Here is a 56,995-nt window from a genome sequence, read left to right as displayed (position 1 = left end):
CTGGCTGGCCAGTGCCTGCTGCAAGCGCTCGCGCAGCGCCAGCATGTAGCGCTCACGCTCGGCGCGCTTTTCATCCAGCAGCCGGGCTATGTCCTTGTAAGTCGTGGGCTCCAGAAAACGAAAGGACAGGTCTTCCATTTCCCATTTGATCTGCCAGATGCCCAAGCGGTTGGCCAGCGGCGCAAACACCTGCAGGGATTCGCTGGCCAAAGCCGGTGGCACCGGCAATTTGGTGGCCGCGTAATGACGCAGGGTTTGCAAACGCGAGGCCAGGCGCAACATGACCACCCGCAGGTCGCGGCTGAACGCCAGCAGCATCTTGCGCACGTTCTCTGTCTGCAAACGGGGGCTGAGCGGCGTGTTGTTCGGCCCCTGGGTGTTGACCTCGGCCGCACGCGAGAGGCGCTGCACATGCACCAGCTGGTTGGTCTGCATGGCCAGCTGTGCCAAATGGGGGCCAAAGGCCTTGGCCATCACCTCTTCCGGTTTGTTCAAGTGCGGGCAGGCGTAGACCAGGTAACTGGCCGCCTGCATCGCGACCGAGCCGCCAATGTCGGCCAGGATCGCGGCCACCGCATCCGCATGGGCCAGGATGTTTTCTCCGGTGTCCAACGCTTCACCTGCAATCAACGGCTCGGCAAAAGCGCGTGCCTTGGCCAGGGTTTCGGCCTGTTCAGCCGCATCTGCCGTGGCCAGCATCACGGGCGGCAGGTTGGCGAGTGGGGCCGTCGGCGCGTGCAGGCGCGCCGACGCCGACATCGAGCTCGCAGAATGGCTGGAGGTGGGACTGACCATGGTGTCAAACCGCCAACAAGAACTTGGCCACCACCGCGATCTGATCGTCCCCCGTCAAGGTGGGCGCATGCCCAAAACCGGGCCAAGTGTCCAGCTGTGCATGGGGGCCACGCTGCGTCATCTCGGTGGCGGTTTCAGGCGTCAGCAAGTCCGAGTCCTGTCCACGGATGAGCAGGGTCTGCGCCTGGATCTGGTCGAACAAAGCCCACAAAGTGGCCTCGCCTGCAGCGGCGGCTTCAACCGTCATGGCACGAATGGACGCGCCAATGGCCGGGTCGTAATGCAAGGTGAATTGACCGTTTGTTCCGGGGCGCAGCATGTGTGTGGACATTTCGCGCCATACGCCGTCAGAGACCGGACCAAAGCCTTGCGACAAAGTCCAAAGGGCGGCGGCGGCCTCATCAAGATCGCGATATTGCCCATATTGGCCCACGTAGCCCTGCATGCGCTGTACCGAACTCCAGGTGATGGCCGGCCCCACATCGTTGAGGACCAGGCGGTGAATCGGCGCGGGCAAAGGCAAGCCAGGCTGCCCGGCCAGCACCATGCCGATCAACCCCCCCATGCTGGTGCCCACCCAGTCCAGGGTTTGGATCGGCCGATCGGCCCCGAGCTGCGCTTGAACCTGGCCCAGCATGACCAGCATGTCCGCCGCGTATTGGGGAATTTGGTAGAGCGCAGGCTCGCTGAGCCACTCGCTGCGTCCGCGCCCTGCCACATCGGGGCAAATGACCTGCAAGGGTTTGGGGCTTTGTGCCACCAAGGCCTGGGCCAGCCGGTCAAAGTCACGCCCCTGTCGGGTCAAACCATGCACACACACCACGACATGGTCAGCCTGCGCGTCACCCCAGCGCCAATAGGCCATGCGGTGCTGTCCTTGAGGATGAGGGCAAGACACAAACTCAAGCGCAGGCTGCTCGGTCAAGGTGGCAGAGGTCGCGTGAGAGGTGGATGTGTGGAGGGTGGTCATGACAATCGGAAACAATCTGAAGGCGACGCTGCGGAAACCGGGCTTTGACAGCGCCATAATGGACTTTTGAACATCCTAAATCATCTTTCGGAGTGGAAATCATGTTGCAAGGTAAAACAGCGCTGGTCACCGGTTCAACCAGCGGCATCGGTCTGGGCATTGCCAAGGCATTGGCCAAACAAGGCGCCAACATTGTGCTGAACGGTTTTGGCGATGCCGAAGGCCCCAAGGCCGAGATCGCTGCGCTGGGCGTCCAAGTCGCTTACCACGGTGCCGACATGAGCAAGGCTGGCGAGATCGAAGCCATGATGAAGTTTGCCGCCGACACGTTTGGCCGCGTGGACATCCTGGTCAACAACGCTGGCATCCAGCATGTGGCCAAAATCGAAGATTTCCCGGTCGAGCGCTGGGACGCGATCATCGCCATCAACCTCTCCAGCGCCTTCCACGCCACGCGTCTGGCACTGCCTGCCATGAAGGCGGCCAATTGGGGCCGCATCATCAACATCGCCTCCATCCACGGCCTGGTCGGTTCGGCCGAAAAATCGGCCTATGTGGCCGCCAAGCACGGTGTGGTGGGCCTGACCAAGGTCACCGCACTGGAAAACGCCACCACGGGCGTGACATGCAACGCCATTTGCCCCGGCTGGGTGCTCACGCCGCTGGTACAAAAGCAAGTGGACGCCAAAGCGGCCGCCATGGGCTTGTCCAACGAAGAGGCCAAAAAAGTTCTGTTGCAGGAAAAAGAGCCCTCCATGCAGTTCACCACCCCTGAGGAGTTGGGCGAGCTGGCGGTGTTCTTCTGCTCGGCGGCAGGCAACAACGTGCGCGGTGTGGCCTGGAACATGGACGGCGGCTGGACCGCCCAGTAAGAACATGAGCACCTCTGCACGTCTGGACAAAATCGTCATCGTCGACGACGACGCCCGCATTCGCGACCTGCTGCGCCGGTTTTTGTCGCAGGAGGGTTTTGACGTTTTGTTGGCCGAGGATGGCCGCGCACTGGACCGCATCTTGCTGCGCGAAACCATTGACCTGATCGTTCTGGACCTGATGCTGCCCGGTGAAGACGGCTTGAGCATCTGCAAGCGTCTGCGCACCACGGGCACCAAGACGCCCGTGATCATGCTGACCGCCAAAGGCGAGGATGTGGACCGCATCAACGGACTGGAAATCGGCGCCGACGATTATCTGGGCAAGCCTTTCAACCCTCGTGAGTTGCTGGCCCGCATCCATGCCGTGTTGCGGCGCAGGCCTGCCACGGAATTGCCGGGCTCGCCCTCGTCCGACGACGAAGTCATCAGCTTCAGTGCCTTCAAGCTGGACCTGGGCGCACGCTCGCTGAGCAAGAACGGCCAGAGCATCCCGCTGACCACGGGGGAATTCGCCATGCTCAAAGCACTGGTTCGTCACCCCCGGCAATCGCTGACCCGGGACAAACTGGCCCAGCTCGCCCGTGGCCGCGAATTCGAGCCCTTTGACCGCAGCCTCGACGTGCAGATTTCACGCTTGCGCAAGATGATCGAAGTGGATCCGGCATCGCCCAAAATCATCCAGACCGTCTGGGGCGTGGGCTATGTGTTTGTGCCCGATGGTCAAGCGTGACGGATGCGGACATCCACGCGGGCGACCATGCACTTCATCCCGCGCCCGGCCCACGTCTGAAGGTCAGTCTTTTTTGGCGCACCTTCATTTTGTTGGCCATGCTGATTTTTTTCAGCAGTGTGGCCTGGTTGCAGATGTTCAAAACGCAGGAATACGAACCCCGCATCTTGCGCAATGCACACCAAATCGCCACGGTGGTCAACCTGACCAAAACCGCGCTGATGCACAGCGATGCCATCGCACGGGTTTATTTGCTCAAAATGCTGGCCGACGAAGAGGACGTCCGACTCAAAACACGTGAACCGGGCGACCAGATCGAGGTCTTCTCGGCCTCCGGCTTGGACAGCCGACTGGCCGAAGAAATGATCAAGCGACTGGGCACCGGCACCGTGGTGGCGTCCCGGGTCAACGATGAAGAAGGCCTGTGGATCGGCTTTCAAATCGAACGCGACAGTTACTGGTTGCAAATGGACTCGGCCCGCCTCAAACCATTGGGCGGCAGTGCCTGGGTGATCTGGCTGAGCGTGACCACTGCGCTGTCATTGCTGGGTGCCGCCATCATGGCGGGTTTGATCAATCGGCCGCTCAAGCGTTTGTCTTATGCCGCCAGCCAAGTGCGCGAAGGTCACTTTGACGGCCCTACCCTGGACGAAAGTGCCGCCACCAGCGAAATCCGTGAAGTCAACATCGGCTTCAACCGCATGGCCGAAAGGCTGGCCAAGATCGAAGCCGAACGCGCCTTGATGCTGGCGGGTATTTCACACGATTTGCGCACACCTTTGGCACGCCTGCGGCTGGAAACCGAGATGAGCGTGGCCGACGCCGAAGCGCGCGAACTGATGGCCGCCGACATCGAACAACTTGACGAGATCATCGACAAATTCCTCGATTACGCCCGCCCTGACGCCACCGAATTGGGCCCCGTCCTGCTGACCGGGGTCATCAGCCGCTGCATCGCGCCCTGGCGTCACAACCAGCGCTTTGAAATTTCAGTCGATGTCGGCGAGGACCTGCAAGTCATGGCCGAACCCGTCGAGTTGGGCCGCGTGATGTCCAACCTGCTGGAAAACGCCCGCCGTTATGGCCAAAGCCCCAGCGACGGCATCACCCGCGTCGAGATCGTGGCGCGGGTGCACGACGGCTGGGTGCTGCTGCGGGTGCGCGACCAGGGTCCCGGGGTGTCAGAAGACACGTTGAAAAACCTCACCCAACCCTTTTTCAGGGGCGATGCCGCCAGAACCTCTGCCACCGGCTCTGGCCTGGGCCTGGCCATTGTGGAGCGATCTGTGCAGCGCATGGGCGGCACGTTTTCGGTGTTCAACAACAGCGCAGGTGGGCTGATGGCCTTGATGAAATTCAGGCAGGCACCGGCGACCTGAACTTGTGGGCAGGAGGGTGACCGGTGCCTCGGTGTCTCGATCACCGTGCTCAGCGCTTAGCCAACAAGGCCACCGCCCTCGCCTCCATGCTTTGGCCCATGCCGATCGGCCCCAGCTTTTCGGCCGTCTTGGCCTTCACATTGACCTGATCGGCTGGCACGCCCAGCGCCTTGGCCACGCCAGCGTTGATGGCCGCCATGTGCGGGGCGAGCTTGGGGGCCTGGGCCACGATGGTGCTGTCCACGTTCACCAACTCCCAGCCCTTTTCGCGCACGCGGCGCATGGCCTCTTGCAAAAGCACCGACGAGTCTGCGCCCTTGAACTGCGCATCCGTGTCCGGAAAATGCCGCCCAATGTCGCCCAAACCCGCTGCGCCCAGCACCGCATCGGTGATGGCGTGCAGCAGCACATCGGCGTCTGAATGGCCGAGCAGGCCCGTAGTGTGGGGAATCTCCACCCCGCCCAAAATCAGTTGGCGACCCGGCACCAGGGCATGCACGTCCCAGCCTTCTCCAATGCGGATGTTCATCACGCTCTGCTCCTCAAAATGGCTTCGGCCAACGCGAAATCGGCCGGGTAAGTGACTTTGAAATTCTGCGCCGAACCTTCGATCAGTCGGGGCATCAAACCCCACCGCTCGATGGCGCTGGCCTCGTCGGTGATGCCCGCAAAGCCACTGCCCGCCACATCGGCCAGGGCATCGTGCAGCATCTGCAAGCGGAACATCTGCGGCGTTTGCGCCAGCCACTTGTGCTCACGCGGCACCGTGGCCGCCACGCGACCGCCCTCCTCGCTTTTGAGCGTGTCGGGCAAAGGCAGGGCCAGCAGGCCGCCTACCGCGTCGTGCTGGCACGTGTCGATCAGGCGGCTCACCGATTCGGGCGAGACCAGGCAACGCGCCGCGTCGTGTACCAGCACCCAATCTTGCGGGTCAAGGCCTGCTGCCAGCATGGCCTTCAGGCCATTGAAAACGCTCTCGGCGCGGCTCGCGCCACCGCAAGCCACCCGCCTGAAACGCTCGGGCCAGCCTTGCTCGGCCCAGCCATGGTCATCGTCGGCCGACAAAATCACCCAGCCACTGGCCAGTTGAGGCACCTGCGCCAAGGCCTGCACCGTGTGCATGACCATGGGTTGTCCGGCCACCTGTTGGTATTGCTTCGGCTGGGCGGTGCCTGCACGGCTGCCCGTACCGGCACAAGGGATGAGGGCGTGGAAACGTGCCAAGGCAATGCGTTCGGTCATAAGCTGACATTGTAGTTTTGTAGGTCGATGGCTTCAGCCCCGACAAATGCCTGCGTTACAGCAGACCCTGTCGGGGCTGAAGCCGCCGACCGAACACAGTGCTTATCGCGCACCGCCGACCTGCCGAACGACGCAAAGCCTCTAAAATCAAAGCCAATCGACATTCGCACACCCCCCTCCTTTTCGGCGGGGGGTGTTCTGCTTTTTTCATCGCCATTGCCCATCGCCACCATGCAACTGCCCAGCTTGATTACCGGCAAACGTTTCACCCTGCCCCGCCCCGCCGGCTCGGCCGATGCCGTCTTGCTGGCCCAACTGGCCCAGCGCGAAAAGAAAGCAGGCAAGCTAGTCGCCATCGTCACCAGTGACGCGGCCGATGCCCAGCGCCTGATGGACGAGCTGGTGTTTTTTGCGCCCGACCTGCGCTGCGTGATGTTCCCCGACTGGGAAACACTGCCGTACGACACGTTTTCGCCGCACCAGGACCTGATCAGCGAGCGCTTGGCCACGCTGTGGCGCATTAAGCAGCGCAACCACGCCGAGAGCGCCGACGTGGTGCTGGTGCCCGCCACCACAGCGCTGTACCGGCTGGCCCCGCCGTCCTTTTTGGCGGGCTACACCTTTGAATTCAAGGTCAAGCAAAAGCTCGACGAAGCCCAACTCAAGGCCCAGCTGACTTTGGCGGGCTACTCACACGTCAGCCAGGTGGTCAGCCCCGGCGAATACGCGGTGCGCGGCGGCCTGATTGATTTGTTCCCCATGGGCTCGCTGGTGCCTTACCGGGTGGACCTGTTCGACGACGAAATCGACAGCATCCGGACCTTTGACCCCGACAGCCAGCGCAGCCTCTACCCCGTACCCGAGGTGCGCTTGCTGCCCGGGCGTGAGTTCCCCATGGACGAGGCCGCCCGTGCGCGTTTCCGAAGCCGCTGGCGCGAACTGCTCGAAGGAGACCCGACGAAAAGCCGCATCTACAAAGACATGGGCAACGGCGTGGCCACGGCGGGCATCGAGTATTACCTGCCGCTGTTTTTTGAAGAAACCGCCACGGTGTTTGATTACCTGGGCGCTGGCCAAGCCGATGCGGCCACCGTGGTGCTGCACGGCGATCTGGAGCCCGCCTTTCAGCGCTTTTGGCAAGACACCCGCGACCGCTTTCGGCTGGTGCAGGGCGACCCCGAGCGGCCCGTGCTGCCGCCCGATGCGCTGTTTTTGAGCGCCGAGCAGTTCTACACCCTGACCAACGGCCATGCACAACTGGCCCTGCGACCCGGCACCAGCGATGTGGCCGACAACGCCTTGGCCCAGCCCCTGCCCGAGCTGACGGTGGTGCGCGGTGCCGAAGATCCGCTGTCGCGCTTGCAAGCCCACATCCGCAGCAGCGCCAGCCGGGTGCTGATCCTGGCCGAAAGTGATGGCCGCCGCGAAAGCCTGCTGGACTTCGTGCGCTCCAGCGGCCTCACGCCCCCGGTGTTCGACAACCTGCAAGAGTTTTTGACCAGCGACGAAAAAGTCGGCATCGCCACAGCGGCGCTGGTCAGCGGTTTTCACTGGTTCGAGCACAACATCGACCTGGTCACAGAAACCGAACTCTTCGCCGCAGGGGCGGTCACCCGCCGCCGCAAAAAGCAAGAACAGGTCAGCGACGTGGAGGCGCTGATCAAAGACCTGAGCGAGCTGAATGTGGGCGACCCGGTGGTGCACAGCGCGCACGGCATTGGCCGTTACCGGGGTCTGGTCAACATGGACATGGGCCAGAAAAACGAAGACGGCACGCCCGCCCTGCAAGAGTTTTTGCACCTGGAATACGCCGACAAAGCCACGCTCTATGTGCCTGTGAGCCAGCTGCAGCTGATTGGCCGCTACACAGGCGTGAGCGCCGACGAAGCGCCACTGCACAAGCTGGGCTCGGGCCAATGGGAAAAGGCCAAACGCCGCGCCGCCGAGCAGGTGCGCGACGCCGCCGCCGAGTTGCTCAACATCTACGCCCGCCGCGCTGCACGAGAGGGGCACCCCTTCCGCTATAGCCCGCAGGACTACGAGACCTTTGCCAACGACTTTGGCTTTGAAGAAACCGCCGACCAAAAGGCCGCCATCCACTGCGTCATCCAAGACATGATCAGCCCCCGCCCGATGGACCGCCTCGTGTGTGGCGACGTGGGCTTTGGCAAGACCGAGGTGGCGCTGCGCGCTGCTTTTGTGGCCGTCACGGGCGGCAAGCAAGTCGCCCTGCTGGCCCCCACCACGCTGCTGGCCGAGCAGCACTACCAAACCCTCAAAGACCGCTTTGCCAAATGGCCCGTCAAGGTGGCCGAAGTCTCGCGCTTTCGCTCGGGCAAAGAAGTCACCGCTGCCCTCAAAGGCATTGCCGACGGCACGGTGGACATCGTGGTCGGCACACACAAGCTGCTGAGCGAATCCACCAAATTCCACGACTTGGGCCTGCTCATCATCGACGAGGAACACCGCTTTGGCGTGCGCCACAAAGAGGCCATGAAAGGCCTTCGGGCTGAGGTCGATGTGCTCACGCTCACCGCCACACCCATCCCCCGCACCATGGGCATGGCATTGGAAGGCCTGCGCGATTTGAGCGTGATTGCGACTGCGCCGCAACGCCGCTTGGCCATCAAGACCTTTGTGCGCAACGAAGGCACGGGCGTGATCCGCGAGGCGGTGCTGCGCGAACTCAAGCGCGGCGGCCAGTGCTACTTTTTGCACAACGAGGTCGAGACCATCGAGAACCGCAAGCAAAAGCTCGAAGAAATCCTGCCCGAAGCCCGCATCGCCGTGGCCCACGGCCAGATGCCCGAGCGCGAGCTGGAGCGCGTCATGCGCGACTTTGTGGCCCAGCGCTACAACATCTTGCTGTGCTCGACCATCATCGAAACCGGCATCGACGTGCCCACGGCCAACACCATCGTGATCTCTCGAGCCGACAAGTTCGGCCTGGCCCAACTGCACCAACTGCGCGGGCGCGTGGGCCGCTCGCACCACCAAGCCTATGCGTATTTGATGGTGCCCGAGATCGAAGGCCTGACCAAACAAGCCGCCCAGCGGCTGGACGCGATCCAGCAAATGGAAGAACTGGGCAGCGGCTTTTATTTGGCCATGCACGACCTTGAGATCCGTGGCGCGGGCGAAGTGTTGGGCGAAAACCAGAGCGGCAACATGCTCGAAGTGGGTTTTCAGCTCTACAACGAAATGCTGTCCGAAGCGGTGCGATGCTTGAAGTTGGGCAAAGAGCCCGATTTGCTCAACCCGCTCACCGCCACCACCGACATCAACCTGCACGCCCCCGCCCTGCTGCCCAACGACTACTGCGGCGACGTGCACCTGCGCCTGAGCTTTTACAAAAAGCTGGCCACCGCCAAAACCAGCGACCAAATCGACGCCTTGCTCGAAGAACTGGTGGACCGCTTTGGCAAGCTGCCCCCGCAAGCGCAAACCCTGGTGGACGTGCACCGCCTGCGCGTGCTGACCCAGCCCTATGGCGTCATCAAGGTCGACGCCGCCCCGGGCGTCATCCAGATCACATTCAAGCCCAACCCACCCGTGGACCCCATGGCCATCATTGGCCTGATCCAGAAAAACAAACACATCAAGCTGGCGGGCAACGACAAACTGCGCATTGAGCGTGAACTGCCTGACCCCAAGGCGCGGGCGCAGATGGTGCGGGATGTGCTCAGGAGTTTGGGGACGCCGAAGGTTGAGGTGGCGGCTTAAGGGAACTGGTGAAATCAAGGCTTGGGCACATCACGCGGCTGATGCATGCCGGGCCGCAGGCACGTCTGGCCGTGACCGGACGCTTGGCAGATAAGCCCGTGCGTGATGAACCATTGAACGAGCAAACTGCTCAGGCGCTGCGCATCGCCTGAGCAAGAGGGGATGCCATCGGCGGTTTGCTCCCTGATCCATGCAGCTCTGCGAAAATGAATGCCCCATGACCCTTCGCCTGACCACCGCCCTGCTTGTTCTGAGTCTGCTGATGCCCGCCGCTTTTGCGCAGCGCGTGTATGACAGCAACGGTCGGGCTTTGGGCCGCGTGGATGCCGAGCGTTTTTACAACGCGTCGGGCCAGCAGATCGGGCGGGTCGACGCAGAACGCGTGTATGGCGCTTCGGGTCGGCAACTGGGGCGCATCGATGGGGACCGTGTGTACAGCGCCTCGGGCAGTCAGATCGGCCGCATCGATGGCGAGCGGCTGTACAGCGCTTCGGGCTCGCTCATGGGCCGCATGGACGGCGAGCGGCTCTACGATGCGTCGGGTCGCCAGCTTGGCCGTGCCGATGGGCTGCGGCGCATGCAGATGATTGTGTTCTTTTATTTTTTCATGTGAGACCTGACCATGACCGTTCGTGAGATCCTCAAAATGGGCGATGCGCGTTTGCTGCGCGTGGCCGAGCCCGTGACCACTTTTGACTCGCCCGAGTTGCATGCCCTGATTGCCGACATGCGCGAGTCCATGGCGGAGGTGAATGGCGCGGGCCTGGCTGCGCCGCAGATTGGCGTGAACCTGCAAGTCGTCATTTTTGGCAGCACCGCCGTCAACCCGCGTTACCCGGACCGCCCGCTGGTGCCGCGCACGGTGCTGATCAACCCGGAGATCACGCCCTTGGGTGCCGAAGAAGAGGACGATTGGGAAGGCTGCCTGTCGGTGCCCGGCTTGCGCGGTGTGGTGCCGCGCTGGGCGCGCATCCGTTACACCGGTTTCGACGAAAAAGGCACGCCCATCGACCGCACGGTGGACGGTTTTCATGCGCGCGTGGTGCAGCACGAATGCGACCACCTGATCGGCAAGCTCTACCCCATGCGGGTGCGCGACTTCAGCCGCTTTGGCTTCACCGAAGTGCTGTTCCCCGAGATCAGCGCCGCCGAGGACGATTGAGTTTTCCCGGGGCTGTTTGGGGTGCCGGTGGGTGTCTCGGTGTCGGCCTTGGAGTCAAAAGCCGCACCCACGAACCTCTAAGGCTTTTGACCGGACAACAGCAGCGCCAGGCCTGCATCGTCGAGCACCGGCACACCGAGTGATTGCGCTTTGTCGAGCTTGCTGCCCGCCTCGGCACCGGCCACCACGTAGTGGGTTTTCTTGCTGACCGAACCGGCCACTTTGGCCCCCAAGGCTTCGAGCTTTTCCTTGGCTTCGTCGCGGCCCATGCTTTGCAAGGTGCCCGTGAGCACCACGGTGATCCCGGCCAGCGGCATTTCAGTCGGTGCCAAGGCGTCGCCTTCGGGCCAGTGCACGCCGGCATCGCGCAGGGCTTGCACCACTTCGCGGTTGTGCGGCTGGTCAAAAAAGGTGCGGATGCTGTGCGCCACCACCGGGCCCACATCGGCCACTTGCAGCAAGGCATCTTCGCTGGCGGCCATGACGGCGTCGAGTTGCCCAAAATGGCGGGCCAGCTCTTTGGCCGTGGCCTCGCCCACATGGCGGATGCCCAGGCTGAACAAAAAACGGCCCAGCGTGGTGGTTTTGGATTTTTCCAATGCTTCGAGCAGGTTGACGGCCGACTTTTCGGCCATGCGGTCCATGTCGGACAGCGTCTCCAGCTTCAACTGGTACAAGTCAGCCAGGGTTTTGACGTGGCCCAAATCCACCAGCTGATCGACCAGTTTGTCACCCAGACCGTCTACGTCCATGGCGCGGCGGTGCGCAAAGTGCCAGATGGCCTGTTTGCGCTGGGCGCTGCAAAAAAGCCCCCCCGTGCAACGGTGGTCGGCTTCGCCCTCTTCCCGCTCGGCCAAGCTGCCGCACACCGGGCAGTGCGTCATCATGGTGAATTGAGGCGCATCGACCGGGCGGCGGTCCAGCACCACCGACACCACCTCGGGGATCACATCGCCCGCACGCCGCACGATCACGGTGTCGCCCACCCGCACATCCTTGCGGCGGGCTTCGAGTTCGTTGTGCAGCGTGGCGTTGGTCACGGTGACGCCGCCCACAAACACCGGGGCCAGTTTGGCCACGGGTGTGAGCTTGCCCGTGCGCCCCACCTGCACGTCGATGGCCAGCACGGTGGTCATCTCTTCTTGCGCCGGGTATTTGTGGGCCACGGCCCAGCGCGGCTCGCGGGTCACGAAGCCCAGCCGGGCTTGCAGCGCGAGGTCGTTGACTTTGTAGACCACGCCGTCGATGTCGTAGGGCAAAGCGTCGCGCTCAGCCGCGATGCGCTGGTGAAACGCCACCAGACCGGCCGCACCTTGCACGCAGGCGGTTTGTTCGGCCACCGGAAAGCCCCAGGCCTTGAGCTGCATGAGCAGGTCAAAGTGGGTGCGCCACTGCGGGCCGCCCTGTTCGGCGGGGGTGATGTCGCCCAGCCCATAGGCAAAAAAGCTCAAGGGCCGCTCGGCGGCAATGCCCGAATCCAGTTGGCGCACCGCACCGGCTGCGGCATTGCGCGGGTTGACGAAGGTTTTTTCGCCCTTCATACCGGCCGCGATGCGTTCGCGCTGGCGTTCATTCAGGCGTTCAAAGTCGCCACGGCCCATGTAGACCTCGCCGCGCACTTCGAGCACAGCGGGTGCGTCGGGCGGCAAACGCAGCGGGATTTGCCCGATGGTGCGGATGTTGGCGGTGACCTCTTCGCCGGTTTCGCCATCGCCCCGGGTGGCGGCCTGCACCAGCACACCGTTTTCGTAGCGCAGGCTCATGGCCAGGCCGTCAAACTTGAGTTCGCCCACGTAATCCACAGCCGGATCGGCATCGGTCAGACCCAGCTCTTTGCGGATGCGGGCATCAAACGCCTCGGCCCCGCTGGCTTCGGTGTCGGTTTCGGTGCGGATGCTGAGCATGGGCACGCGGTGCGTGACCTGCGCAAAAGCGTCCAGCACCGCGCCACCCACGCGCTGGGTGGGCGAATCGGACGTGAGCAATTCGGGATGGGCCGACTCCAGGGCTTTCAGCGCCAGAAAGAGCCGGTCGTATTCGGCATCCGGCACCTCGGGCGCATCGAGCGTGTAATAAGCGTGCGCATGGCGGTGCAGCTGGGCACGCAAATGGGCGGCACGGCCGGATGGGCTGTCGGCTTGTTCGGCAACGCTGCGCGCCTCAGGCACGATGGGCTCGGGTGACAGGTCGCCAAACAGGTCTGGCGTGGTGGTGTTCAAGGCCAGGCTCCGTCAAGAAAACAGGCGACGCGCTTGGGGCGAACCGGCAGACAACTCGCGGGCATCCAGCGCATCGTAGAGTTGGCGCAAGTCGTTGCCGATTTGGTCCAACTCGGCTTCACTCAGAACCCGTCCGCCGCCATCGGTCACCAAACCGTCCATGTTGTCCGCCAGCGACCGGGCGGCTTCGCGCAGTCGCTCAAAGGCCTGGTCTTCACGGGCGATCTGAGGCACATCCAAGGTCAAGGCAAACGAACGGATGGCGGACAAAGCAGGGTCTTCGGCCATGGCCGCTTGGGTGTCAAAGGTCAAGGACAACACAGCCGGGGTGCCTGCCGTTGCGCTGGGCAACACCATCCGCCCGGGCATGGAGCCGGGCAGGAACCCCAACCGGGCCGCATGCTGCTGGATGTAACCGGGGCTCCAGGCGGCTTCGCGCGCGTACAGGGTAAAGCTCAACAGGGCGTCGTGCACGTTGGCAAACTGGTCCAGTTCACGCGCACGACCGACTTCTTCCAGCATGTCGCTGAAAGTGGGGGTGCCGCCCACCGCATCGGCAAAAGCCTGGGTTTTGACCACAAACTCTGAAAACTCGATGTTGTTGAGGGCACCCACGCGGTTGGCCAACTGCACACCCGCCTGAAAAGCGGTGTAACGGCGGCCAGGCATCAATGGTGCCCAAGGCCCGCCTGCTTGCACGCTGCCTTCGATAAAAAATGGTTTGGTGCCCACGCGCCGGGTCACCGGCATGGCCGCCAAAGCGGCTTCACCCGAAACCGGCTGGTCCACCTCAATGGGCGCGATCACATCGATCAAGGCGTCCAGGTGGGTTTTGCGCTCGGGTTGCGGCAGGTTGGCAAAGTCGTCGGTCATGGTCGGCTCAAGGGGCTCGCGCAGCGGGCTGACCGGCTCCATGTCCAGCCGCGGCTCCTGGGCCAGGGGTGCGAATTCGCGGTTCGGTTCGGCCTGACGGGGGGAATTCTTGCGGGAAGTCCAGTAGTTGTAGGCCACCACGGCCACCAAGGTCAAACCGCCGATGACCGCCAGACTGACTTGCAAGGAGCTCATTGAATCAGACATATGCTCAAAAACCTCAGGCCACGTCGGCCATAGAAACGGCGGACTCCATGTCCACCGCCACGATGCGTGAAACGCCCTGCTCCTGCATGGTCACGCCGATCAACTGCTCGGCCATTTCCATGGCGATCTTGTTGTGGCTGATGAACAGGAACTGGGTCTCTTTGCCCATGCCCTTGACCAGTTTGGCGTAGCGCTCGGTGTTGGCGTCGTCCAGCGGCGCGTCCACCTCGTCGAGCAAGCAAAACGGGGCCGGGTTGAGCTGAAAAATCGCAAACACCAGCGCGATGGCCGTGAGGGCTTTTTCGCCACCCGACAGCAAATGGATCGTCTGGTTTTTCTTGCCGGGCGGCTGCGCCAGCACCTGCACACCCGCGTCCAAAATTTCGTCGCCGGTCATCACCAAGCGGGCATTGCCACCCCCAAACAGCTCAGGGAACATGCGGCTGAAGTGCTCGTTGACGATCTTGAAGGTGCCGCCCAGCAGCTCGCGCGTCTCGGCGTCGATCTTGCGGATCGCGTCTTCGAGCGTGTTCATGGCGTCGGTCAGGTCGGCGCACTGCGAGTCCAGGAACACCTTGCGCTCGCGCGAGGTGGTCAGCTCTTCCAGCGCGGCCAGGTTGACCGGGCCAAGCGCTGTGATCTCGCGGTGGATGCGGTCGATCTCGCCTTGCAGGCCGGTCACGCGCACCTGACCCGCCTCAATCGATGCGGCCACGGCCTCCAGATCGGCTTGCGCATCGGCCAGCAGCTGGGTGTATTGCTCCAGGCCCAGGCGGGCGGCTTGTTCCTTGAGCTGCAAATCGGTGATGCGCTGGCGCAAGGGGTCGAGTTCGCGCTCAAAGCTCACGCGGCGTTCGTCGCTGGCGCGCAGTTTGGCCGTCAGGTCGTCGTAGGCGCTGCGGCAAGCGCCCAGTGCTTGCTCGCGCTCGAGCTTGACGGCCAGCACATTTTGCAAACCCGCTTGGGCTGCGGCATCGGTCAAGCGGCTGAGTTCGTCGCGGGCCCGCTGCATTTCGGCATCGATGCTGGTGACCTGCTGCTGCGCGGTCTCGATGGTGCGGTTCAACTCGGCGCGGCGGGCGTCCAGGCTGCGCTGCGAGAACTGGGCTTCTTGCGCCCGGCGCTCCAAGCTGCGCTGTTGCTCGCGGCATTCGGACAGCTTGCGCTCGGCTTCGATCACGCGTTCGTCCAGCTGGGCGTGGCGCTCTTGCGTGTCGGCCAGCTGCATGTCCAGCTCTTCAAAGCGGGCTTCGGCCGTGACACGGCGCTCTTGCAACTCATCCAGCAAGGCCTCGACTTCGGCCAGGTCGTTGTTGATCTGCTCGCTGCGGGCACGGGTTTGCGCCACCAGCTGCGACAGGCGCAAGGTCTCCACCTGCAGCTCGTGCGTGCGCGACTGGCTTTCGCTGGCTTCGCGGCGCACGGTGATCAGGCGCTGCGAAGCGTCGGCATAGGCCGCTTCGGCCCGCACCAAAGCGCTGCGGCTTTCTTCTGAAATCAGGGTCTGGGCGCGCAGCTGCTTTTCCAGGTTTTCGATCTCTTGGGCGCGGCCCAGCAAACCGGCTTGCTCGGAGTCCTGCGCGTAAAACACCACGCTGTTCAGGTCGACCGCATGGCCGGCCTGCACAAAAAGCGTCTCGCCCGCTTGCAGCTGGCTGCGCCAAGCCAGCGCGTCTTCGATGTTGGGGGCGGTGTAACAGCCTTGCAGCCAGTCGGCCAACAGGGCCGACAAACCGGCATCGTGCACACGCAGCAACTCGGCCAAAGGCTTGCAGCCTGCGGGCATGCCGCTGCGTGGCGCAGCCTTGGCAGCCAAAGGCGGGCTGAAAAAGCTCAGTTTGGCGGGCGGCGCGTCGTTGGCAAAGGCACGCACCATGTCCAGGCGCGAGACTTCCAGGGCCGACAGGCGCTCACGCAGGGTGGATTCGAGGGCGTTTTCCCAGCCCGGCTCGATGTGGATGCGGCTCCACAGGCCTTCCAGCCCTTCCATGCCATGTTTGGCCAGCCAAGGTTTGAGCTTGCCGTCGGTGCGGACTTTCTCTTGCAAGGCCTTGAGCGCCTCGATGCGGGCGCTCAGGTCGGCCAGCTTGGACGACTCCTGGTTTACAGCGGTTTGGCGGGTGCGGCGGTCTTCATCGAGTGCGGGCACCTGTTCTTGCAGGTCTTGCAAGCGGGCTTCGGATTCGGCCGACAGAGCTTCGGCCTCGGCCAGTTGTTCTTGCAAGTGGCCAAGGCGGGCCTCGTCGGGGGCGGCCAGGGCATTGCGGTCGGTCAGCAGGCGTTCGCGGCGGGTGTCCAGCTGGCGCGATTGTTCTTCGACGTTGCGCTGGTCAGCGGCCAGCACGCCAATTTGCTGCTGCACCTGCACCACGGTGGCGCGTTGGGCGGTGGCGTCGTTTTGGGCTTTGCGCAAGGCTTCTTCCAGATCGGGCAGCGCCATGGCCTGGTCTTCCACCTGAGCCGCCAGTGTCATGCTCTGGTCCTCGGCCATCGCGGCTTGCTCGGACAGGGTTTCCAGTTCGGCCTGCGCATCTTCGCTGCGGGTGCCCCATTGCGCGGTTTGCTCGATCAGCTGCTGCAGGCGCTGCTCAGCGCGTTGGCGGCCTTCCACCACAAAGCGAATTTCGGCCTCCAGCCGCCCCACTTCGGCGCTGGCTTCGTACAAAGCGCCTTGCGCCTGGTTGACCTGGTCGCCCGCGGCGTAATGCGCCTGGCGGATGGTTTCCAGATCGGCCTCGACATGCCGCAAATCGGCCATGCGCGACTCCAAGGCGTTCACAGCTTGGTCCACGTCGGCCTTCATGCGGCCTTGGTCGGTCTCGGCGTCGCGGCGTTTCAAAAACCACAGCTGGTGCTGCTTGAGCGTGCTGTCGGCCTGCAGGCTGTTGTAGCGGTGGGCCACTTCGGCCTGTTTTTCCAGCTTTTCCAGGTTGGCATTCAGCTCCCGCAGGATGTCGTCGACGCGGGTCAGGTTTTCGCGGGTGTCCGACAAGCGGTTTTCGGTCTCGCGGCGGCGCTCTTTGTATTTGGACACGCCTGCGGCTTCTTCGAGGAACAGGCGCAGCTCTTCGGGGCGCGACTCGATGATGCGGCTGATCGTGCCCTGGCCAATGATGGCGTAAGCGCGTGGGCCCAGACCCGTTCCCAAAAACACGTCTTGCACGTCACGGCGGCGCACCGGCTGGTTGTTGATGTAGTAACTGCTGTTGCCGTCACGGGTCAGCACACGCTTGACGGCGATTTCGGCAAACTGGCCCCATTGGCCACCGGCCCGGTGGTCTTCGTTGCTGAACACCAGTTCCACGCTGGCGCGGCTGGCGGGTTTGCGGGTGTTGGTGCCGTTGAAAATCACGTCCTGCATGGACTCGCCACGCAGCTCGGACGCTTTGGACTCGCCCAGCACCCAGCGCACCGCGTCCATGATGTTGGATTTGCCGCAGCCGTTGGGGCCGACCACGCCCACCAGCTGCCCGGGCAGCAGGAAGTTGGTCGGTTCGGCAAACGATTTGAAGCCTGAAAGCTTGATGGAGTTGAGGCGCACGGCGGTCAGGTCGGTCGAAAATGAAAACAGGGGCCTGGCAAAGCTCACAAATCACCGCCAAAACCCTCAAAAAGCTCAAATTAATGGATTCAATCCACGCTTTTGAACAGCCTTCAATATTAACCCAGCTGCCCCCTGAAACCCGCAACGGCCACACAGCGCCATGCTGGCGAATTGAAAGGTGCTCAAGTGCGCATTGGAGGGGGGCGCGCCATCCCGGATAATCGCGACATGAATCCCCTTCTCGCCAAACTGCAACCCTATCCGTTTGAACGGCTCAAACAGCTGTTCGCCAGCGTCACGCCCAACCCCGCCTTGAAGCCCATCAGCCTGGGCATTGGCGAACCCAAACACGCCACGCCCGCTTTCATTCAAGAAGCACTCAAGGCATCTGTGGCCACCGGCTTGTCGGCTTATCCGGCCACAGCGGGCGAGCCTGCCCTGCGCAAGGCCTGCGCCGCCTGGCTGCAAACCCGTTACCAGCTGACGCTGGACCCGGCCACGCAAGTGCTGCCGGTCAATGGCTCGCGCGAAGCCCTGTTTGCCCTCACGCAAACCGTGATCGACCCGACCCGGCCCGGTGCCACCGTGGTCAGCCCCAATCCGTTCTACCAAATCTACGAAGGCGCAGCCCTGCTGTCCGGGGCCACGCCCTATTACGTGCCCAGCGACCCGGCACGCAACTTTGCCAACGACTGGGACAGCGTGCCCGCCGAAGTCTGGGCCCGCACCCAGTTGCTGTTTGTCTGCTCGCCCGGCAACCCCACAGGCGCGGTGATGCCACTGGCCGAGTGGGCAAAACTGTTTGCCCTGTCCGACCAGCACGGTTTTGTGATCGCCTCGGACGAGTGCTACAGCGAGATTTACTTCCGCGAAGAAGCGCCCTTGAGCGGCCTCGAAGCCGCCCACCAGCTGGGCCACACCGACTTCAAACGCCTGATCGCCTTCACCAGCCTCAGTAAGCGCAGCAACGTGCCTGGACTGCGCAGCGGCTTTGTGGCGGGTGACGCGGCCATCATCCAACAGTTCTTGCTCTACCGCACTTACCACGGTAGCGCCATGAGCCCGGTGGTGCAAGCGGCCAGCGTGGCCGCCTGGGGTGACGAAGCCCATGTGGTGGACAACCGCAACCAGTACCGCACCAAGTTCGCCCAGGTCACACCCGTGCTGGCCGAGGTGCTGGATGTGAAACTGCCCGACGCCAGCTTTTACCTGTGGGCCGGTGTGCCCGCAGGCTGGCAAGGTGACGACGCTGCGTTTGCCCAAGCGCTTTACGAAGCGGAACACGTCACCGTGCTGCCCGGCAGCTATTTGGCGCGGGATTTCAAGGGCAGCAACCCGGGCCAGGGCCGCATCCGCATGGCGCTGGTGGCCGAAACCGCCGAATGCCTGGAAGCGGCCGAGCGCATCGCCCGCTTTGTGCAGGCACACCCTATTGATCCAGCTCTGTGAAGTCTGCCCGATGACTTCAATCTTGCACCTTGTGGGAGCCAGCCCTGCTGGCGATCGGACGCTTGTGGACCGCAGGTTTTTCGCTTGCAGGGCAAGCTCCCACAAAATCCTCCCACCTGGCAACACACGGCTCAGACTTCATCGGGCCGAATCACTAACAAGGTCTGAGCCATGAACGCCACAACTTGCCACGACACCCTTCGCCTAGCCGAACAACTGATCGCTCGCCCCTCCGTCACACCCGACGATGCGGGTTGCCTGGACCTGATCGCAGACACCTTGAAACCATTGGGTTTTGACTGCGAATTCATGGACTCCGGCCCCGAGACCTTCCGCGTGCGCAACCTCTGGGCCAAGCGCGCAGGCACCTCGGGCCAGACCCTGGCCTTTGCCGGGCATACCGACGTGGTACCCACCGGACCCCTGACGCAATGGGACAGCGATCCCTTCACCCCCACCCACAAGGACGGCAAGTTGTTTGGCCGGGGCGCGAGCGACATGAAAACATCGCTGGCGGCCATGGTGGTCGCGGTGCAAGAATTTCTGGCCGCCAACGCCAACCCCGCTTTGGGCATCGCCTTTTTGCTGACCAGCGACGAAGAAGGCCCGGCGCTTGACGGCACCGTGGTGGTCTGCAAACAGCTGGTGGAAAGGGGCGAGGCGCCCCAGTTCTGCATTGTGGGCGAGCCCACGTCGGTGCAGCAAACCGGCGACATGATCAAGAACGGCCGACGCGGCACCCTGAGCGGCAAGCTCACCGTCAAAGGCGTGCAAGGCCACATCGCCTACCCGCACCTGGCCGACAACCCGATCCACCGCCTCGCGCCTGCGCTGGCCGACCTGGTCGGCATCCGCTGGGATGAAGGCAACGCCTTCTTCCCGCCCACCAGCTGGCAAGTGAGCAACATCCACGCTGGCACGGGCGCGAGCAATGTGATCCCCGCGGACTGCGTGGTCGACTTCAACTTCCGCTTTTGCACCGAATCCACGCCCGAGAGCCTGCAGCAGCGCCTCACGGCTGTGCTCGACCAGCACGGCCTGACATACACGCTCAGCTGGACCATCGGCGGCCTGCCGTTTTTGACCACACCCGGCACTTTGGTGGCCGCTGTTCAGCAAGCCATTGCTGACGAAACCGGCCTCAAGACCGAACTGTCCACCACCGGTGGCACGAGCGACGGCCGCTTCATCGCGCAAATCTGCCCGCAAGTCATCGAGTTTGGTCCGCCCAACGCGACCATCCACAAGGTGAATGAACATGTGGCGCTGGCCGACATCGCGCCACTCAAAGCCATTTATCGGCGGACGCTGGAGCAACTCAACATGGGCTTGTCCGCATGAGCGTTTTGCCCACCCTGTGCCGGCACGCACACCGCCCTGTGCAGCCCTTGGCCTTTGCACGCCCTTCACGTCACTGCGAGCGAAGCGCGGCAATCCAGGAATTCCCATGCATCTGAACGAACTGATCGCCCAAGCCGCTGAGCGCCTGACCCACGCCCAAGTGGCCTTTGGCCACGGCACCCAAAGCGCCTTTGACGAAGCCGTCTGGCTGGTGCTGTGGCGCTTGGGCCTGCCGCTCGACACCGACCTGGACGAAGTAGCCCATCAAGCCGTGACGCCCGAGCAGCAAGCGGCTTGCGCCGCGCTGATCGAAGAGCGCATCACGACCCGCAAGCCCGCCGCCTACCTGACGCAAGAGGCCTGGCTGCAAGGCGTGTCGTTTTACATCGACGAGCGCGCCATCGTGCCGCGCAGCCTGATCGCGGAGGTGCTGGCCGACGGGACGATTGACGCCTGGCTCTCTGACCAGACCCGGCAAGTGCTGGACCTGTGCACCGGCAATGGCAGCCTGGCCGTCTTGGCGGCGCTGGCTTGGCCTGAAGTGCAGGTCACCGGGGCTGACATTTCAAATGACGCTTTGGCCGTGGCCGCCATCAACGTGGAGCGGCACGACTTGCAAGAGCGCGTGACGCTGGTGCACAGCGATGGCCTGTCTGCACTGCCCGGCCCGTTTGATTTGATCCTGTGCAACCCGCCTTATGTGTGCCAGGCCAGCATGGACACCCTGCCCGCCGAGTACCGCGCCGAGCCTGAGCTGGCGCTGGCTGGCGGCACGGACGGCATGGACTTTGTGCGCCAACTGTTCAAGGATGCCCCCTCACGCATGAGCGAAAACGCGGTGCTGGTGCTGGAGATCGGCAACGAGGTGGATCACTTCATCGCGGCTTTCCCTGACCTTGAAGTGGCCTGGCTGGACACCAGCGCGGGCGACGATCAGGTGCTGCTGGTCACCCGCGAAGCCCTGCTGCCCCCGTAGGAGCCAGCCTTGCTGGCGATGACCTGCCATGTTCCATCGCTTGCAGGGCAAGCGCCTACACGAACAACACCAACCGAGCCTCCTTTGTAGGAGCCAGCCCTGCTGGCGATCAGGCCAGCGGGCCAGGACCCGTTGCCATCGCTTGCAAGGCAAGCGCCTACAACCCCATTTCCCGTAATTTCAGATGATCAACCTCAAAAACGTCACCCTCCGCCGCGGCACCAAAGTGCTGCTCGACCAAGCCTCGGTCACCCTCAATCCGGGGGAAAAGGTCGGCTTGGTCGGGCGCAACGGCGCGGGCAAGTCCACCTTGTTTGCGCTGTTCAACGGCACGCTGCACGAAGACGGCGGCGACTTCGACATGCCCAAAGCCTGGCGCATGGCGCAAGTGGCGCAAAACATGCCCGAGACCGACCAACCTGCCGCCGACTTTGTGCTGGAAGGTGACACGCGCTTGGCCGAATTGCGCCAGCGTTTGGTCGCGGCCGAAGAAAGTGGCGATGGCATGGAAATGGCCCATGTCTACACCGACTTGGCCGATGCGGGTGACCACGATGCCCTGCCCCGCGCCGAAGCCTTGATTCTGGGTCTCGGCTTTCGGGTGGACGAACTCAACAACCCGGTCAACAGCTTTTCGGGCGGCTGGCGCATGCGCTTGCAACTGGCCCGGGCCCTGATGTGCCCGTCGGACATCCTGATCTTGGACGAACCCACCAACCACCTGGATTTGGACGCCTTGGTCTGGCTCGAAGCCTGGCTGCAGCGCTATGCGGGCACCATGATCGTGATCAGCCACGACCGCGAGTTTTTGGACGCGGTGACCAATGTCACGCTGCACATCGACCACGCCAAATTGACGCGTTACGGCAGCAACTACAGCGGCTTTGAAATCCTGCGCGCTCAGCAGATGGAGCTGCAACAGGCCTCGTTTGCCAAGCAGCAAGACAAAATCGCCCACCTGCAAAAGTTCATCAACCGCTTCAAGGCCCAGGCCAGCAAGGCCAAGCAGGCGCAAAGCCGTGTCAAAGCGCTCGAACGCATGGAAAAAGTGGCCCCGCTGCTGGCCGATGCCGAGTTCACCTTTGGCTTCAAAGAGCCCAACAACCTGCCCAACCCGATGCTGGCCATCAGCGAAGCGAGTTTTGGCTACACCGTCGAAGGCGATACCAAGCCCATCTTGCAAGGCGTCAGTAAATCGGTGCTGGCAGGCCAACGCATTGGTATTTTGGGGGCCAACGGTCAGGGTAAATCGACCCTGGTCAAGACGATTGCCCGCACCATGCCGCTGCTGGCAGGCACGCTGACCGAGGGAAAGGGCCTGAACATTGGTTACTTTGCGCAGCAAGAACTCGATGTGCTGCACCCGAACGACAACCCGCTGGAGCACATGATCCGCCTGGCCAAAGAGCTGGGCCCGAACAGCGGCGAACCCAGCCGCGAGCAAGACCTGCGCAACTATCTGGGCACCTTCAACTTCTCCGGCGACATGGTCAAACAGGCCGTAGGCTCCATGAGCGGCGGCGAAAAAGCCCGCTTGGTGCTGGCCATGATCGTGTGGCAGCGGCCCAATTTGCTGCTGCTGGACGAACCCACCAACCACCTGGACCTGGCCACCCGCGAAGCGCTGTCCATGGCGCTCAACGAATTCGAAGGCACCGTCATGCTGGTCAGCCACGACCGCGCCTTGCTGCGTGCGGTGTGCGATGAGTTCTGGATGGTGGGCCGGGGCAAGGTCGAGCCGTTTGACGGCGATCTGGACGACTACCAGCGCTACCTGCTCGAAGAATCCAAACGCCTGCGCGAAGTGGCCAAAAATGCGGCGAGGGAGGTGGTGCGGGAGGCCGTGGCCGAGGCGCCCGCTGCAACTGTGGCCCCCGCCGTGGTGCAGCAACCGGTGGCCACCGAAGCCCCGGGCAGCGCCGTCAGCAGCGGCGAGCAACGCAAGCTCGACGCCCAGCGCCGTCAGCAACTGGCCGCGCAAACCCGCCCGCTGAAAAAGGAACTGGAACAAAACGAGCAGCGCATGGCCGCCATCGACCAGGAAAAAGCCACGCTCGAAGCCCTGCTGGCCACACCCATCGCGCCGGCTGAAATTGCCGACGCTGGCCGCCGCCTGAAAGCCCTGGCCGACGAAGTGGCCACGCTGGAAGAACGCTGGCTGGCGCTGACCGCTCAGCTTGAAGCGGTCGCTTGAAGAAAAAACAAAAAACCGGGCACCCTGCAAAGGGCACCGGTTTTTTTCAATGGGTGCGCTGAGATCAGCCGCCGACCACCGTCCAACCCGCATGCTGGTCGGCCTTGTTGTTTTCATATTCCCACGAAGTGCCGCAGCGGTCGCAGCGGTAACGGGTGATGGTCACAGAACCCTTCTCGCGTGTTTCCTTGCGGTTGCTGCCTTGCACCAGCTCAGCATGACCGGGGGCGCGACGCCAGTTGCGCTGAATGCCCGAGCAAGGCTCGCAAAGCACCATTTTTTTCAACTCATTTTGGATGTTCTGTTGGGCTGACATGTCGGTCTTCTTTCGGAAGGGCAGGCGATCATTTCGCCAACGCCAGAAAATAAGGATTGTGCAGGCACTGGCAGCAGCACCCTGAGCCGAATCGGCGCACGCAAATGAAAAAAGCACTTTGTACCGAAATACAAAGTGCTTTTAAATTGGTGGGACCAGCGGGGGTCGAACCCACGACAAACGGATTAAAAGTCCGCTGCTCTACCAACTGAGCTATGGTCCCTTTGCTGCTGTGCATCGCACTGCAGCAAGACTTAGATTATAGCCTTATTTTTTGAGCTGCTTTTGGTCGCTGGCCAAAAAATTCAAAATTTCTGAAGCTGCGCACATCCCGAAAGTGGCGGTCACACTGACGACCGATCCATAACCATGGCAATTGAGCGAACCGTCGCCTTCAATGGCGCAAGAGGCATCGGGCGGTGCCACCGACTCCCGGCTGAACACGCCTCGAATGCCCATGCGTTTGTCGCCTCGTGCAGCACCGTGGTGCTTGCGCAGTCGGTAGCGCAGTTGAGACAAAAGCGGGTCGTGGGTGATGCAGGACAAATCATCCACATCAACTTTATGCGCCAGGCGTTTACCGCCAGCCGCCCCCACCGTGATGAAGCCTGCCGAGTGGCTCATGGCCCAATGCGCCAGGGTCACCTTGGCTTTGACCTGGTCGCACGCATCGATCAAGGCGTCAGGCATATCGGTCAACAAGCCCGGCCAATTGTCAGGACCGACGAAATCATCCACCACATCCACGCGACACTCGGGGTTGATGAGGGCAATGCGCTCTTGCATGGCCAACACCTTGGCCTGACCTGTCGTGTTAGTGAGCGCATGAATTTGCCGGTTGATGTTGGACTCTGAAATATGGTCCATGTCGATCAGGGTCAAACGCGCAACGCCGCTGCGTGCCAAAGCTTCGGCCGCCCATGAACCAACACCCCCAATGCCCACCACCGCCACATGGGCTTGCCGTATTCGTTCAGCCCCCTGTACGCCATACAAACGCTGCAGACCACCAAACCGCCTTGACTGGAGATCACCGGGGTGTTCGGGGACGAGGTTCATGGAGGGCCGCAAGTGAATTCAGGCTTGGCGTATTTGCCACTGCAATGCAGCCGCCGCGCCCAAGGCGATGCCCAGCACGGCCAGCACACTGCCCAAGCTCAGCGTGGACAAGCCACTCAAACCCTGCCCAAAGGTGCAGCCCATGGCCAGGACCCCGCCGACCCCCATGAATGCCCCCCCAGCCAAGTGGCGCATCAGGTCGGAGGTTTGGGCAAAGCCTTCCCAACGAAACGTGCCTTGCAGGCGGGCATGGAGTGCCGCACCCGACATCACCCCAGCCACGGTGACCATGCCCAGACTGAGTCGTTTGCTGCCATCGCTGTAGTACATGAAAGCATCGAGCCAATAGGCCAGTGGTGCGGTGAAGCTCATCGCTTCCATGCGGCCGCTTTGGGTGGTCAGGAATACGGGTTCCAGCGACTCCGGGTGCTCGGGCAAAAACCCCAGCACACCACTGACCCACCACAGCGCGACCACCAGCAGGCCCAGGCCCGCACCTGTGACCAGGTTCAGTGGTGTGTTGAAACTGCGCTCCTTGAGAACCCAGACCAACAACAGCAAAGACACCAGCACGGCGCTAAGGCCCACCCCTGTGGCCAAAGACACGCCCAGCAGCGCCGCCACCCATTGACCGGCAAATGGACCATGGCTCAAAGCCATACCCACCGGGTCCATGTAGCTGACGCGCCACACCGCAGTCAGTCCGCGCAGGGTGGCCAGGGCAAACACGGCCATCGTGATCAAGACGACGAGGGATTTCAGATTGCCCGCCCCCAAACGGACCAAAGACTTGCTGGTGCAACCCGAGCCCCAGACCATGCCCACGCCAAAAAGCGCCCCACCGACCAAGCCGGACAACCAACTCAGGCGTGGCGATGCGTAGATGGTTTGCAAGGGGCTGATCCAGCCGGCCCAGGACATCAGGCCAAAACCCAACGTGGCCACAGCGAGGGCCAAGGCCCACTGCCGCAGACGTGTGGCATCACGCATGACGACCCAGTCACTGATGGCACCCATGGTGCAAAAATGACCACGGTGGATCAGCACACCCGCCAAGACGGCCAACACAAATGCGGCGATCCTGACGACATGGCTCAGGTTCTGAACTTCATCCAGGGTCATCAAGGACATGGATTTCAGCGCAAACGCGAAAGGCGATCACGCGCGGTGGCCGCAGTCTCGGATGCGGGATAGTTCTTGATCAGATCATCCAGGGTCTTGCGCGCGGCCTTGAGGTCTTTCAATTCAATCTGCACATTGGAGATGGCCAACATGGCCTCAGGCGCGCGCGGGTGCGCGGGGGCCACGGTCAACAATTTCTGGAAATTGGTCAGTGACTCCTTGTAGGCCTTGTTGGCGTATTGCGCATTGCCCAACCAAAACAAGGCGGAAGGCACATAGGCACTGTTGCCATAACGCGAGACAAAGGCAGCAAGCGCCGTTTGAGCGGTCACAAAATCGGCCTTGCGGAATGCCTCCATGGCGGCATCAAAGTCACGTTTTTCAGCGGGATCGACCAGCAGTTCCCGGCCATCCACCGTCACTTTGATGGGCTCGAAACGGCGCAAACGGTCATCGACGGTGCTCAAAGCATCCTTCTGGCGCAATTGCAACTCGGTCAAATCACGGGCCAGCCGCTCCTGAACGCCCATGCTTTGCGCCAATTCTGCTTTGAGGCTTTCAATTTGGGTTTGCAAGTCCAGCAAAGCACGCCTGAATTGCGCATTCATCTGGTTTTGAGCCTGCACATTTTCTTCCAACAAGGCTTTGCTGGCGTTTTGGGACTGCTCCAATCTTTGGCGTAAATCCAGAATGGCCCTGCGGGCTTCGTCATCCCCAAAAATGGCCGCCTGTGCGCTGCCCCACAGGCTACCCAAGGCCCAAAGCAGGCCGATGGCCAGCCAAGCCGAATGTGAACGGTGTCGGAACATGACCGACCTCAATAGCGGATTTCAACGCGGCGATTTTTGGCCTGATCGACTTCAGAGCCTCCGGTTGTCGATGGTTTTTCTTTGCCAAAACTCACCGCTTCCAGCTGGCTTTCAGACACGCCCAGCAAACTCAGCGCCTGGCGCACAGCGTCTGCACGCTTTTGACCCAGCGCGAGGTTGTACTCACGCCCACCACGGTCATCGGTATGGCCTTCCAGATTGGCCTTGCGTTGCTTGTTCGCTTGCAGGAACTGCGCATGGGACTCGATCACCGGGCGCGCTTCGGCACGGATCACGAAACTGTCGTAATCGAAATAAACCACATGGGCCACGCCCACAGGGCCCTGACCTTGACCGGCTTTGTAAGCGGTCAAACTGACCACGCCAGTCTGGGCACCGCCCTGCCCCACACCAACGCCTTGCACCGAAACACCGGAAGATGTGGCCGATTTGTCCTCGACCGGGACATCGTCGAGCTTCACGCCCGAAGCACAACCGGCCAGAACCAGAGAGACCAACAAACCAGACCAAAACAACTTTTTCATGCTCAACCTCATCGATAAAAAAATGTCAAAAACTCATGCTCAAGGACGCACCGGGCCCCAATGAGGCTCTCGGATGTCCCCACCCTGACCTGCCAGACGGGCTTTGACGCGTCCATCCAGGGTGGTGGTCATCAGGGCCTCCTGGCCTTGATGCTCGGTGGCGTACACCAACAAACGGCTATTCGGGGCAAAGCTGGGGCGCTCATCCCCGTTCGTGTCGGTCAGCGCGGTGACCTGCCCTGTACCCAACTCCATCAACTGCACACGGAACCCGCTGCCGGTACGCGAGGCATAAGCCAACCAGCGACCGTCCGGGCTGATGGCTGGCGAGATGTTGTAGTTGCCCACAAAAGTCACCCGCTCAGCAGGTCCGCCTTGGGCGGACATTTTGTAAATTTGAGGGTTCCCGCCCCGATCGCTGACGAAATACAGCGTGTTGCCATCGGGCGAAAAAGCAGGCTCGGTGTTGATGCTGCCCGACTGGGTCAGTCGCTGCGGTTCCCCGCCTTGCACCGGGATGCGGTAAAGCTGTGATCCGCCGTCACGGGTCAGCGTGGCCACCAGCGAGCGTGAATCGGGTGCCCAGGCTGGGGCGCTGTTGGAGCCCTTGTAATTGGCCACCACCCGCCGCTGGCCACTGGCCAACTCGTGCACATAAACCACGGGTTTGCGCGACTCGAACGAGACATAGGCCAGGTGGGTTCCCGAAGGTGACCAGGATGGGGAAATGATCGGCTCCGGGCTCATCAGTGCGGAACGCGCACCTTCACCGTCGGAGTCTGCAATCCACAGGTTGTAGCGTCCTGCAGACTTGGTGACATAACTGATGCGCGAGGTGAAAACGCCCACCGATCCCGTCAACTGTTTGTAGACCCAGTCTGACACACGGTGCGCCGAAAGACGCAAATCGGCGGCCGACACGGTGTCTTTGAAATCGGCTTTTTCCTGGCCTTTGACAGCGTCCCACAAACGCGCACGCACGTCATAACGACCATCGGCCAGGCGGGTGACCGAGCCGGCCACCAGGGCTTCTGCGGACAGAGGCCTGAAAACCGCCCAATCCGGGCGGCTCATCTCGTCCAAGGCCATGGCGGGCGCGCTCAGGGCTTTGAACTGACCGCTGCGCTCCAGATCTGATTGCACGATGCCAGCGATTTTTTGGGGGGCTGCCATTTCCCCCTTGAAAGGCACCACCACCACAGGCAATTGGGTCATGCCCACACCCGTGACTTCCACCCGGAATTGGGCACAAGCGGTCCCCGCCAGAGCGAACAGCACGAGAAAATTCAGCAGCTTGTAAAACCATCGCACAGGAAAAAACAGCAGATTCATGTCCATCAACAATTCGAGTGGCCCAACGAGGCATTGATCGTACACCGGACAGACACCTGTTTTACCCCTGCAGGGTCCACGGAAACAAGTCGAAACACACACGCTGGTCTTTTTGGGCGCGCCCAGAACCTGCGGGGCGGCAAACCTTCAGGTCTCGCGGTGGGCCTGCGGCGGCCTGAAAAAGTCTGCGGGCTTCGGTCCAAGGCCGGATAACGGGCTTGCTTACAATGCCTGAGCCCATGCAACCACCAGCCCCTGACACCACCGCGCCCACCGCCCAACCAGCCATCCGTCAAAGGTTGATGCGGTTGAGGCCTTATTTCGTGCAGCAGCGCGGCGTTTGGGCACTGGCCATTGGCGCGACGTTGCTCGCGGCGCTGACCGAACCCCTGATTCCAGCCTTGTTCCAGCCCTTGCTGGACAGCGGTTTTGCTGAAAACAAACTGCCCTTGTGGTCCATTCCACTGACGGTCATTGGCCTGTTCAGTTTGAGGGGGCTGGCCCATTTTGTGGCGCAGTACGCGCTGGCCCGTGTGACCAACGACGGGATGGAAAAGCTGCGCAGCGATCTGTTTGGCAAGCTGGTGCGGGCTGATTTGTCGCTGTTCAACCGCCAATCGGCCAGCGCCTTGTCCAATACGGTGGTCTACGAGGTCCAAACCGGCGCATCCCAGCTGGTTTCGGCCTTGATCGGCTTGACCCGCGATGGCTTCACACTGCTGGCGCTCGTCGGTTACCTGATGTGGCTGAACTGGCAACTCACCCTGGTGGTGTTCACCGTTGCCCCCGGTCTGAGCTGGATCATGAAGGTGCTGTCCAGACGCCTTTACAACCTCACCAAAGAAAGCCAGAAAGCCACCGACGATCTGGCCTATGTGGTGGAAGAAAATGTCCTGGCCCACCGCATGGTGCGGCTGCACGGCGCGCAAACTCATCAAATCGGGCGCTTCAATGCGCTGGGGCAAAGGTTGCGACGCTTGGCCCTCAAATCCACCGCCGCCTCGGCGGCCATGACGCCGCTGACCCAGATCATGGCCGCGGTTGCCCTGTCCCTGGTTTTGGTGATCGCCTTGGTACAAAGCCGGGAAGCGGGCTCTGGCGCGACCGTGGGCGGTTTTGTGGCCTTCATCACGGCCATGCTGATGCTGATCGCGCCCATCAAACGCCTGGCCGATGTCGCCAATCCCATCACGCGGGGCTTGGCCGCACTGGAGCGGGGACTGGCCCTGATGCACGACGCGCCGGAGGAAACCCAGGGTGAACACCAGGTCCACCGGGTTCAGGGTGCCATTGAATGGCAAGACGTGAGCGTGCAATTCAACCCGGACAGTGCCCCCGCATTGGCGCACCTCGATTTGAAGGTGCAGCCTGGCGAAACCGTGGCCTTGGTCGGCACATCGGGCGCAGGCAAAACCACCCTCATCCAGTTGTTGCCCCGATTTTTGAATCCCAGCAGCGGCCAGGTGTTGCTCGATGGCGTTCCCCTGCCAACGTGGCAGCTGGACAGTTTGCGCAGCCAATTGGCCATGGTCAGTCAGGACGTGGTCATGCTCAACGACAGCCTGGCGATCAACGTCAGCCTGGGGCAGACGCCCGACCACGACAAGGTGCAGCAATGCCTGCAAGCGGCCAATCTGTGGGCCCATGTCCAGACGCTGCCCGAGGGCATGGACACCCGTCTGGGCCACAACGCCAACCAGCTGTCTGGCGGCCAGCGCCAGCGCCTGGCGATTGCCCGCGCCCTCTACAAGGACGCGCCGATTTTGATTCTGGACGAAGCCACATCGGCGCTGGACAACGAGTCCGAGCGCCTGGTGCAAGACGCCTTGCAAAAACTCATGCTAGGTCGCACGACCTTGATCGTGGCGCACCGCCTGTCCACCATCGAACACGCCGACCGCGTCATCGTGATGGAGAGCGGCCGAATTGTGGAGCAAGGTGCACCCGCCGAGTTGCTGGCACGGGGCGGCGCTTATACGCGGCTGCACCACCGGGGCGAATGGACCAGCGAAGCGCCTGCCCAGACCTGAGCGCCCACCGGAGACGACTCAGAGCAGCACGATGTCGTACTGCTCCGGCCCCAAGGACGCCTCGACCTGCAGCGAAATCGGCTTGGCGATGAAGTCCGACAGGCCCGCCAGATGCTGGCTTTCTTCGTCCAGCAGCAAATCAATGACCGCTGAGGTGGCCACGATGCGGAATTCACGCGGGTTGAACTGACGCGCTTCGCGCAGGATCTCGCGCAGGATGTCGTACACCACCGAGCGCGGCGTTTTGACGATGCCCTTGCCCTGGCAGCTGGGACAAGGCTCGCACAGCATGTGGGCCAAAGACTCACGGGTGCGTTTGCGCGTCATCTCCAGCAAACCCAACGACGAAAAGCCGCCCGCCATGGTCTTGACTCGGTCTCGCGCGAGTTGTTTGCGGAACTCGGCCAGCACGGCATCCTGGTGCTCGGGGCGGGCCATATCTATGAAGTCGGCGATGACGATGCCGCCCAGGTTGCGCAGGCGCAGTTGCCGCGCAATCGCTTGGGCTGCTTCGAGGTTGGTCTTGAAAATCGTGTCCTCGAAATTGCGCGCACCGACATAACCACCCGTGTTCACATCCACCGTGGTCAACGCCTCGGTCTGGTCGATGATCAGGTAACCGCCCGATTTGAGCTCGACCCGCCGGCCCAGCGCCTTGGCGATCTCCTCGTCGATGGCATACAGGTCAAAAATCGGCCGTTCACCTTTGTACAGCTGCAAGCGCTCAGCCGCTTTGGGCATGAACTCGCGGCCAAACGCCTCCAGCTTGGCAAACTGCTCTTGCGAATCAATTCGGATGCTTTGGGTGGCCTCGCCCACCAGATCGCGCAGCACGCGCTGCAACAGCGTCAGGTCCTGGTGCAACAAAGACGCCGGCGGCAAGCGCATGGAGGCGTCCTTGATGCGCGCCCAGGTCTTGCGCAGGTAGGCGATGTCGTCTTGTAATTCCTCGTCGCTCGAGTCTTCGGCGTTGGTTCGCAAAATGAAGCCGCCCCCGGCAGGCCCCACCAGCGACTGCACCCTTTTGCGCAGCGCATCGCGCTGATCGGCTGGTATTTTTTGCGACACGCCAATGTGGTCGTCTTGCGGCAAAAACACCAGATGACGGCCCGCGATGCTGATTTGCGTGGACAGCCGAGCGCCCTTGGTGCCCATGGGGTCCTTGATGACCTGCACCATGATGGCGCGGCCCTCGAACACCTGCTTTTCAATCGGCACCAGCGGCTGGCCCGTGCGGGCGGCAGCGGCCTCACCTTCGGCATGCTTTTGCCAGACATCGGCCACATGCAAAAAGGCCGCTTTGTCCAAGCCAATGTCGATGAAGGCCGATTGCATGCCCGGTAGCACACGGGCCACTTTGCCCAGGTAGACATTGCCCACCAGGCCGCGCTCGAGCGTTCGCTCGACATGCAGCTCCTGCACCGCGCCAAACTCCACCACCGCGACCCGAGTTTCCTGGGGCGACCAATTGACCAAAATATCTTGTTGCATGCAGGGCATCAAACGGGGAAAAGTGGAAACAACTTGGAAAAGGACGCAGCGCCGTCAGCGCTCTGGCGGGCGTGAACGCTCAACAGCGCACGCCCAAGGACCGCAGCAAGGCGGCGGTCTCGAACAGCGGCAAGCCCATGATGCCTGAATAACTGCCCCGGATCTGTTCAATGTGGGCAGCCGCCCTGCCCTGCACCCCGTAGGCCCCCGCTTTGCCCATGGGCTCGCCCGTGGCCACGTAGGCACGGATCTGCGCGGTGGTCATGGGCGCGAAGTGCACCCAGGATTGGGAAAGGGCCGAAACCCGTTTGTGCCCTTTTTGTACGGAAACGGCTGTCAGCACGCGGTGGGACTGGCCAGAAAGCAATTTCAAGATGCGCATGGCATCGGCCTCATCTGCTGGCTTGCCCAAAATATTCCGCCCCAAACACACGGTGGTGTCAGCGCACAGCACGGGCGCTGCAGGCAGGCCATGACGCTTCATGCGCTGCACGGCGGCGTCGAGTTTGAGCCCCGTGACACGCGCCACATACCGCGCAGGCGCTTCCGCGCCGCGCACATCTTCCAAGGACTCGGCATCTTCGCCAGGTTCTGCCAACAGCAAGGTGTGGGCCACACCGATTTGGTCCAGCAACTGGCTGCGCCGAGGACTTTGGGAGGCGAGGTAGATGAAATCGCTCATTCGCGGTGGTACGGGTGGTTGGCGTTGATGGACCAGGCGCGGTACAGCTGCTCGATCAACAGCACCCGTGCCATGGCGTGGGGCAAGGTCAGGTCGGACAGGCGAATGCGCTCGTGTGCGGCTTGCCGGAACTCCGGCTCCAGACCGTCGGGGCCGCCAATGACCAAGGCCACATCGTCGCCACCGAGCTGCCAGCTGGTCAGGCGCGTGGCCAGGGCTTGTGTGGTCAAGTTGGTGCCCCGCTCGTCGAGCACCACGATGCGGGTGCCGCGGGGGATGGCCGCCTCGATGCGTTGTCGCTCGGCGGCATACAGATTGGGCAAGGTTTTGGAGCCCCGAGGCTCGGTTTTCACGGCCTTGAGCTCGACCTTGAGCTCAGGCGGAAAACGTTTGGCGTAGTCGTCCCAAGCGGTCTGGGCCCAATCGGGCACGCGCAGGCCGACCGCAACGATCAGCAGCTTCATGCAGGATCAATCGGCTTTGCGGCGGGTGGCCGCTTGCACGGCCTTGCGCGCCGGTGCCTTTTTGGCAGCTGTCTTAGTCGCAGCTTTGGCTGCAGGTTTGGCCGTCGGCTTGCCTACGGTTTTCACCGTTGGCTTGCTGCTGGGGCTGCTGGCTTTGGGGGCCAATTTGGCTGTCGTTTTGGCTGTAGTTTTGGTGGCGGTTTTGACGGGCGCCTTGACTGCGGGTTTGGCCGCTGGTTTGGCCGATTGGGCCGGAGCCTTCAAGGCGGGTTTGGCCTTGGCTGCAGGTTTCGCAGCTGCTTTCTTGGAAACGGGTGTTTTGGCTGCCGTGGTTTTGGCCGTAGCTTTTTTCGCCACCGAGTTCTTGATGTGGCCTTTGACTTCAGCCGTCGCCGCAGGTTTGGGGGCACCGAACTTCAGGCGCACAGGCGTGCCGCCCCAGATTTCTTCCAGGTTGTAATAAGTGCGGATGGTCGGCTGCATGACATGCACCACCGCCTGACCGCAGTCCACGATGATCCATTCGCCGTTGTCTTCACCTTCCATGCGGGGCTTGCCAAAACCGGCGTTGCGCACTTTGTCGCGCACGCTGGCGGCCAAGGCCTTGGTCTGGCGGTTCGAGGTGCCCGAGGCAATGATGACCCGCTCAAACAGCGAAGACAGGTGTTCGGTGTCAAACACCTGGATTTCTTGGGCCTTGACGTCCTCCAAGGCGTCCACAATGGCCCGCTGGAGTTTTTGAATGTCTTTTTTGGCGGCGTTTTCGGTCATCAATGGGGCCTGTAAAGGTGGTGTTCGTGAATATAACGCTCAACAGCGGGGGATACCAGACCGGTCAGGGCCTGCTGTGTGGCCGCCAGCACACGGATGTCCGTGGCACTGTGGGGCATCAGCGGCATGTCGAGGGGGCGAATGCGCGCTTGCAGCGTGTCTGAAATGGGGGGGAGTGAATCAGGCGCATCCGAACGGTCGGTCCAGGCACGCACGGCCATATCACGACCTGCGGCGCAGATTATAGCGATGCGGCCAATTTCACCGATCTGGTGCCAGGCGGGCAAGGAGCGCCGCTGGTCATCGCCGAGCAGCAAATACAACTGTGCTTGCGGGTATTCGGCCTGCAACTCGTGCAGGGTGTCCACCGTAAAGCTGGGGCCGGTGCGCAGGATTTCACGCTCGTCCACCCTCACTTTTGGCACATGCGCAAAAGCCAAACGCGTCATGGCCAAGCGGTGTGCGGCATCGGACAGCTGACGCGGCTTGTGCCAGGCCTGGCCCGTGGGCAAGACCTGCACTTGATCGAGCTGCAGCTGGGCGATGGCCGCTTCCACCAAGGCCACATGGGCCAGATGCGGCGGGTCAAAGGCCCCGCCAAAAACACCCAAGCGCTGAACGCTGGCTTGAGGCTGCACAGGCGGCAGGCTCAAACCCAGTCCTTGGGCACCAGAAAGTGGCTGAGCAAACGCGCCTCGGGCGAGCCTGGCTCGTCCTGGCGCTGGTAAGACCAGCGCACCTCGGGGGGCATGGACAGCAAGATGGACTCGGTGCGGCCACCCGACTGCAAACCGAAATGCGTGCCCCGGTCCCAGACCAGGTTGAACTCCACATAGCGGCCGCGGCGGTAGAGCTGAAAGTCACGCTCGCGCTCACCATAAGGCGTGTCCTTGCGGCGCAGCACGATGGGCATGTAGGCCGTCAGCAAGGCATCGCCCACGCTTTGCAGCATGGCAAAGCTCTGGTCCATGCCCAGCTCGGAAAAGTCGTCAAAGAAAATGCCGCCCACGCCGCGCTGCTCGTGGCGGTGTTTGTTGCAAAAGTAATCGTCGCACCAGGCCTTGAAACGCGGGTGCAAGCCCTCGCCAAACGGCGTCAGCGCGTCTTTGCAGGTCTGGTGAAAATGCACCGCGTCTTCGTCAAAACCGTAATAAGGCGTCAAGTCCATGCCGCCACCAAACCAGGCCACGGGTGCCCTGCCCTCGGGCTTGGCGGCGATCATGCGCACGTTCATGTGCGCCGTGGGCACATAGGGGTTGCGCGGGTGAAACACCAGCGACACGCCCATCGCCTCAAAGGCCGAACCCGCCAATTCGGGGCGGTGCTGGGTGGCCGAGGGTGGCAATTGCGGCCCGGTGACATGCGAAAAACCGCAGCCCGCCCGCTCGAACACGGGGCCACCCTCCAAAATTTGCGTGATGCCATTGCCCTGGAGTTTTTCGCCCGGGTCTTTTTGCCAGGCATCGGTCAAAAAGGGGGTGCCGTCGAGGTCGGTCAAGGCCCCTGTAATGCGGGACTGCAAACCGACAAGGTAGTTTTTGACGGTGCCGAGTTCAAAGGGGGTGCTCATGGGAATGGGTCCGAAGTTGAAAGGTGACAGGCCAGGGATGCTCAATGCTGCAACGGTGGGGACTTGGCAGGCGCTGTGGTCTGACCAGGACGCCAAGGGGTGATGGGCCCCATCTGGTGCACATGAAAGCCCTTGACGCCTGTAAAAACCTGAGCGATGTGGGCGTAATCCTGCTCAACCTGTCCGGTCAGATCGTAAAAGTCGACCACACTGAAGCGGCGTTGACCCCAATCGAGCTTGACCAAGGCCACAGGCACCTGAGCACCCAGCGCCAACTGGTAAAAACCGCTGCGCCAGCCTGGGGTGTGGCTGCGCGTGCCCTCCGGGGCCAGGCCCAGCCAGAGCAACTGGTCGTTTTGCTTGTGTTGTTCGAACACATGCACCATCTGCCCCACCACGCCACGAGAGGAACTGCGGTCGATCGGGATGCCACCCACCCAGCGCATCCAAGCGCCCACCAGCGGAAACTTGAACAGCGAGTCCTTGCCCCAAAAGTGCGCCGGAATGCCCAGCGCCCATTTGGCCAGCATGCCAATCGGGAAATCCCAATTGCTGGTGTGCGGGTACACAATGGCCACGCCCTGGCGGGTGGGAAAGCCCTCAAAGTCCAGACGCCAACCGAGCAGTTTCAAAATCCATCGGGCCAGGCGAGAGCCCTTGAAGGTCACGGGATGGCGGGTCAATGTACGCATGAGGGTGCCGTCCAGTGCTTCAGTTTTTGATGGCGCGGTAGCCAATGTCCCGACGCATTTGCATGCCGTCAAAGGCAATTGGACTGGCTGCCTGATAGGCTTTTTGCTGCGCCTGCTTGACCGAGTCGGCCAGCGCGGTGACGCAGAGCACGCGCCCACCCGAGGTGAAGATTTGACCGTCTTTTTCGATCGTGCCGGCATGAAAGACCATGGCCTCTTCGCTGTCTTTGGGCAAGCCGGTGATGACATCGCCTTTGCGCGGATTCATCGGGTAACCGGCAGCGGCCATAACCACCCCCAAAGCAACCCGGCGGTCCCACTCCATTTCAAAGTGATCCAGACCTTCCGATGTGGCCGCCATCAGAACTTCAAAAAAGTCCGATTTCAAGCGCATCAAGATCGGCTGTGTCTCAGGGTCGCCCATGCGGCAGTTGAATTCGAGGGTTTTGATGCGGCCCTGCGGGTCAATCATCAGGCCTGCGTACAAAAATCCGGTGTAGGTGATGCCGTCTTTTTCCATGCCACGGATGGTGGGCAAAATGACCTCGCGCATGGCGCGTGCGTGCACTTCGGCCGTGACCACCTGCGCGGGGGAATAAGCCCCCATGCCGCCCGTGTTGGGGCCCTCATCGTTGTCCAGCAGTCGTTTGTGGTCCTGGCTGGTGGCCAGAGCCGCCACGTTTTTACCGTCGCACAACACCATGAAACTGGCTTCTTCGCCTTGCAAGAACTCTTCGATCACCACCCGCGCGCCACCCGCGTTGTGGGCCACACCCAAGGTGTTGTCCAATAGCATGAAATCGATCGCCTCGTGGGCCTGTGCCAGCGTCATGGCCACGACCACGCCTTTGCCAGCAGCCAGGCCATCAGCCTTGACCACAATGGGCGCCCCCTTGCGGTCCACATAGGCGTGCGCCAGAGCCGCGTCGGTGAAGGTTTCGAACTCTGCCGTCGGAATGCCATGGCGCTGCATGAAGGCTTTGGAAAAGGCTTTGGAGCTTTCCAGCTGAGCTGCAGCCTGCGTGGGGCCAAAAATGCGCAGGCCATGGGCCCGAAAATCGTCCACGATGCCTGCAGCCAAAGGGGCTTCGGGGCCCACCAAGGTCAGGCCGATGCCGTTGTCGATGGCCCACTGGCGCAACAGCAGCGAGTCGGTGATCGGCACATCGACAAGATTTTTGTCTTTGGCCGTGCCACCGTTGCCGGGTGCCACATAGACCTGCTGCACTTTGGGCGACTGGGCCAGTTTCCACGCCATGGCGTGCTCGCGGCCACCACTGCCGACTACCAATACTTTCATCAAACTTCCTTAATTTTCAATTTCGGCGTTGTGGAAGACGTTTTGCACATCGTCCAAGTCTTCCAATACATCCAGCAACTTCTGCATTTTGGCAGCGTCTTCGCCCGCCAGCGTCACGGTATTCTCGGCACGCATGGTCACCTCCGCCATCTCGGCCACCAAACCAGCGGCCTCCAGCGCGTTTTTCACAGCTTCAAAATCAGCAGGCGAGGTCAACACCTCAATGGCCCCCTCTTCGTCGGTGATCACGTCCTCGGCACCCGCTTCCAGCGCCACCTCCATGACCTTGTCTTCGCTCGTGCCTGGCGCAAAAATCAGCTGACCACAATGCTTGAACTGGAAAGCCACCGAGCCCTCGGTGCCCAGGTTGCCGCCGTGCTTGCTCAAAGCGTGGCGCACTTCGGCCACCGTGCGCACGCGGTTGTCGGTCATGGTGTCCAAAATGATGGCGGCTCCACCAAGGCCGTAGCCTTCATAGCGGATTTCCTCGTAGCTCACACCTTCGAGGTTGCCGGTGGCTTTGTCCACGTTGCGCTTGATGGTGTCGGCCGGCATGTTGGCCGCTTTGGCTTTCTCGATGGCCAAGCGCAAACGAGGATTGGCACTGACGTCACCACCGCCGGTGCGGGCGGCCACCATGATTTCGCGCACCACCCGGGTCCAGATCCGTTGTCTTTTTTCGTCTTGTCGGCCCTTGCGGTGCTGAATATTTGCCCATTTACTGTGGCCAGCCATCGGGAATTCCTTGAATGTTGATTTAACCTAGAGGCTGGATTTTACTTTTCACACGAGGGAGGAGATTTTCGATGGCTGAACCCATGCTCATTGCTCAAAACGACCAGGCGCAGTGCCACTTGCTGCCGGGCCTGGCCAACCGCCATGGCCTGATCACAGGTGCCACCGGCACTGGCAAAACCGTGACCTTGCAGACCTTGGCCGAGAACTTCTCGCGCCTGGGTGTGCCGGTCTTCATGGCCGACGTCAAGGGCGATCTGACCGGCATCAGCCAGGTCGGCAAAATCGGCGAAAAACTGGCCGCCGTGCTCAAAGACCGCGGCCTGACGCTGCCCGAACCCATCGCCTGCCCCACCACCGTCTGGGATGTTTTTGGCGAACAAGGCCATCCGGTGCGCGCGACCATCTCGGACATGGGGCCCTTGTTGTTGACCCGCATGCTCGGCCTCAACGACACCCAGGCAGGGGTTTTGAACCTGGTGTTCAAAATCGCTGACGACAACGGTTTGTTGCTGCTGGACATGAAAGACCTGCGGGCCATGCTGCAATACGTGGGGGACAACGCCAAACAGTTCACCACCGAGTACGGCAACATCAGCGCCGCCAGCATCGGGGCCATCCAGCGCGGCCTGCTGCAGATCGAAAGCCAGGGCGGCGACCAATTCTTCGGCGAGCCCATGCTCAACATCGAAGACTTCATGCAGACCGATGCACAGGGCCTGGGTGTGGTGAACATTTTGTCGGCAGACAAACTGATGAATTCGCCTCGCCTGTACGCCACATTTCTGCTGTGGATGCTGTCGGAGTTGTTCGAGGTATTGCCTGAAATTGGCGACCCGGAAAAACCCAAGCTGGTGTTCTTTTTCGACGAGGCACATTTGCTGTTCAAGGATGCGCCAGCGGCTTTGGTCGAGCGCATCGAGCTGGTGGTCCGCTTGGTGCGATCCAAAGGCGTGGGCGTGTATTTCGTGACGCAAAACCCACTGGACATTCCCGACAGCGTGTTGGGGCAACTGGGCAACCGGGTACAGCATGCCTTGCGCGCCTACACCCCACGCGATCAAAAAGCCGTGGCGGCCACGGCACAAACCATGCGCCCGAAAGCCGGCCTGAACATCGAAGCCGCCATCACCGAATTGGCGGTCGGTGAGGCGTTGGTGAGCTTTCTGGATGCAAAAGGCCGGCCTTGCGAAACCGAGCGCGTGTTTGTTCTGCCACCAGGCAGCCAATTGGGGCCCATCTCGCCCGAGCAACGCCAGGCGCTGATCGCGGTATCGCTGGTGGCTGGGGTCTATGAGCAAACACTGGACCGCGAATCGGCCCATGAACGGCTCAAAGGACAAGCCAGCACTGGCTCCAATGCGTCTGCCCATGGCAGCACCCATGCCGGGTCTTTACCCGGTCAATCGCCAGATTCGGCTGAGAAAGCGTCGGGCGGCTTGATGGGGGGCTTGTCTGAACTGCTGTTTGGCAGCACCGGCCCACGCGGTGGCCAGCGCGATGGCGTGGCCCAAATGGTCGTCAAAAGTGCGGTACGTACCGTGGGCTCAGCGGTCGGCCGCGAAATCGTGCGCGGCGTGTTGGGCGGGTTGCTGGGCGGCGGTCGCCGCAAGTGAATGGGATGCGCGCTGCGCGCGCTGCGCGCGCTGCGCGCGCTCGCAGCGATCGCCGTCGTGCTATGGCGATACCCCACAAAAAAAGGCCCAAAGGGCCTTTTTTTGCGGGTGCCCGATCGGTGAAACAGGCACAGAACATCCGTCAGTTGGCGACTTCAGCCTGCGGTGGCCTCTTCGGGCTCGGCGGGCTCTGAACGCGAAGCGCGGCTTTCCTTCTTGGGGTTGGGCGTGATGTCCAGCAGCACCTCATCTTTGTCGTCGATGTCCACCGTCAGGCGGCCACCCTCGGTCAGGCGACCAAACAGCAGCTCGTCGGCCAGGGCTTTGCGGATGGTGTCCTGAATCAGGCGCTGCATTGGGCGTGCGCCCATGAGCGGATCGAAACCCTTCTTGCCCAGGAACTTGCGCAGTGCATCGGTGAAGGTGACTTCGACTTTCTTTTCGCCCAGTTGTTGTTCCAGTTGCAGCAAAAATTTGTCCACCACGCGCAGGATGATCTGCTCGTCCAGCGGCTTGAAGCTGACCATGGCATCCAGGCGGTTGCGGAACTCGGGGGTGAACAGGCGCTTGATGTCGCCCATTTCGTCCCCGGCCTGACGCGGGTTGGTGAAACCAATCGTGGCCTTGTTCATGGTCTCGGCACCCGCGTTGGTGGTCATGATGATGATCACGTTGCGGAAGTCGGCTTTGCGCCCGTTGTTGTCCGTCAAAGTGCCGTGGTCCATCACCTGCAGCAACACGTTGAAGATGTCCGGATGGGCTTTTTCGATCTCGTCGAGCAAGAGCACGCAGTGCGGCTTCTTGGTCACGGCTTCGGTCAACAAACCGCCCTGGTCAAAGCCCACGTAGCCTGGGGGCGCACCGATCAGGCGGCTGACCGCATGGCGCTCCATGTACTCGGACATGTCAAAACGGATCAGCTCAATGCCCAGGATGTAAGCCAGTTGCTTGGCCGCTTCGGTCTTGCCCACACCCGTGGGGCCGGAGAACAAGAAGGAGCCAATCGGCTTGTCGGTCTTGCCCAGACCCGAGCGGGCCATCTTGACGGCCGAGGCCAGCACTTCCAGCGCCTTGTCCTGTCCGAACACAACCGACTTCAAGTCGCGCTCGATGGTTTGCAGCTTGCTGCGGTCGTCGTTTGAGACGTTGGCAGGCGGGATGCGGGCGATCTTGGCCACAATGTCTTCGATCTCGGTCTTGCCAATCGTCTTTTTGCGTTTGGACGCGACCTGGATGCGCTGGGCAGCCCCGGCTTCGTCGATCACGTCAATCGCCTTGTCGGGCAATTGGCGGTCGTTGATGAACTTGGCCGACAGCTCGGCGGCGGCCTGCAAGGCGGCGATGGTGTACTTGACGCTGTGGTGGTCTTCAAAACGGCTCTTGAGGCCTTTAAGGATGTCCACCGTCTCGGACACGGTGGGCTCGACCACATCCACTTTCTGGAAGCGACGCGACAGGGCCGCGTCTTTTTCGAAGATGCCACGGTATTCGGTGAAGGTGGTCGCGCCGATGCACTTGAGCTGGCCGCTGGACAGCGCAGGCTTGAGCAGGTTGGAAGCGTCGAGCGTGCCGCCCGATGCCGCACCGGCACCGATCAGGGTGTGGATTTCGTCGATGAACAAGATGCCGTTGGGCTTGTCCTTGAGGGACTTGAGCACGCCTTTGAGGCGCTGCTCGAAGTCACCCCGGTATTTGGTGCCTGCCAGCAGTGCGCCCATGTCGAGCGAATACACCGTGGCTTCGGCCAGGATCTCAGGCACAGTGCCCTGCGTGATGCGCCAGGCCAGGCCTTCAGCAATCGCGGTCTTGCCCACACCGGCCTCGCCCACCAGTAGCGGGTTGTTTTTGCGGCGGCGGCACAAAATCTGAATGGTGCGCTCGACTTCGTACTCGCGACCGATCAGCGGGTCGATCTTGCCGTCTTTGGCCGCCTGGTTCAGGTTGTTGGTGTATTGCTCCAGCGGTGATGCTTTTTCATTGCGCTCGCCGCTATTGCCGCCCTCTTCGCCTTCGCTGCTGGAAGGGTTTTCGGCCGATTTGGCGGCTTCTGGCGGGTCGCTCTTTCGGATGCCGTGGGCAATGAAATTGACCACATCCAAGCGCGTGATGCCTTGCTGGTGCAGGTAATACACGGCATGCGAGTCTTTTTCGCCAAAGATGGCGACCAGCACGTTGGCACCGGTCACTTCTTTTTTGCCGTTGCCGGTGGACTGCACATGCATGATGGCGCGCTGGATCACGCGCTGAAAACCCAGCGTGGGCTGGGTGTCAACCTCTTCGGTGCCAGCCACCTGGGGGGTATTGTCTTTGATGAAGTTGCTCAAGGCTTTGCGCAGGTCATCGATGTTGGCCGCGCAGGCCCGCAAAACTTCGGCGGCGCTGGGGTTGTCCAGCAGGGCCAGAAGCAAGTGCTCGACCGTGATGAATTCGTGGCGTTGTTGCCGGGCCTCAACGAAGGCCATGTGCAAGCTGACTTCCAATTCTTGGGCAATCATGTGATTTCCTTATGCCTTGCTGAGAGATTGATGTGAATGAGATATGAGGCGTGCTGGCCACTATTCAATGGGTTCACTGACACATTGCAGTGGATGTCCTGCTTGCTTGGCCGCGTCCAGCACTTGATCGACCTTGGTGGCGGCCACGTCGCGCGAGTAAACCCCGCAGATGCCTTTGCCGTCCAGGTGGATCTTGAGCATGATTTGGGTCGCAGCTTCACGGTCTTTGCTGAAAAACTCCTGAATCACCGCCACCACGAATTCCATGGGGGTGTAGTCGTCGTTCAACATGGCCACCTGGTACATCTGGGGTGGTTCAATTTTTTGGGCACGTCGCTCAAGGACCACCGAATCGCCGCCATCGGGCATTCGGGGTATCAAGGTCGGCAGCGTGGGGTTCACAGGTTTTTTCGTTGCCATGATTTCATTCTATCGAGGCTTTCAATCCCTTCGGGCGGAAGGCGTGAAAAGTCTTTGCCGTTCACGGCCAAAACAGCACCCCGGGAAAACCTTACATTGACAAATTCGCTCTGAATTACTCAAACTGATTCGTCTGATAAAAACACGGAGACATCGCATGTCCAGTGGTACGGTCAAGTGGTTCAACGATGCCAAGGGCTTCGGGTTCATTCAGCCTGATGGCGGCGGGGAGGACGCGTTTGCGCATTTTTCTGCCATCCAGATGGAGGGATTCAAAACCCTCAAGGAGGGCCAGCGTGTCCAATTCGAGTTAACCGCGGGTGCCAAGGGCTGGATGGCGGCCAACATCCAGATCGAAACGCAAGCCCTGCCACAAACCGTCAACTTGACAGAGGTCACGACTGGCCATTTGTCACCCACGGACGACGCATCGACCGTCAACAGCACGACCTGATACGCAAGCGGCCCACGCGGCCCAAAAATTCTGAGTCATCGCTCGCCTTCGCGAGGGCTGCGGTCGTTGCTGGACAAAGGCACTTCGATGGTCGGCACCGTTCGTGCCCATGTTCGAACGCCCAAGGCGTTATCCTTAGGCCTTGGACCTCGCAAGCTTGACTTCATATGACCCTATTGACCCGGCCGGTTTCCGCCTTCTTTTTTCCAACCCAACGCCATGTAACTGGCGTTCTTCGGTGGCTGGCATTGACCTTTACCTTGCTGTTATTTCATGTTCAAGCGCCCGCCCAATCGGCTCAGGGAATGGGGCCGCAATTGAATCTGGCACGTACACAGTTGAGCGCAGGAATGCACAGACTGGATGTGCAACTGGCCCAGACTCCGCAGCAGCGCCAAATCGGGCTGATGTGGCGTCAAGACATGCCACAACACGAAGGCATGTTGTTTGTTTTCGAGCAAGCGGCCACCCAGTGCTTCTGGATGCGCAATACGCTCATCCCCTTGACTGCGGCCTTTGTGGCGGACGACGGCACCATTGTCAACCTGGCTGACATGAAAGCCCAAAGCGATGACTCGCACTGTTCTGCACAACCGGTACGCTTCGTCCTGGAAATGAACCAAGCTTGGTTTGCTAAAAGACAAATCAAACCCGGCTACAAACTGGGCGGAGAAGTCTTCACACAGCGCCCCCGTTGAGGCTCAAACACCCCAAACCAAATCCGAAGGGTCGGCCACACAGTGCTTGAGCAGCTTGACCATCGGGCTGGCGCGCTGCGCCAAGCGCACCGGGTCTACCATTCCTTCGGTTAAATCTTTCGCAGGGTCAGAAAGATACCCTGAGCCTGGTTTTTGCGCCTCCTGAGAACGTTGCAGACGCGCCGCTTCGTCCTGAGCCACTGCAGATTCAAGTTTGGCGATCGCGGCGGGCAAGTCTTGGACCAAGATGATGCCTTTGGCAGGATCATCCCCCAACATGATTTTGAGCAGCCTGCGCGCATCATCTTCCAGCATGATGAGATCGCTGGTCACCTGGGATTTGAACTTGAACAACATGGGGGCTCCAATCAAATGGTTCAGCGGCCCACCGTCTCTACACCGTCGTCTTCCACAGCATCGCCCTGAATCAAGGCTTTGAGTTTATGGCTGGCATGGAAGGTGGCGACACGACGTGCATCAATAGGGATCAATTCTCCTGTGCGAGGATTGCGTCCGGGCCGTGCGGCCTTGGTGCGGATCTGGAAGTTGCCAAAGCCTGAAATCTTGACATCATCCCCTGCGATGAGGCTGTCCACAATCAAATCAAAAAACGCGTCCACCATGTCTTTGGATTCGCGCTTGTTCAAGCCGATCTGCTCGAACAACAAATCGGCCAGGTGCGCCTTGGTCAGGGCCGGAGTTTCCAGGGTTTCAAAGCTGATTTGCATGACGGCGTCCCGCGGAGGATTAAGCATGTTAGCCGCGCAGGCGGGCCGTCACTTGACGCGAGAGCTGATCGACCACAGCCGCCATGGCGACGTCGATCTGGGCATCGGTCAGCGTTCCCTCATCGCTGTGCAGGGTCAGGCGCACAGCCAGGCTCTTCTCACCTGGTGCCAGACCCGTGGCATCGGCCTTGGGGCGGTAGATGTCGAACAGCACGGCATCACGCACCAGGCCCTGTGTGGGTGCAGCATGGATGGCGGCCATCAGTTGGGCGTGCGTGACCTGCTCGGCCACGATGACGGCGATGTCGCGCAGGGCCGACTGGTGTTTGGCCACGGGCTGGGCCACAGGCACTTGGCGTGCGGTCACGGCCGCCAGGTCCAACTCAAACACGACCGGGGCCTGGGCCAATTCCCAGGCCTGACGCCAACGGGGATGCAACTCACCCACATGCCCGATCACCTGGTCATTCAGGCGCACTTGCGCGCAACGACCAGGGTGCATGGCGGGATGTTCTGCGGCCACAAATTCGGCTTTGGCTGGAGCCAACAAGGCTTCAACATCGGCTTTGGCATCGTAAAAATCCACCTGGCGTGACTTGCCGGTCCAGCCCAACGGCTCCAGCGGGCCCCAGGCCATGCCGGCCACGCGCATGGGCTGGTCAAAGCCCTCGACAGTGCTGTCGCTGCCCGGAACCGAGGCGTTGCGCAAGAACACGCGGCCCAGCTCGAACACGCGCACGCGGTCGGCCTTGCGGTCGGCGTTGAACTTGACGACCTGCAGCAGCGAGCCGATCAGGCTGGAACGCATCACGCTCATCTGGCTGGCGATCGGGTTGAGCAGGAGGATTGGATGGGTCTGGCCCGCCAGATCGCGCTCCCAGCTTTCCTCGACAAAGCTGTAGTTGATGGTTTCCTGGTAGCCCAGTCCAGCCAGCAGACGGCGCACGGCAAACGGGCTGCGCTCGGTCTCACGGCGCATGCTGGCGGTGATGGGGGCCAGCGGCGGGTTCGTGGGCAGGTTGTTGTAACCCACCATGCGGGCCACTTCTTCAATCAGATCTTCTTCGATCTGCAAATCGAATCGGAAGCTGGGCGGCGTCACGGTGACGGTGCCTTCGCCCTCAGCCACTTGCAGGCCCAAGCCGCGCAGCGCGTCGGCGCATTGCTGCTGGGTCAAAGGCATGCCAATGACTTTGACGGCACGGGCCACGCGCAGCGTGACGGGCGCGATCGCAGGCACATTCACCGTCTGGTCGTCGATGGGGCCGACCTGGGTGTCAGGCGTGCCGCAAATGTCGAGCACCAGCTGGGTGATGCGCTCGATGTGCTCCACGGTCAACTGCGGGTCCACACCGCGCTCGAAACGGTGACCGGCATCGGTCGCGAAGTTGTAGCGACGCGAACGGCCCGCAATGGCCGTGGGCCACCAGAAGGCGGCTTCGATGTAAATATTTTGGGTGTCGTCGGACACGGCAGTGGCGTCGCCGCCCATGATGCCAGCCAGCGACTCGACCTGGCTGTCGTCGGCGATCACACCGACTTTATCGTCCACGGTGACTGTGTTGCCGTTGAGCAGCTTGAGAGACTCACCTGCTTGGCCCCAACGCACTTGCAGGCCGCCGTGGATCTTGTCGAGGTCGAAAATGTGCGAGGGACGGCCGAACTCGAACATCACGTAGTTGGAGATGTCCACCAGAGGGCTCACGCTGCGCTGACCGCAACGCGCCAAGCGGTCCACCATCCACTGCGGCGTTTGGGCCTTCGTGTTCACGCCCTTCACCACCCGACCGCTGAAGCGGCCACACAAGTCAGGCGCCTGCACCTTCACAGCCAACTTGTCGCTGATTTGCGTGGCCACGAGAGGGAAAGTCGGGGCCTTCAAAGGTGCGCCGGTCAGAGCCGACACTTCGCGGGCAATGCCGTACACGCTCAGGCAATGCGCCAGGTTGGGCGTGAGCTTGAGCGTCATCAGGGTGTCGTCCAGATTCAAATACTGGCGGATGTCTTGACCCAGAGGCGCGTCTGCAGGCAACTCCAGCAAACCGCCATGATCGTCGGCAATCTGCAGTTCTTTGGCCGAGCACAGCATGCCCTGGCTTTCGACGCCACGCAGCTTGCCGACCTTGATCACGAAAGGCTTGCCGTCTTCACCCGGGGGCAACTCGGCCCCCACCATGGCGCAGGGCACGCGGATGCCCACGCGGGCGTTGGGCGCACCACACACGATATTCAGCAGGCTGCCCTGCCCCACATCCACCTGGCACACGCGCAAGCGATCGGCATTGGGGTGCTGCACGGCTTCCTTGATTTCACCGATCACGATTTGGGTGAACGGCGGGGCCACGGGCTCCAGCTCTTCCACTTCGAGACCGGCCATGGTCAGGGTGTCGGCCAGTTGCTGGGTCGTCAGGGACGGGTTGCAGAACTCGCGCAACCAGGATTCAGGAAATTGCATACACAGGGCTCACTTCGGTTCGCTGCACGGCACGCACCGGGCAGCAGCATTCAGGAATGGCGGAAATGGGGTTTACTGGAACTGGCTCAGGAAACGCACATCGCCGTCAAAGAACAGACGCAGGTCGTTCACGCCGTAGCGCAGCATGGTGAAGCGGTCCATGCCCATGCCGAAGGCAAAACCGATGAAGCGTTCGGGGTCCAGGCCCATGTTGCGCACCACGTTGGGGTGCACCTGGCCGGAACCACCCACTTCAAGCCAGCGACCGGCCAGCGGGCCGCTCTGGAACTGGATGTCGATCTCGGCGCTGGGCTCGGTGAACGGGAAGAAACTGGGACGGAAACGCAGCACCAGATCGTCGCTTTCAAAATAGGTGCGGCAGAAATCGGTGACCACGACCTTGAGGTCCTTGAAGCTCACGTTCTCGCCGATCCACAGGCCTTCACACTGGTGGAACATGGGCGAATGGGTGGCGTCGCTGTCCACGCGGTAGGTGCGGCCCGGCGCGATGACGCGGATCTCGGGCATCGCTTGACCCGCATCAAGCAGGTTCTTGTAGCGCTTGACGTGCTGCACCGCATGGCGGATCTGCATGGGACTGGTGTGCGTGCGCAGCAGATGACCACCTTCAACATAGAAGGTGTCGTGCATGGACCGGGCCGGATGGTCTTCGGGGGTGTTGAGTGCGGTGAAGTTGAACCAGTCGGTCTCGATCTCAGGGCCCTGAGCCACTTCAAAACCCATGGAGCCAAAAATTTGTTCGACACGCTCCAGCGTGATGGAGACCGGGTGCAAACCACCCTGCCCCGCTTGACGCCCTGGCAGAGTCACATCCAGCGCTTCGGCTTTGAGCTGGGTTTCCAACTCGGCATCGGCGAGCGCCTGACGGCGGTCATTGAGGGCCGCCTCAATCGCCTGCTTGGCGATGTTGATGGCCGCACCACGGGTTTTCTTGTCTTCCACGCTCAAACTGGCCATGCCCTTCATCAGCTCAGTGATGCGACCGGCTTTGCCCAGAAACAGGGCCTTGGCGTTTTCGAGGTCGGCAGGTGTCAGTGCCTGCGCAAAACTCTGGCGTGCGGATTCGACCAGGGTGTCCAGCTCGTTCATGGTGTGGGGATCGGTGGAAGATCGTTGAATGGGGGAATAAAAAAGGGACTGAAGCTGTTGCGAGCCTCAATCCCTTTGATCGAGTGCGTGGCACAGACCCGAGGGCCCGTGTCACTCATGGACTCAAGCTGCGGCCAGTTTGGCTTTGACTTGGTTCACGATGCCAGCAAAAGCGGCCTTGTCGTGCACAGCGATGTCCGCCAGCATCTTACGGTCGATTTCAATGGCAGCCTTTTTCAGGCCGTTGGCGAACTGGCTGTAGGTCAGACCGCATTCACGCGCAGCGGCGTTGATACGGGCAATCCACAACTGACGGAACACACGCTTTTTGGTGCGACGGTCACGGTAGGCGTATTGGCCAGCCTTCATCACCGCCTGTTTGGCGATGCGGAAGACATTGCCGCGGCGACCGCGGAAACCTTTTGCAAGGGCCAGAACTTTCTTGTGACGGGCGCGTGCCGTTACACCACGTTTAACGCGAGGCATATTTTTTCTCCTTGTTCGTCAGTGAATTACAGGCCAGCCATGGGCAACATTTGTGCCATGTGACCCATATTGGTCTCGTGAACAGACACTGCACCGCGGAGGTGGCGTTTGTTCTTGGTCGTCTTCTTGGTCAGAATGTGACGTTTGAAGGCTTGACCGCGTTTAACGGTACCACCTGGACGAACACGGAAGCGCTTCTTGGCGCTGCTTTTGGTCTTCATCTTGGGCATATCAATGCTCCTTTATTTGTGCTCGTGAGGCGTCTGCAAAAACTTTGCAGCCTTGATGGCCCCGAGCCACTTTTAACAAAAACCACCCGAAGGCGGCTTTTGATTCGACCCGCCCGAAAGCGAATCAAACTCTCTTAGGCCGCATCGGTTGACGCAGCAGCATCTGCTGCTTTGCCACCAGCGGCAGGTTTTTTACGCCCTGGCGCAATCATCATGATCATTTGCCGACCTTCAAGCTTGGGAAATTGCTCGACGATGATCGAATCCGCCAATTCATCACGGATGCGGTTGAGCAAAGCCAAACCCAATTCTTGGTGCGTGATCTCACGGCCACGGAAACGCAAGGTGATTTTGCATTTGTCGCCATCTGCCAAAAACCGGCGGATGTTGCGCATCTTGATGTTGTAGTCACCGTCATCGGTGCCCGGACGGAACTTGACTTCTTTGATGTCAATGACCGTTTGCTTGGCTTTGGCTTCCGCCGCACGCTTTTGCTCTTGGTATTTGAACTTGCCGTAGTCCATCAAACGACAAACAGGCGGGTTGGCGGTAGCGGCAATTTCTACCAGATCCACATCCATCTCACCTGCCATGCGCAGGGCTTCGGCCAAGGACAAAATGCCCAATGGCTCGTTTTCAGGGCCGGAAACACGCACCTCAGGGGCCATGATTTCACGGTTCAAACGGTGTTTGCGTTCTTCGCGGTGGCGACGATCACGAAATTCGGTAGCGATGACTCAATCCTTTACGGAACAAAACTGCGACATGCAGCCCATCCATCTTTGTGCCCACGGGCCAAAGCTTGTGGCGAAACTCACCTTCAGGCTTTAGAAGCGATGTCGGCTGCAATGCGTTCAATGAACGCATCGATCGACATCACACCGAGGTCTTTGTTGCCTCGGGCGCGCACTGCGACGGTACCCGCTGCCTTTTCCTTGTCGCCTGCGACAAGGATGTAAGGCAGCTTTTGCAACGAATGCTCACGTATTTTATACGTGATTTTCTCGTTACGCAGGTCCAAATCGACTCTAAGGCCTTGATTTGACGCCGATTTTTGCAATTTTGCAGCAATTTCGCGACAGTAATCGGCTTGTGCATCGGTGATATTGAGCACAGACACCTGCACAGGGGCCAGCCAAGTGGGCAAAGCACCAGCGTGCTGCTCAACCAATATGCCAATGAAACGCTCCAGACTGCCCACAATGGCGCGGTGCAGGATCACGGGACGCTGGCGACTGCCGTCTTCGGCGGTGTATTCGGCATCCAGGCGCTCAGACAGGTTGAAGTCAACCTGGATGGTGCCGCACTGCCACTCACGGCCGATGGCGTCTTTCAGTGTGTATTCAATTTTGGGGCCGTAGAAAGCGCCGTCGCCCTCAGATATCACAAAGTCACACCCGGAGTGGCGCAAGCTGTCCATCAAAGCTTTTTCTGCTTTGTCCCACAACTCATCAGAGCCAATGCGCGCAGCGGGTCGGGTAGAGACTTTGTAGAGGATATCGGTGAAACCGAAATCAGCGTAGACCTTTTTCAATACCTTGGTAAAAGTATCGCATTCAGGCAGGATCTGGTTTTCGGTGCAGAAAATGTGCCCGTCGTCTTGCGTGAAGCCGCGCACGCGCATGATGCCGTGCAGGCCACCCGAAGGCTCGTTGCGGTGGCATTGTCCGAACTCTCCATAGCGCAGGGGTAAATCGCGATAGCTCTTGATGCCCTGCTTGAAAATCAGGATGTGGCCCGGGCAGTTCATCGGTTTGAGCGCGTAATCACGCTTTTCCGACTCGGTGGTGAACATGTTGTCGCGATATTTGTCCCAGTGACCGGTCTTTTCCCACAGGGATTTGTCCAGGATCTGCGGCCCCTTGACCTCTTGATAACCACTGTCACGGTAGACCTGGCGCATGTATTGCTCCACCGTCTGCCAAACCGTCCAGCCCTTGGGATGCCAGAACACAAGGCCCGGCGCGTGCTCGTCAATATGGAACAAATCGAGTTCACGGCCAAGCTTGCGGTGGTCGCGTTTTTCCGCTTCTTCCAAGCGGATGAGGTATTGCTGCAAGTCTTCCTTGCTGGCCCAAGCCGTACCGTACACACGCTGCAACATCTCGTTTTTGCTGTCGCCACGCCAGTAAGCACCTGCCACCTTCATCAACTTGAAATGCTTGAGTTTGCCGGTGCTGGGCACATGCGGCCCGCGGCAAAGATCCTCGAAATCGCCTTCCCTGTACAGGCTGACCTGCTCACCCGCAGGAATGCTGCCGATGATTTCAGCCTTGTAGTGCTCTCCCAAGCCCTTGAAATAGGCCACGGCTTCATCACGAGGCAAGACACGTCGCACCACGGGCTCGTCCTTGGCTGCCAATTCGGCCATGCGCCTTTCAATCGTCACCAAATCTTCCGGTGTGAAAGGCCGGGTGTAGGAAAAGTCGTAATAGAAGCCGTTCTCAATCACAGGACCGATGGTCACCTGCGCATCAGGAAACAGGCCCTTGACCGCATAAGCGAGCAAGTGCGCTGTCGAGTGACGGATCAACTCCAGGCCCTCGGGGTCTTTGGCGGTGATGATGGCCAATTTGGCATCAGAACTCATGCAATGGCTGGTATCCACCAATTCGCCATTGACTTTGCCACCCAGGGCTGCTTTGGCCAGGCCTGTACCAATGGAGGCGGCCACCTCAGCGACAGTGACCGGGCCAGAAAAATCGCGCAATGAACCGTCGGGAAGCGTAATTTGAACCATTTGATTGGAATGCAAAAGCGCGGTCCCTGGACCGCGCTGATTGAATGTAAGAAACAAAAACAAACTTGATTTTCCCACAAATCATGGGCTCACCGGACCATGGCCAGCGCGCACCGCATACCGCTGCAACTTTTCATGCCTGCAAGCGCACATCAAGCCTTTCGTCAGCCACATGTCGGGATGCTTGGTTTAAGATAGTGGTCTTCTTTTTCATCTCGTAAAAACCTATACCACGATGACCATGCCTGCAGCACGCTCCAAAATCATTTACACCTTGACGGATGAAGCCCCTTTGTTGGCGACGGCGGCCTTTTTGCCCGTCATCCGAACCTTCACTCAACCTGCTGGCATTGACGTTGAAACCAGCGACATTTCGGTCGCAGCCCGTGTCCTCGGTGAGTTCCCTGAGTTTTTGACGCCTGAACAAAAAGTACCGGACAACCTCTCTGAGCTCGGCCGACTGACGCTGTTGCCAGACACCAACATCATCAAGCTCCCCAACATCAGTGCCTCGGTCGGCCAGTTGGTGGCCACCATCAAGGAATTGCAGTCCAAGGGCTACGCCCTGCCCGACTACCCAGAGAACGCCAAAACTGACGAAGAGAAGGCCCTCAAGGCCCGTTACTCCAAGTGCACGGGCTCTGCCGTGAACCCCGTTCTGCGCGAAGGCAACTCGGACCGCCGCGCACCACGTGCCGTGAAGGAGTTCGCCCGTAAAAATCCGCACAGCATGGCCGAGTGGAGCCAGGCCTCGCGCTCGCATGTGTCGCACATGCACGCCGGCGACTTCTACCATGGCGAAAAGTCCATGACCTTGGACCGCGCCCGCGACGTGAAGATGGAATTGATCACCCAAAGCGGCAAGTCCATCGTGCTCAAGCAAAAAGTCTCTTTGCTCGACCGTGAAGTCATTGACAGCATGTTCATGAGCAAGAAGGCCCTGGTCGAATTTTACGAAAAAGAGATTGAAGACGCCCGCAAGACCGGCGTGATGTTCTCGCTGCACGTCAAAGCCACCATGATGAAGGTCTCGCACCCCATCGTGTTTGGTCACTGCGTGAAGATCTTCTACAAGGACGCCTTCGAAAAACACGCCAAACTGTTTGAAGATCTGGGCGTGAACGTGAACAACGGCATGGCCGATCTGTACAACAAGATCGCCACCCTGCCCCAGTCCAAGCAAGACGAGATCAAGCGCGACCTGCACGCCTGCCACGAGCACCGCCCCGAGTTGGCCATGGTCGATTCGGCCAAGGGCATCACCAACTTCCACTCGCCCAATGATGTGATCGTGGACGCCTCCATGCCCGCCATGATCCGCAACGGCGGCAAGATGTGGGACGCCAACGGCCGCCTGAAGGACGTCAAGGCCGTGATGCCCGAATCGACTTTTGCCCGCATTTACCAAGAGATGATCAACTTCTGCAAATGGCATGGCGCGTTCGATCCCAAGACCATGGGCACGGTGCCGAATGTGGGCTTGATGGCCCAGCAGGCCGAAGAATACGGCTCACACGACAAGACCTTCGAGATCACCGAAGACGGTGTGGCCAACATCACCGATCTGAACACCGGTGAAGTTTTGCTGTCACAAAACGTGGAAGCCGGCGACATCTGGCGCATGTGCCAGGTCAAAGACGCAGCGATCCGGGACTGGGTCAAGCTGGCCGTCACGCGTGCCCGCAACTCCGGCATGCCCGTGGTGTTCTGGCTCGACCAATATCGCCCTCATGAAGCGCAATTGATCACCAAGGTCAAGATGTACCTGCACGAACACAACACCTCAGGTCTTGACATCCAAATCATGAGCCAGGTGCGTGCGATGCGTTACACCCTGGAGCGCGTGGTGCGCGGTCTGGACACCATCAGCGCGACGGGCAACATCCTGCGCGATTACCTGACCGACCTGTTCCCGATCATGGAATTGGGCACCTCGGCCAAGATGCTGTCGGTCGTACCTTTGATGGCCGGTGGCGGCATGTACGAAACAGGCGCAGGTGGCTCGGCGCCCAAACACGTTCAGCAATTGGTCGAAGAGAACCATTTGCGCTGGGATTCACTGGGTGAATTCCTGGCACTGGCCGTCTCACTGGAAGACCTGGGCCTGAAGACCGGTAACAAAAAGGCGGTCGTTTTGGCCAAGGCGCTGGATGCCGCAACGGGCAAATTGCTCGACAACAACAAAAACCCCTCTCCCAAAACCGGACAGTTGGACAACCGCGGCAGCCAGTTCTATTTGGCCATGTACTGGGCACAGGAAATGGTTGCACAAACCGAGGATGCTGAACTGGCCGCCCAATTCACCTCTTTGGCCAAGCAACTGACGGATAACGAGAAAAAGATCGTGGAAGAACTCAATGCTGTACAGGGCAAGCCGGTGGACATTGGCGGTTACTACTATCCTTCACAGGAAAAGATCAAAGCCATCATGTGCCCCAGCGCAACGCTCAATGCCGTATTGAGCGCTGCAGCCTGAACTGCTGGTTGAAAAGCCTTCAAAGCCATCCGAAAGGATGGCTTTTTTCATTGAAACCTGTACAAACATTCAGAATGCAGCAAATAGAAACTTTTGGCATGACATTTTTTCCAGCCAAAGTCTCTCAGACGTTGAAGGACGCCGTCAAGCTCGGCAACATGCCACACGGCATCCCCAACGACTTGTCAATCGCATCGGTCTGCTCAGCACCGACCTCGACTGGCGCAACGACCATAGGCACCGAAGCGCCTCGCCCGTCCTGATTGCCCATGTCCCACTCCCTCGCCGCCCCCGCTCATCACGAGTTGGTCATCAAAAAAAGCCGCTTCATCGCCTGCATTGAGCCCGTGACGGGTCGCGAGCAGGCACAAGCGCGGGTAGCCCAGCTCAAAGCCGAACACCCGGATGCCGCCCATGTCTGCTGGGCCTTGCTGGCAGGTGGTCAATCGGCCGCCAATGACGACGGTGAACCTGGCGGCACCGCAGGACGACCCATGCTGGAGGTGCTGCGTCATCAGCATCTGGAAGGCGTGATGGCCTCGGTTGTACGCTATTTTGGAGGCGTCAAACTCGGCGCGGGTGGGCTGGTGCGCGCCTATACCGACGCCGTGGCACAGGCTCTGTTGACGGCTGAGAAAATCCCGCTGATCCAACAAGTGCAGCTGACTTGCAGCGTGCCTTATGCCCTTGAGGGTCTGGTGCGCCGCGAACTGACGCTTGTCCAAGCCGAGTTGCATGAAGTGACACATGGCAGCCTGGTCACTTTGCGCTTTGCCATGCCCGACCATCGGGCGGCAGACTTGGTCGAGCGCCTGAATGAAAGTGGTCGCGGGCAACTGGGGTGGGGAGCGTGAGACCACTGTGTGAGTGGATGGGACAATGCACAGGGATAATGCACCTATGTCCGAAGAACTGCCGTTGAATCGCCCCCGGTCCAAGACCGATTTGTTTGTTTCTTTCACCTTTTTGGCCTTGCAAGGCTTTGGTGGTGTTTTGGCCGTCGTGCAACGCGAAGTGGTGGAGCGCAAGCGATGGATGACCCAGGCGCAGTTTGTCGAGGACTGGGCGGTCGCGCAAATTTTGCCTGGTCCGAATGTGATCAATTTCTGCTTGATGATTGGCGGACGTCATTTTGGTGTTGCCGGGGCATTGGCCGCATTGGCGGGCATGCTGACAGCGCCCACGGCCGTTTTGTTGTTGTTGGCAGTGGCTTTTAACGGGGTGTCGGATTTGGCTTGGGCACAAGGGGCCTTGCGCGGCATGGGTGCCGTCGCGGCGGGGATGATTGCAGGCACGGGCATCAAACTGATGTCGGCCTTGAAATTCAACGCCATGGGTCTGGTGGTGTGTACAGCGGTCATGCTGTGTACATTCGTGGGCGTCAGCCTTTTGCGCTGGCCCCTGATTGGGGTGTTGTTGGGCATCGGCAGCCTTTCCTGCGCTTGGGCCTATCTTCAGTTGTCACGCCAGGCTGCGGGCAAAGAAGTCCAATCATGAGCCTCAGCTTGCAACTGAGCGTCAGCGATTGGCTGGCATTGTTCAACCACTTCTTATCTCTGTCCTTGTTGGCTGTTGGGGGCGCGATCATCACGGCGCCCGACATGCACCGATTTCTTGTGGATGAACATCACTGGCTCACAGAACAGCAATTCAGCTCCTCGATTGCCCTGGCCCAATCGGCCCCCGGACCCAATGTGCTGTTTGTGGGCCTGATGGGCTGGAACGTGGGCCTGAATGCCGGAACAGGTTTAGGCGGTGGCTGGATCAGCGCAGCCCTCGCAGCGCTGGGCATGGCGTTGAGCTTGCTGGGCATCATGCTGCCCTCTTCCATACTCACTTACACCACCACACGTTGGGCGCACCGCCATCGTGATAAGCAAGCCATCAAAGCCTTCAAGCTGGGCATGGCACCGGTTGTGATTGCGCTGCTGGTGTCCACCGGTTGGCTGCTGACAGCAAGCCACAGCCAACCCGCACGGGACTGGCCGCTGTGGCTTCTGACACTGGTGGCCATGGGGCTGGTTTGGCGCACCCGCATCCACTTGTTGTGGCTGATTGGCGCGGGCGCAGCAATGGGCGCTTTGGGCTGGGTGTGAGCCCAGCGGCTTTCAGCGTGGGTTCTCGAAAAATACAGAATTAGAGTAATCGCTGATCTCGAAATACACTTTTTTCTCTGATGGATCGACCTGCATGTTCAGGTTTTCATCGAGAACGCCATAACCATAGCGGTAAGCACGAGGCTGCTTGTCATCCGTGCCCAAAGCGGTGCTGATTTTGTCCACTTTCAGAAAACGACGAACCACTTTATCGCCGGCATAAACCTCCAGCACGCCATTGGTACCGGTCCAGTTCTGGATGTCGCGGCTGATCTTGTTTTGCTGTTCTTGCGTGCAAGCGACCAGCAAACCGGTGGCCAAGATCGTGGTAATCAGTCCTAGACGTGTTGTATTTTTTGACATTGCAAACTCCCTTCGTGAAATGAATCGGTCG

52 protein-coding genes, 1 tRNA gene and 1 pseudogene (1 of these 54 running past the window's edge) are annotated in these 56,995 nt (G+C 60.8%); 20 read left to right on the top strand and 34 right to left on the bottom strand.

Annotated elements, in window-relative coordinates; all coding sequences use genetic code 11:
- Both B9Z47_RS11055 and B9Z47_RS11050 read right to left on the bottom strand, forming a co-directional pair.
- Nucleotides 1-759 carry the 5' portion of a bifunctional (p)ppGpp synthetase/guanosine-3',5'-bis(diphosphate) 3'-pyrophosphohydrolase gene (locus B9Z47_RS11055; protein ID WP_108331455.1) on the bottom strand. 1,482 nt of this gene lie to the left of the window's left edge, so the window shows 759 of its 2,241 coding nt (coding positions 1-759); the start codon lies at nt 757-759; its stop codon lies beyond the left edge, outside the window.
- A 40-nt stretch (nt 760-799) separates the two neighbouring features.
- On the bottom strand, nt 800-1,765 hold the full coding sequence (locus tag B9Z47_RS11050) for an alpha/beta fold hydrolase (protein WP_108331454.1): 966 nt from the start codon (nt 1,763-1,765) through the stop codon (nt 800-802).
- A 101-nt stretch (nt 1,766-1,866) separates the two neighbouring features.
- On the opposite strand from B9Z47_RS11050, the gene B9Z47_RS11045 reads away from it, so the two are divergent.
- From B9Z47_RS11045 to B9Z47_RS11035, 3 genes are read left to right on the top strand one after another with little or no spacing between them, the layout of a single operon-like run.
- Nucleotides 1,867-2,637: a 3-hydroxybutyrate dehydrogenase gene (locus B9Z47_RS11045; protein WP_108331453.1), complete on the top strand. Its 771-nt coding sequence runs from the start codon at nt 1,867-1,869 to the stop codon at nt 2,635-2,637.
- Nucleotides 2,638-2,641: 4 nt separating this feature from the next.
- Nucleotides 2,642-3,370 (top strand): two-component system response regulator OmpR, encoded by a 729-nt coding sequence (gene ompR, locus B9Z47_RS11040; RefSeq protein ID WP_108331309.1) that lies wholly within the window; start codon nt 2,642-2,644, stop codon nt 3,368-3,370.
- Nucleotides 3,367-4,749 (top strand): ATP-binding protein, encoded by a 1,383-nt coding sequence (locus B9Z47_RS11035; protein WP_233253766.1) that lies wholly within the window; start codon nt 3,367-3,369, stop codon nt 4,747-4,749. Before ompR ends, B9Z47_RS11035 begins: the two co-directional genes overlap by 4 nt.
- Nucleotides 4,750-4,798: 49 nt before the next feature.
- Here B9Z47_RS11035 and ispF read toward each other — a convergent pair whose 3' ends face one another.
- Complete coding sequence (gene ispF, locus B9Z47_RS11030; RefSeq protein ID WP_108331308.1) at nt 4,799-5,278, bottom strand: 2-C-methyl-D-erythritol 2,4-cyclodiphosphate synthase; 480 nt, start codon at nt 5,276-5,278, stop codon at nt 4,799-4,801.
- Nucleotides 5,278-5,991, bottom strand: a complete 714-nt coding sequence (ispD, locus tag B9Z47_RS11025; protein WP_108331307.1) for a 2-C-methyl-D-erythritol 4-phosphate cytidylyltransferase — start codon at nt 5,989-5,991, stop codon at nt 5,278-5,280. Before ispD ends, ispF begins: the two co-directional genes overlap by 1 nt.
- 231 nt (nt 5,992-6,222) lie before the next feature.
- Here ispD and mfd point away from each other — a divergent pair, with 231 nt between their 5' ends.
- The 4 genes from mfd to def all read left to right on the top strand — a co-directional run bounded on the left by mfd (nt 6,223) and on the right by def (nt 10,876).
- Nucleotides 6,223-9,714, top strand: coding sequence for a transcription-repair coupling factor (gene mfd / locus B9Z47_RS11015; protein ID WP_108331305.1), 3,492 nt, complete (start codon nt 6,223-6,225; stop codon nt 9,712-9,714).
- Between the two features lie 8 nt (nt 9,715-9,722).
- Complete coding sequence (locus tag B9Z47_RS18570; RefSeq protein WP_158271671.1) at nt 9,723-9,866, top strand: hypothetical protein; 144 nt, start codon at nt 9,723-9,725, stop codon at nt 9,864-9,866.
- Nucleotides 9,867-9,931: 65 nt separating this feature from the next.
- Entirely contained in the window at nt 9,932-10,327 is a 396-nt protein-coding gene (locus B9Z47_RS11010) for a 5-fold beta-flower protein (protein ID WP_108331451.1), read from the top strand.
- Between the two features lie 9 nt (nt 10,328-10,336).
- Nucleotides 10,337-10,876 carry a peptide deformylase gene (gene def, locus B9Z47_RS11005; protein WP_108331304.1) on the top strand — a complete coding sequence of 180 codons (540 nt, stop codon included), beginning with the start codon at nt 10,337-10,339 and terminating at the stop codon, nt 10,874-10,876.
- Nucleotides 10,877-10,953: 77 nt separating this feature from the next.
- Here def and ligA read toward each other — a convergent pair whose 3' ends face one another.
- Genes ligA through smc form a run of 3 tightly spaced genes read right to left on the bottom strand, consistent with a single transcriptional unit; the run spans nt 10,954 to nt 17,716 of the window.
- Entirely contained in the window at nt 10,954-13,095 is a 2,142-nt protein-coding gene (gene ligA / locus B9Z47_RS11000; RefSeq protein WP_369912127.1) for an NAD-dependent DNA ligase LigA, read from the bottom strand.
- A 12-nt stretch (nt 13,096-13,107) separates the two neighbouring features.
- Nucleotides 13,108-14,163, bottom strand: coding sequence for a cell division protein ZipA C-terminal FtsZ-binding domain-containing protein (locus tag B9Z47_RS10995; protein WP_108331303.1), 1,056 nt, complete (start codon nt 14,161-14,163; stop codon nt 13,108-13,110).
- A 25-nt stretch (nt 14,164-14,188) separates the two neighbouring features.
- Nucleotides 14,189-17,716 (bottom strand): chromosome segregation protein SMC, encoded by a 3,528-nt coding sequence (gene smc / locus B9Z47_RS10990; protein ID WP_108331449.1) that lies wholly within the window; start codon nt 17,714-17,716, stop codon nt 14,189-14,191.
- 231 nt (nt 17,717-17,947) lie between these two features.
- Here smc and dapC point away from each other — a divergent pair, with 231 nt between their 5' ends.
- The 4 genes from dapC (at nt 17,948) to B9Z47_RS10970 (ending at nt 23,679) form a co-directional block, all read left to right on the top strand.
- Nucleotides 17,948-19,168 carry a succinyldiaminopimelate transaminase gene (gene dapC, locus B9Z47_RS10985; RefSeq protein ID WP_108331302.1) on the top strand — a complete coding sequence of 407 codons (1,221 nt, stop codon included), beginning with the start codon at nt 17,948-17,950 and terminating at the stop codon, nt 19,166-19,168.
- A gap of 171 nt (nt 19,169-19,339) precedes the next feature.
- Entirely contained in the window at nt 19,340-20,509 is a 1,170-nt protein-coding gene (gene dapE / locus B9Z47_RS10980; protein ID WP_108331301.1) for a succinyl-diaminopimelate desuccinylase, read from the top strand.
- Between the two features lie 106 nt (nt 20,510-20,615).
- Entirely contained in the window at nt 20,616-21,485 is an 870-nt protein-coding gene (gene prmB / locus B9Z47_RS10975; RefSeq protein WP_108331300.1) for a 50S ribosomal protein L3 N(5)-glutamine methyltransferase, read from the top strand.
- 184 nt (nt 21,486-21,669) lie between these two features.
- Nucleotides 21,670-23,679 (top strand): ABC-F family ATP-binding cassette domain-containing protein, encoded by a 2,010-nt coding sequence (locus B9Z47_RS10970; protein WP_108331299.1) that lies wholly within the window; start codon nt 21,670-21,672, stop codon nt 23,677-23,679.
- A gap of 64 nt (nt 23,680-23,743) precedes the next feature.
- On the opposite strand, the gene B9Z47_RS10965 is transcribed toward B9Z47_RS10970, so the two are convergent.
- The 7 genes from B9Z47_RS10965 to tolB form a co-directional block, all read right to left on the bottom strand.
- A complete protein-coding gene (locus tag B9Z47_RS10965) occupies nt 23,744-23,995 on the bottom strand; it encodes a hypothetical protein (protein ID WP_108331298.1) in 252 nt (83 codons plus the stop codon).
- 147 nt (nt 23,996-24,142) lie between these two features.
- Nucleotides 24,143-24,218: transfer RNA gene (locus tag B9Z47_RS10960), tRNA-Lys, on the bottom strand.
- A 44-nt stretch (nt 24,219-24,262) separates the two neighbouring features.
- Nucleotides 24,263-25,054 carry a ThiF family adenylyltransferase gene (locus tag B9Z47_RS10955; protein WP_108331297.1) on the bottom strand — a complete coding sequence of 264 codons (792 nt, stop codon included), beginning with the start codon at nt 25,052-25,054 and terminating at the stop codon, nt 24,263-24,265.
- An 18-nt stretch (nt 25,055-25,072) separates the two neighbouring features.
- The gene (locus B9Z47_RS10950) at nt 25,073-26,185 is read right to left on the bottom strand and encodes a YeeE/YedE family protein (protein ID WP_369912124.1); all 1,113 of its coding nucleotides are present in this window, start codon (nt 26,183-26,185) and stop codon (nt 25,073-25,075) included.
- A gap of 5 nt (nt 26,186-26,190) precedes the next feature.
- The gene (ybgF, locus tag B9Z47_RS10945) at nt 26,191-26,985 is read right to left on the bottom strand and encodes a tol-pal system protein YbgF (protein ID WP_108331296.1); all 795 of its coding nucleotides are present in this window, start codon (nt 26,983-26,985) and stop codon (nt 26,191-26,193) included.
- 8 nt (nt 26,986-26,993) lie between these two features.
- Nucleotides 26,994-27,530, bottom strand: a complete 537-nt coding sequence (gene pal / locus B9Z47_RS10940) for a peptidoglycan-associated lipoprotein Pal (RefSeq protein WP_108331295.1) — start codon at nt 27,528-27,530, stop codon at nt 26,994-26,996.
- Between the two features lie 39 nt (nt 27,531-27,569).
- Nucleotides 27,570-28,862, bottom strand: coding sequence for a Tol-Pal system beta propeller repeat protein TolB (tolB, locus tag B9Z47_RS10935; protein WP_108331447.1), 1,293 nt, complete (start codon nt 28,860-28,862; stop codon nt 27,570-27,572).
- Nucleotides 28,863-29,101: 239 nt separating this feature from the next.
- Here tolB and msbA point away from each other — a divergent pair, with 239 nt between their 5' ends.
- Nucleotides 29,102-30,892: a lipid A export permease/ATP-binding protein MsbA gene (gene msbA / locus B9Z47_RS10930; protein WP_108331446.1), complete on the top strand. Its 1,791-nt coding sequence runs from the start codon at nt 29,102-29,104 to the stop codon at nt 30,890-30,892.
- Between the two features lie 18 nt (nt 30,893-30,910).
- On the opposite strand, the gene rng is transcribed toward msbA, so the two are convergent.
- The 9 genes from rng to B9Z47_RS10885 all read right to left on the bottom strand — a co-directional run bounded on the left by rng (nt 30,911) and on the right by B9Z47_RS10885 (nt 38,597).
- A complete protein-coding gene (gene rng / locus B9Z47_RS10925) occupies nt 30,911-32,383 on the bottom strand; it encodes a ribonuclease G (RefSeq protein WP_108331294.1) in 1,473 nt (490 codons plus the stop codon).
- A 79-nt stretch (nt 32,384-32,462) separates the two neighbouring features.
- Nucleotides 32,463-33,065, bottom strand: a complete 603-nt coding sequence (locus B9Z47_RS10920; protein ID WP_108331293.1) for a nucleoside triphosphate pyrophosphatase — start codon at nt 33,063-33,065, stop codon at nt 32,463-32,465.
- Nucleotides 33,062-33,529, bottom strand: a complete 468-nt coding sequence (gene rlmH, locus B9Z47_RS10915) for a 23S rRNA (pseudouridine(1915)-N(3))-methyltransferase RlmH (protein ID WP_108331292.1) — start codon at nt 33,527-33,529, stop codon at nt 33,062-33,064. Before rlmH ends, B9Z47_RS10920 begins: the two co-directional genes overlap by 4 nt.
- Before the next feature lie 6 nt (nt 33,530-33,535).
- Nucleotides 33,536-34,300, bottom strand: a complete 765-nt coding sequence (gene rsfS, locus B9Z47_RS10910; protein ID WP_108331291.1) for a ribosome silencing factor — start codon at nt 34,298-34,300, stop codon at nt 33,536-33,538.
- Complete coding sequence (gene nadD, locus B9Z47_RS10905) at nt 34,300-34,959, bottom strand: nicotinate (nicotinamide) nucleotide adenylyltransferase (protein ID WP_108331290.1); 660 nt, start codon at nt 34,957-34,959, stop codon at nt 34,300-34,302. The genes rsfS and nadD overlap by 1 nt, the downstream gene beginning before the upstream one ends.
- Nucleotides 34,950-35,870, bottom strand: a complete 921-nt coding sequence (gene hemF / locus B9Z47_RS10900) for an oxygen-dependent coproporphyrinogen oxidase (RefSeq protein WP_108331289.1) — start codon at nt 35,868-35,870, stop codon at nt 34,950-34,952. The genes nadD and hemF overlap by 10 nt, the downstream gene beginning before the upstream one ends.
- 41 nt (nt 35,871-35,911) lie before the next feature.
- Nucleotides 35,912-36,562 (bottom strand): 1-acyl-sn-glycerol-3-phosphate acyltransferase, encoded by a 651-nt coding sequence (locus B9Z47_RS10895; protein WP_108331288.1) that lies wholly within the window; start codon nt 36,560-36,562, stop codon nt 35,912-35,914.
- Between the two features lie 19 nt (nt 36,563-36,581).
- The gene (purD, locus tag B9Z47_RS10890; RefSeq protein ID WP_108331287.1) at nt 36,582-37,862 is read right to left on the bottom strand and encodes a phosphoribosylamine--glycine ligase; all 1,281 of its coding nucleotides are present in this window, start codon (nt 37,860-37,862) and stop codon (nt 36,582-36,584) included.
- Between the two features lie 9 nt (nt 37,863-37,871).
- Nucleotides 37,872-38,597, bottom strand: coding sequence for a YebC/PmpR family DNA-binding transcriptional regulator (locus tag B9Z47_RS10885; RefSeq protein ID WP_108331286.1), 726 nt, complete (start codon nt 38,595-38,597; stop codon nt 37,872-37,874).
- Between the two features lie 71 nt (nt 38,598-38,668).
- Between B9Z47_RS10885 and B9Z47_RS10880 the strand changes: the two genes are divergently transcribed.
- On the top strand, nt 38,669-40,213 hold the full coding sequence (locus B9Z47_RS10880) for a helicase HerA-like C-terminal domain-containing protein (protein WP_108331285.1): 1,545 nt from the start codon (nt 38,669-38,671) through the stop codon (nt 40,211-40,213).
- A 155-nt stretch (nt 40,214-40,368) separates the two neighbouring features.
- Here the strand turns inward: B9Z47_RS10880 and clpA are convergent, their stop codons facing one another.
- A complete protein-coding gene (clpA, locus tag B9Z47_RS10875) occupies nt 40,369-42,708 on the bottom strand; it encodes an ATP-dependent Clp protease ATP-binding subunit ClpA (protein WP_108331284.1) in 2,340 nt (779 codons plus the stop codon).
- Nucleotides 42,709-42,768: 60 nt separating this feature from the next.
- A complete protein-coding gene (clpS, locus tag B9Z47_RS10870; protein WP_108331283.1) occupies nt 42,769-43,128 on the bottom strand; it encodes an ATP-dependent Clp protease adapter ClpS in 360 nt (119 codons plus the stop codon).
- A 157-nt stretch (nt 43,129-43,285) separates the two neighbouring features.
- Here clpS and B9Z47_RS10865 point away from each other — a divergent pair.
- A pseudogene (locus B9Z47_RS10865) lies at nt 43,286-43,480 on the top strand (cold-shock protein); the annotation flags it as partial.
- Between the two features lie 269 nt (nt 43,481-43,749).
- On the top strand, nt 43,750-44,280 hold the full coding sequence (locus B9Z47_RS10860; RefSeq protein WP_108331281.1) for a DUF192 domain-containing protein: 531 nt from the start codon (nt 43,750-43,752) through the stop codon (nt 44,278-44,280).
- 3 nt (nt 44,281-44,283) lie between these two features.
- On the opposite strand, the gene B9Z47_RS10855 is transcribed toward B9Z47_RS10860, so the two are convergent.
- The 8 genes from B9Z47_RS10855 to thrS form a co-directional block, all read right to left on the bottom strand.
- Nucleotides 44,284-44,637 (bottom strand): DUF1840 domain-containing protein, encoded by a 354-nt coding sequence (locus tag B9Z47_RS10855; protein WP_108331280.1) that lies wholly within the window; start codon nt 44,635-44,637, stop codon nt 44,284-44,286.
- Nucleotides 44,638-44,657: 20 nt separating this feature from the next.
- On the bottom strand, nt 44,658-45,008 hold the full coding sequence (locus B9Z47_RS10850) for an integration host factor subunit alpha (RefSeq protein WP_108331279.1): 351 nt from the start codon (nt 45,006-45,008) through the stop codon (nt 44,658-44,660).
- A 28-nt stretch (nt 45,009-45,036) separates the two neighbouring features.
- On the bottom strand, nt 45,037-47,463 hold the full coding sequence (gene pheT, locus B9Z47_RS10845) for a phenylalanine--tRNA ligase subunit beta (RefSeq protein ID WP_108331278.1): 2,427 nt from the start codon (nt 47,461-47,463) through the stop codon (nt 45,037-45,039).
- 72 nt (nt 47,464-47,535) lie between these two features.
- Nucleotides 47,536-48,573, bottom strand: a complete 1,038-nt coding sequence (gene pheS / locus B9Z47_RS10840; RefSeq protein ID WP_108331277.1) for a phenylalanine--tRNA ligase subunit alpha — start codon at nt 48,571-48,573, stop codon at nt 47,536-47,538.
- Between the two features lie 123 nt (nt 48,574-48,696).
- Nucleotides 48,697-49,059 carry a 50S ribosomal protein L20 gene (gene rplT, locus B9Z47_RS10835; RefSeq protein WP_026036460.1) on the bottom strand — a complete coding sequence of 121 codons (363 nt, stop codon included), beginning with the start codon at nt 49,057-49,059 and terminating at the stop codon, nt 48,697-48,699.
- 26 nt (nt 49,060-49,085) lie between these two features.
- Nucleotides 49,086-49,289: a 50S ribosomal protein L35 gene (gene rpmI / locus B9Z47_RS10830; protein WP_108331276.1), complete on the bottom strand. Its 204-nt coding sequence runs from the start codon at nt 49,287-49,289 to the stop codon at nt 49,086-49,088.
- A 134-nt stretch (nt 49,290-49,423) separates the two neighbouring features.
- On the bottom strand, nt 49,424-50,023 hold the full coding sequence (gene infC, locus B9Z47_RS10825; RefSeq protein ID WP_108331275.1) for a translation initiation factor IF-3: 600 nt from the start codon (nt 50,021-50,023) through the stop codon (nt 49,424-49,426).
- Nucleotides 50,024-50,109: 86 nt separating this feature from the next.
- Nucleotides 50,110-52,029: a threonine--tRNA ligase gene (thrS, locus tag B9Z47_RS10820; RefSeq protein WP_108331274.1), complete on the bottom strand. Its 1,920-nt coding sequence runs from the start codon at nt 52,027-52,029 to the stop codon at nt 50,110-50,112.
- Between the two features lie 241 nt (nt 52,030-52,270).
- On the opposite strand from thrS, the gene B9Z47_RS10815 reads away from it, so the two are divergent.
- From B9Z47_RS10815 to B9Z47_RS10795, 5 genes are all read left to right on the top strand, one after another.
- The gene (locus tag B9Z47_RS10815; protein ID WP_108331445.1) at nt 52,271-54,505 is read left to right on the top strand and encodes an NADP-dependent isocitrate dehydrogenase; all 2,235 of its coding nucleotides are present in this window, start codon (nt 52,271-52,273) and stop codon (nt 54,503-54,505) included.
- Between the two features lie 98 nt (nt 54,506-54,603).
- A complete protein-coding gene (locus B9Z47_RS18565) occupies nt 54,604-54,768 on the top strand; it encodes a hypothetical protein (protein WP_158271670.1) in 165 nt (54 codons plus the stop codon).
- Between the two features lie 6 nt (nt 54,769-54,774).
- Nucleotides 54,775-55,359, top strand: a complete 585-nt coding sequence (locus B9Z47_RS10805; RefSeq protein ID WP_108331272.1) for a YigZ family protein — start codon at nt 54,775-54,777, stop codon at nt 55,357-55,359.
- 46 nt (nt 55,360-55,405) lie between these two features.
- A complete protein-coding gene (locus tag B9Z47_RS10800; RefSeq protein WP_108331271.1) occupies nt 55,406-56,002 on the top strand; it encodes a chromate transporter in 597 nt (198 codons plus the stop codon).
- Nucleotides 55,999-56,601 (top strand): chromate transporter, encoded by a 603-nt coding sequence (locus B9Z47_RS10795; RefSeq protein ID WP_108331270.1) that lies wholly within the window; start codon nt 55,999-56,001, stop codon nt 56,599-56,601. Before B9Z47_RS10800 ends, B9Z47_RS10795 begins: the two co-directional genes overlap by 4 nt.
- Before the next feature lie 12 nt (nt 56,602-56,613).
- Here the strand turns inward: B9Z47_RS10795 and B9Z47_RS10790 are convergent, their stop codons facing one another.
- Nucleotides 56,614-56,964: a hypothetical protein gene (locus B9Z47_RS10790; protein WP_108331269.1), complete on the bottom strand. Its 351-nt coding sequence runs from the start codon at nt 56,962-56,964 to the stop codon at nt 56,614-56,616.
- Nucleotides 56,965-56,995: the final 31 nt, after the last annotated feature.

The sequence above is a fragment of the Limnohabitans sp. 2KL-1 genome (genome assembly GCF_003063435.1).
Lineage (GTDB): Bacteria > Pseudomonadota > Gammaproteobacteria > Burkholderiales > Burkholderiaceae_C > Limnohabitans_A.
This window is presented reverse-complemented; position numbering and strand designations above follow the sequence as displayed.

Bases quoted from the DNA above. Each gene is read 5' to 3' on its own strand.
- B9Z47_RS11050 (WP_108331454.1), bottom strand. From the start codon at position 1,765: ATGACCACCCTCCACACATCCACCTCTCACGCGACCTCTGCCACCTTG.
- B9Z47_RS11045 (WP_108331453.1), top strand. From the start codon at position 1,867: ATGTTGCAAGGTAAAACAGCGCTGGTCACCGGTTCAACCAGCGGCATC.
- ompR (WP_108331309.1), top strand. From the start codon at position 2,642: ATGAGCACCTCTGCACGTCTGGACAAAATCGTCATCGTCGACGACGAC.
- ispF (WP_108331308.1), bottom strand. From the start codon at position 5,278: ATGAACATCCGCATTGGAGAAGGCTGGGACGTGCATGCCCTGGTGCCG.
- ispD (WP_108331307.1), bottom strand. From the start codon at position 5,991: ATGACCGAACGCATTGCCTTGGCACGTTTCCACGCCCTCATCCCTTGT.
- mfd (WP_108331305.1), top strand. From the start codon at position 6,223: ATGCAACTGCCCAGCTTGATTACCGGCAAACGTTTCACCCTGCCCCGC.
- B9Z47_RS11010 (WP_108331451.1), top strand. From the start codon at position 9,932: ATGACCCTTCGCCTGACCACCGCCCTGCTTGTTCTGAGTCTGCTGATG.
- def (WP_108331304.1), top strand. From the start codon at position 10,337: ATGACCGTTCGTGAGATCCTCAAAATGGGCGATGCGCGTTTGCTGCGC.
- B9Z47_RS10995 (WP_108331303.1), bottom strand. From the start codon at position 14,163: ATGAGCTCCTTGCAAGTCAGTCTGGCGGTCATCGGCGGTTTGACCTTG.
- dapC (WP_108331302.1), top strand. From the start codon at position 17,948: ATGAATCCCCTTCTCGCCAAACTGCAACCCTATCCGTTTGAACGGCTC.
- dapE (WP_108331301.1), top strand. From the start codon at position 19,340: ATGAACGCCACAACTTGCCACGACACCCTTCGCCTAGCCGAACAACTG.
- prmB (WP_108331300.1), top strand. From the start codon at position 20,616: ATGCATCTGAACGAACTGATCGCCCAAGCCGCTGAGCGCCTGACCCAC.
- B9Z47_RS10970 (WP_108331299.1), top strand. From the start codon at position 21,670: ATGATCAACCTCAAAAACGTCACCCTCCGCCGCGGCACCAAAGTGCTG.
- B9Z47_RS10965 (WP_108331298.1), bottom strand. From the start codon at position 23,995: ATGTCAGCCCAACAGAACATCCAAAATGAGTTGAAAAAAATGGTGCTT.
- B9Z47_RS10955 (WP_108331297.1), bottom strand. From the start codon at position 25,054: ATGAACCTCGTCCCCGAACACCCCGGTGATCTCCAGTCAAGGCGGTTT.
- B9Z47_RS10950 (WP_369912124.1), bottom strand. From the start codon at position 26,185: ATGTCCTTGATGACCCTGGATGAAGTTCAGAACCTGAGCCATGTCGTC.
- ybgF (WP_108331296.1), bottom strand. From the start codon at position 26,985: ATGTTCCGACACCGTTCACATTCGGCTTGGCTGGCCATCGGCCTGCTT.
- pal (WP_108331295.1), bottom strand. From the start codon at position 27,530: ATGAAAAAGTTGTTTTGGTCTGGTTTGTTGGTCTCTCTGGTTCTGGCC.
- tolB (WP_108331447.1), bottom strand. From the start codon at position 28,862: ATGAATCTGCTGTTTTTTCCTGTGCGATGGTTTTACAAGCTGCTGAAT.
- msbA (WP_108331446.1), top strand. From the start codon at position 29,102: ATGCAACCACCAGCCCCTGACACCACCGCGCCCACCGCCCAACCAGCC.
- rng (WP_108331294.1), bottom strand. From the start codon at position 32,383: ATGCAACAAGATATTTTGGTCAATTGGTCGCCCCAGGAAACTCGGGTC.
- B9Z47_RS10920 (WP_108331293.1), bottom strand. From the start codon at position 33,065: ATGAGCGATTTCATCTACCTCGCCTCCCAAAGTCCTCGGCGCAGCCAG.
- rlmH (WP_108331292.1), bottom strand. From the start codon at position 33,529: ATGAAGCTGCTGATCGTTGCGGTCGGCCTGCGCGTGCCCGATTGGGCC.
- rsfS (WP_108331291.1), bottom strand. From the start codon at position 34,300: ATGACCGAAAACGCCGCCAAAAAAGACATTCAAAAACTCCAGCGGGCC.
- hemF (WP_108331289.1), bottom strand. From the start codon at position 35,870: ATGAGCACCCCCTTTGAACTCGGCACCGTCAAAAACTACCTTGTCGGT.
- B9Z47_RS10895 (WP_108331288.1), bottom strand. From the start codon at position 36,562: ATGCGTACATTGACCCGCCATCCCGTGACCTTCAAGGGCTCTCGCCTG.
- purD (WP_108331287.1), bottom strand. From the start codon at position 37,862: ATGAAAGTATTGGTAGTCGGCAGTGGTGGCCGCGAGCACGCCATGGCG.
- B9Z47_RS10885 (WP_108331286.1), bottom strand. From the start codon at position 38,597: ATGGCTGGCCACAGTAAATGGGCAAATATTCAGCACCGCAAGGGCCGA.
- B9Z47_RS10880 (WP_108331285.1), top strand. From the start codon at position 38,669: ATGGCTGAACCCATGCTCATTGCTCAAAACGACCAGGCGCAGTGCCAC.
- clpA (WP_108331284.1), bottom strand. From the start codon at position 42,708: ATGATTGCCCAAGAATTGGAAGTCAGCTTGCACATGGCCTTCGTTGAG.
- clpS (WP_108331283.1), bottom strand. From the start codon at position 43,128: ATGGCAACGAAAAAACCTGTGAACCCCACGCTGCCGACCTTGATACCC.
- B9Z47_RS10860 (WP_108331281.1), top strand. From the start codon at position 43,750: ATGACCCTATTGACCCGGCCGGTTTCCGCCTTCTTTTTTCCAACCCAA.
- B9Z47_RS10855 (WP_108331280.1), bottom strand. From the start codon at position 44,637: ATGTTGTTCAAGTTCAAATCCCAGGTGACCAGCGATCTCATCATGCTG.
- B9Z47_RS10850 (WP_108331279.1), bottom strand. From the start codon at position 45,008: ATGCAAATCAGCTTTGAAACCCTGGAAACTCCGGCCCTGACCAAGGCG.
- pheT (WP_108331278.1), bottom strand. From the start codon at position 47,463: ATGCAATTTCCTGAATCCTGGTTGCGCGAGTTCTGCAACCCGTCCCTG.
- pheS (WP_108331277.1), bottom strand. From the start codon at position 48,573: ATGAACGAGCTGGACACCCTGGTCGAATCCGCACGCCAGAGTTTTGCG.
- rplT (WP_026036460.1), bottom strand. From the start codon at position 49,059: ATGCCTCGCGTTAAACGTGGTGTAACGGCACGCGCCCGTCACAAGAAA.
- rpmI (WP_108331276.1), bottom strand. From the start codon at position 49,289: ATGCCCAAGATGAAGACCAAAAGCAGCGCCAAGAAGCGCTTCCGTGTT.
- thrS (WP_108331274.1), bottom strand. From the start codon at position 52,029: ATGGTTCAAATTACGCTTCCCGACGGTTCATTGCGCGATTTTTCTGGC.
- B9Z47_RS10815 (WP_108331445.1), top strand. From the start codon at position 52,271: ATGCCTGCAGCACGCTCCAAAATCATTTACACCTTGACGGATGAAGCC.
- B9Z47_RS18565 (WP_158271670.1), top strand. From the start codon at position 54,604: ATGACATTTTTTCCAGCCAAAGTCTCTCAGACGTTGAAGGACGCCGTC.
- B9Z47_RS10805 (WP_108331272.1), top strand. From the start codon at position 54,775: ATGTCCCACTCCCTCGCCGCCCCCGCTCATCACGAGTTGGTCATCAAA.
- B9Z47_RS10800 (WP_108331271.1), top strand. From the start codon at position 55,406: ATGTCCGAAGAACTGCCGTTGAATCGCCCCCGGTCCAAGACCGATTTG.
- B9Z47_RS10795 (WP_108331270.1), top strand. From the start codon at position 55,999: ATGAGCCTCAGCTTGCAACTGAGCGTCAGCGATTGGCTGGCATTGTTC.
- B9Z47_RS10790 (WP_108331269.1), bottom strand. From the start codon at position 56,964: ATGTCAAAAAATACAACACGTCTAGGACTGATTACCACGATCTTGGCC.